The sequence below is a fragment of the Sphingomonas faeni genome, from assembly GCF_040407495.1.
GTDB lineage: Bacteria > Pseudomonadota > Alphaproteobacteria > Sphingomonadales > Sphingomonadaceae > Sphingomonas > Sphingomonas faeni_D.
On record NZ_JAPZPP010000004.1, the window covers coordinates 286,196 to 343,387 of the forward strand.

Sequence of the window (57,192 nt, forward strand, 5' to 3'; positions counted from 1 at the left end):
CCGCAACCAGCGCCAAATAATGCGGGACGTCGATCTCGTCGAACAAATGCGGGCTGGTGGTGGCGATCGTCGAGCCCGCCAGTTCGCGGCAGGTGCGGGTGCGGACCGGGACGCCGTTGAGCGTCGTTGGACGCCCTGCGACACCGACCCAGCGTTCGCGCTGGATCGGCTGGTCGATGATCCCGAGCACCGGCCAGCCATCCTCGACCAAGGCGATCAGCGTGCCGAAGATCGCACGGCCGACGGTAAAGCTGCGCGTGCCATCGATCGGATCGAGCACCCATTTGCGATTGGTGACGCCCGGCTTCTCGCCAAACTCCTCGCCGACGATGCCGTCGCCCGAGCGCTCGGCGTCGAGCAACCGGCGCATCGCTGATTCGGCCTCGCGGTCGGCGCGGGTGACAGGGGACTGGTCGTCCTTGATCTCGACGCCGTGCTCGTGGCGGAAATAGGGTCGGATGACGTGGCCCGCAGCATCCGCGAGGCGGTGCGCGAGATCGATATCGGCTTGAGTTACTGGCATAGTTCCAGCCTATCGAGCGCGAGCGTCACGGGCAATGGACGGATCGATCACGGCGGCGTAGGTCCTTGCGATCTAAACGGAGTATCATCCATGCGCCTTGCCTCGACCCTCGCCGCCGCCGCCCTGCTTGCCGCCACGCCGGCCTTTGCCGCGCTCGCGCCCGGTGCAAAGGCGCCCGACTTCACCACGCGCGGCGCGATCGCCGGCAAGGTGTTCACCGTCCACCTCGCCGAGCAGCTGAAGAAGGGCCCGGTCGTGCTCTACTTCTTCCCGGCGGCGTACACCGGCGGCTGCAACGCCGAGGCGCACGCGTTTGCGGAAGCCATCCCGGCGTTCACCAAGGCCGGCGGCACGGTGATCGGCATGTCCGCCGACAATGTCGAGACGCTCAGCAAGTTCTCGGCCGAGAAGTGCGCGGGCAAGTTCGCGGTCGCGAGCGCCGGACCGGCCGTCGTCAAGGGCTACGACGTCGCGCTCGGCAAGCAGATGGCGGGTCGCGATATCACCAAGCGCACCAGCTACGTCATCGCCAAGGACGGCCGCATCGCGTTCGTCCATGACGACATGAATCCTGCCGAGCATGTCGCGACGACGCTCGCCGCGGTTCAGAAACTGACGGGTAAATAATCGCCCCACCACCAAACCGGCAAATCCCTGCCGGTTTGGTGACTGTATGATAAGGTTTTCGGGTCTATTCTCTTTATGGAGGACGCGGAGGGTAACATGCGGGACGCGCGAGCGGAGATATCGGCTTCAAGGCCAGAGCGGGGCGACTCGCTATTCGATCGAATCGGCCGGTTTCTCGACGCCCAGGGCTTGGGGCCTTATCCCGCACACTATGATTTCGCGTTTGCCATATTGTCGGCGCCCGACCAGCCGCTCGCTCAAACCGTTGCAAGGCTGACCGAAAACGGCGTCCGTCTGACCCGGCGCGACATCGAACGACTCGGCGGGCGCGTCGTCGAGGGCGGTCTGCCGGTTCGCTCGCAGCAGACCAGTTCCGAATCGGATACCGAGATCGATACCGCCGTCGCGCTGGTCGCCGAGACCCGGCAGCAGGTCGACGGGTTCGCGCAGATCATGCGGACGATGCAGGACGAAACGCGTGGCTTCGGCCGCGATCTGGCGCAAAGCGCGGCGGCGATAACCCAGTTGGCGGAACTCGACGAGATCACGCGCATCACGAGCACGATGATCGCGCGCATCCGCGACAGCGAGGTCAGGCTGGCCGAGGCGACCACCGAGGCAGACACGTTGCGCGCCAAGTTGGTCGATGCGCTGGATAGCGCGCGGCGTGACGTGCTGACCGGGCTCCCCAACCGACGCGCGTTCGAGGAGGCGTTTGCCGCGCGCGATCTGGACGCCGGGCCGTATTGCCTCGCGGTATGCGACATCGATCGTTTCAAGCACGTCAACGACGTTCACGGCCACGGTGTCGGGGATCGCGTGCTGACCGCGATCGGACAGGCGATGGCGGCCGAATGTGCGCCGCATCTGGTCGTCCGCCACGGCGGCGAGGAGTTCGCGGTGTTACTCAGCGGACTGAACCTGAGCGAGGCGGCGGACCTGCTCGACTCGGTACGGTCCGTCGTGGCCGCCAAGCGCTTTCGTAACCGCGACACGGACACGTCGTTGGGCGTCGTCACCTTTTCGGCCGGCATCACCGCGATCCACCTCGCCGAGACCGCCGAGACCGCCTTCTCGCGCGCAGATCGGCTGCTGTACACGGCCAAGGCGGCGGGCCGCGATCGGGTCTGCGCCGGCTGAACCCAGAGATTGGCGTGATTCACCGCTGAGATATGGTGCGCTTTACCAACTGCGCAGCGTCGAAATACAAAAGTCGAACGATATCAGAACGTTAACGAACTGGCACGCGCCATGCAGAGCATTCGATACCGGGAGTCGGATGGTCCGACACCCACCAATCGAAGGAAATTCCCATGTCGTTCCGTTTTGAAACCGCCCAGCGTATCGCCCTCTCGTTCGTCGGCGCAGTGTTCTTCGCAGCGATGGCCGTCAGCGCCGCTACCCCGATCATTCCGATCGCTTGATGCCGGCGCCCAATGCCGGCATCCAACCTCATCTCCGGGAAGCCATCATGGGTCGCAGCGTTCTCATCGGTCTCGCCGCCTTTCTCGCCACCATCCTCCTGATCGTCACGCGCGCCAGCGCGATACTGGCCTGAACTCCGACGCCTGAACCGAGGCGAGGTTCAGGCAGGCGCGCCAATCCCGACGGGTCCGTTCGGTGCCTCCTCTTCACGCGAATATGTCCCGATCAGCAGCCCCGCCGCCAGCACATGGCCGGTAATGGCGTCGATCACCGCCGAGCGCCCAGGGGTAGCACCGGCATCCCCTGCCCCCGCACCGATCGCGAACAGCTGGAACGCGTAGCGGTGCTCGCCATGCCCACTGGGTGGATCAGGTGGCAGCCATCCCTCGCGAAGGTACGAGTTGCGCCCGACGTCGCGCCCTGCGACATCGCCCCCTTCAGCAACGAGACCGGTCGCGGCGCCATCCGCAACGATCGCGCCCTCCTCAAGCCGACCAGCGTCGGCCTCGAGGCCCCAGACGATCGCATGGACCAAAGGTTGTGGAGTCGGCGCATCGGCGTCCTCGACGATCAGGACCATGCGCTCCGTCCCGACCGGTGGCTCGCTCCAGACGAGCGGCGGCGATACCCCCTCGCCATCCGCGGTGAACCGTGGCGGCAGGCGCGCCTCATGCGGGAACGCCGGGCTGGTCAGGTCGAGCGTTTCGAAATCCTCACCGAGCTGGACGATCGCCAACTTGTCGGCGCCGGCGCGCAAGCCACTCATCGCATGGCCGAGCCAGGCGGGGATGTGTTCGAGCATGGCTTATCCTTCCGAAGGGCAGGTTTCAGACCGGCGAGCGGGCGCGGCGCCGTCGTACCAGTCGCTTTTCGCGCCCATCCTCGCTGCGTCGTGATAGCAGACCTGGGTCTTGCCGTGCGTGGGATCGACGATCACGGTCCAGTTGTGATCGCCGCAATTATGCTGTTCGCAGCCCCAGGCCGCGACACGCTTGCCGAGCTTGAACACCGGTGTCTCGGGACCGGTGCGGCCGCGGATAGTCTCGCGCAGTTTCGCGTCGCCGACCACCGTGACGAGTCCGGACGCGACATCGGTACGATCGTAGAAGTCGACGCCGCCGACCGCGTCGTGCGGGTATTTGCCGACATACGCGGTGATCGGCGTGGTCTGCGCCTGTCCAGGGATCGGCGTCGGTGCACGCGTCTGCGGCGGGGTGTAGTTGCTCGCGGCGAGCGTGTCGGTCGGATCGTCCTTCTTGCCGCACCCAGTCAGCAGGGGCAGCGCGAGCAGTGCGATCGCCATCATCGTCTTCATGTGCCATCCTCTTCGTTAGTGGATCAACGTATCGACGCATGTCGGGGTTGCGTCGAGCCGATGTGCGACCATTTCGAGCCTATGGATCATGATCTCGACCGCTTCGTCGCCGCGCAGGACGGCGTGTATCTGCATGCGCTCGCCGAACTGCGCGCCGGGGCGAACGCAGTCACTGGATGTGGTTCGTGTTTCCGCAGATCGCCGGGCTCGGGCAGAGCGCGATGGCGCGGACCTATGCGATTGCGGATGCGGGCGAGGCGCGGGCGTATCTGGCGCATCCAGTGCTGAGCGCGCGGTTGATCGAGGCGACTGCGGCGGTAACAGCGGCGCGAGGGTCGGCGGAAGCGATCCTGGGCGGGATCGACGCGGTGAAGCTGCGTTCGTCGATGACGCTGTTCGCGACGGTGGCGGACGATTCGGCGCCGTTCCGCGCGGCGCTGGATCGGTTTTTCGGCGGCGCGGAGGATCCTGCGACCCTCGACCTGCTGGGTCGGAGGCCGAATCGATAAGATGGGGGCATTGCCGGCAACGCGTGTAGGGTAACCGCGGGGCCTTCCGCCCCATGAGGTGCCGTGATGGCGAAGAGCCAGAAGAAATCCAGCAAGGAAGTCCGCAAGCCCAAGGCCGAAAAGGCACCCAAGGCGAACGCGTCCAACCCGACCACCAAGGGCAAGCCCGTCGAGATGACGACGCTGAACTGAGCCGTCGGACCGGGTGTCGCCCGGTGCGATCCTTCACCGGGCAACGACGGGGTCGCCCCCGTTGCTCGGGCCGATCGGCGGGGCGCGGTTGGCGCGAGAGTGAGCGGACCCCCGTCCGCCCAACCTCAGGATCAGGCGGACCGGCTCAGCCGGCCGCGGCGATCTGGCGTAGCGCCTGTTCGAAGACCTCGACCGGTTGACCGCCCGAGATCAGATGCCGGTCGTTGATCACGATCGCCGGCACCGCGTTGATCCCGCGGGCGCGCCAGAGCGCCTCCGCCGCGCGGACCTCGTCGGCATAGCGTCCCGATCGGAGCACCTCGGCGGCGGCGACCGGATCGAGCCCGGCCTGTGTCGCGGCATCGATCAGGACACGGTGATCGCCGGGGTCGGCATTGTCGGTGAAATTCGCGGTGAACAGCGCGTGCTTGAGCGCCGCCTGCCCCCCTTCGATCTGCGCCCAGTGCAACAGGCGGTGCGCGTCGAACGTGTTGTAGATCCGGCTCGCGTCAGTCATCGTCATCGTGAAGCCGAGTTCGCGCGCGCGGTCCACGATCATCGCGCGGTTCGCGGCCGACTGCTCGCGGGTCGAACCGTATTTTTCCGCGATATGCTCGCCGATATTCTGGCCGCCTGCCGGCATCGCCGGATTGAGTTCGAACGGCTGGAAGACGATCTCCGCATCGAGCGCGTCCGCCGCGCGGGCCAGGGCCTCCTCCAACGCGCGCAGGCCGATGATGCACCATGGACAGGCGATGTCCGACACGAAATCGATCTTGAGATGGGCGGTCATGTCAGTCTCCGGCATAAGCCCCCCGCGGTAGATTGCGGCGATCGGATCGGCAACCGCGGGGCTATCGGCTGGCCATGGCGGCGCACGTTCCTACATGCCGTCGATGACGAACCCGACCGCAGACCTTTTTGGCACGCCGATCCTGCCGGGACTCTCGTATCGCGACGCGCTGGTCAGCCGTGACGAGGAGGAAGCGCTGATCGCGCGGATCGACGAACAGCAACTGGCGCCGTTCCAGTTCCAGGGTTGGCTGGGTAAGCGGCTGACCCGATCGTTCGGCTGGCATTATGATTTCGACACGAGCCGGTTTGGCGAGACCGATCCGTTGCCCGACTGGCTGCTACCGATCCGCCAGCGCGCCGCCGTGTTCGCGAAGCTGCCCGAAGATGCCCTCGTCCAGGCACTGCTGATCCGGTACGATCCGGGCGCCGGGATCGGCTGGCATCGCGATCGGCCGGTGTTCGAGCATGTCGTCGGCATTTCGCTCGGTGTGCCGGCGACGATGCGGTTCCGGCGACGCAGGCCGGGTGGTTTCGACCGCGTTGCCGTGCCCTTGCCGTCGCGCTCCGTTTATCATCTCAGCGGCGAGGCGCGGCATGACTGGGAGCACAGCATCGCCGAGATGGACGTGACGCGCTGGTCGATCACCTTCCGCAGCTTCACCGCCAGCGCACGGCAGGACCGGCGCTGACGGTGGCGGTTCAGACGTCGAGGTTGGCGACGTTGAGCGCGTTGTCCTGGATGAACTCGCGGCGAGGTTCGACGACTTCGCCCATCAGCTGAGTGAAGATCTCGTTCGCGCTCTCGGCGTTGACCGCGGTGACGCGGAGCATCGAGCGGACCGACGGGTCGAGCGTGGTTTCCCAGAGCTGTTCGGCGTTCATCTCGCCGAGCCCCTTGTAGCGCTGGATCGCGAGACCTTTCCGACCCGCGGTGAGGATCGCGTCGAGCAGGTGGCTCGGGCGCGAGACCTGCGTCGAGCCGCGTGCGGCGACAGCGGTGACCGAGCCGATCACGCCGGCACCGGCCTCCGCACCTTCCTCGGCCTCGGGTTCTTCGGCCTGCGAGGCCTTGCTGGCCGGGACGAGGTTCGACGTCTGCGCATAGCTCTCAGCATGTTCGCCCGACAGCGCGTGGAGCTTGCGCGCTTCGGCCGACACCAGGAAGCTGGCCTCGATGATGTGGTGATCGGTGACGCCGCGCCATGCGCGCTGGAAGTGGATGCCGCCGTCCTCGGTCAGCACCGCGGTCCAGCGGGCATCGCCGTCATCGAGTTCCAGACGACGGGTGACGATCTCCAGACGCGAGGTGCGGTCCTCGACCGACGCTTCCGGATCGAACACGCCGCCGAGCGCGAGTGCCTCGATCATCCCGGCGTCATAGCGCTTGGGGACGTAGCGCATCAGCGTCCGCATCCGGCGCGCGTGATCGACCAGATCCTTCAGGTCGCGCCCCGAACGGCCGCCGCCGGGACCGTCGAGCACCATCGTGTTGACGCCCGCATCGACCAGATATTCGTCGAGCGCCGCGTCGTCCTTGAGGTACACCTCGGACCGGCCCTTGGTCGCTTTGTAGAGCGGCGGCTGGGCGATGTAGAGGTACCCGCCCTCGATGATCTTGGGCATGTGGCGATAGAACAGCGTCAGCAGCAGCGTACGGATGTGCGCGCCGTCGACGTCTGCGTCGGTCATGATGACGATCTTGTGGTAGCGCAGCTTGTCCGCGTTGAAATCGTCGCGGATGCCGGTGCCCATCGCGGTGATGAGCGTGCCGATCTCGCGGCTCGACAGCATCCGGTCCTCGCGGGCGCGCTCGGTGTTCAGGATCTTGCCGCGCAACGGGAGGATCGCCTGGAAATGGCGATCACGGCCCTGCTTTGCCGAGCCGCCTGCCGAGTCACCCTCGACCAGGAACAACTCGGACTTGGCGGGATCGCGTTCCTGGCAGTCGGCCAGCTTGCCGGGCAGCGAGGCGATATCCATCACGCCCTTGCGACGCGTCAGTTCACGCGCACGCTTGGCAGCTTCGCGAGCGGCGGCGGCGTCGATGATCTTGGCGACGATCGCTTTTCCGTGCGCGGGGTTCTCTTCGAGCCACTCGGCCATCTTGTCTGCCATCAGGCTTTCCAGCGGCTGACGGACTTCGGACGAGACGAGCTTGTCCTTGGTCTGGCTGCTGAACTTCGGATCGGGCAGCTTGACCGAGACGATCGCGGTCAGGCCTTCGCGCATGTCCTCGCCGGTGAGCTGGACCTTTTCCTTCTTCAACAGCCCCGATTTCTCGGCGTAGTTGTTGAGCGTACGGGTCAGCGCGGCGCGGAATGCGGCCATGTGCGTGCCGCCGTCGCGCTGGGGTATGTTGTTCGTGAAGGCGAGGACGTTTTCGTAATACGAGTCGTTCCACTGGAGCGCGACGTCCATCGTGACGTCGTCGCGCGTGCCGCTGATCGCGACCGGCTCGGGCATCAACGGCAGCTTGGCGCGATCGAGATACTTCACGAACGCGGCGATCCCGCCCTCGTAATAGAGCTCGACGGTCTTCATCTCCTCGTGCCGCGCGTCGGAGAGGAACAGGCGGACGCCCGAGTTGAGGAACGCCAGTTCGCGATACCGGTGTTCGAGCTTGTCGAAGTCGAAATCGGTGATCTTGAAGGTGGCGGGCGACGGGAAGAAGGTGACGCGCGTGCCCTTCTGGCCTTCGGTGGCGGGGCCGACGACCTTCAACGGCGCGACCGCGTCGCCGAACGCGAAGCGCATGTAATGCTCCTCGCCGTTGCGCCAGATCGTCAGGTCGAGCCATTCGCTGAGCGCGTTGACAACCGAGACGCCGACGCCGTGCAGGCCGCCCGAGACCTTGTACGCGTTCTCGTCCGAGGTGTTCTCGAACTTACCGCCGGCGTGGAGCTGGGTCATGATGACCTCGGCTGCGGACACGCCTTCCTCGGTGTGGATGCCGGTCGGGATGCCGCGACCGTTGTCGGTGACGGAGACCGATCCGTCGGCGTTGAGGACGATGTCGATCCGGTCGCAATGCCCCGCCAGCGCCTCGTCGATCGCGTTGTCGCTGACCTCGAACACCATGTGGTGAAGGCCGGACCCGTCGTCGGTGTCGCCGATGTACATGCCAGGGCGTTTGCGGACCGCGTCGAGGCCCTTCAGGACCTTGATCGAGTCCGCGCCATAGTCGCCCATGTTCGGAAGGTTGGGATTGTTGGTTTCGGGGTTGGATGCCATGCCGAGTATATAGGCATCCGGAGGCCGAAACGGAAGCGAAATGGCCTGTGCCGTGGTGGGGTACGGGTAGAGCGAAGCGAACGTCAGACGTCGGCCCAGCGGCGCAGCAGGTTATGGTACACGCCAGTCAGCCGCACCGTTGCCGGATCGCCCTGCCCTTGCGTGGCCGCGACCGCCTGCACGCCCTGGTCGAGATCGAACAGGATGCGTCGTGCCCCGTCGTCGCGTACCATCGACTGCAGCCAGAAGAACGACGCGATGCGCACGCCGCGCGTGACTGGCGTCACCCGGTGCAAGCTAGAGGCGGGGTAGAGCACCATATGCCCGGCGGGCAACTTGACCGACTGCGGGCCGAACTGATCCTCGATCACCAGTTCGCCGCCGTCGTACGTTGCCGGATCATCGAGGAACAAGGTTGCCGACAAATCGCTGCGGATGCGAAAGTCGGTGCCGCGCTTCATCCGGATCGCGTTGTCGACGTGCAGCCCGAAATCCTGTCCGCCGGCGTAGCGGTTAAACAGCGGCGGAAACACCTTCAGCGGGAGTGCCGCGGCGACGAACAATGCCGACTGCGCGAGTGCGTCGAGAACCATCCCGCCAGCCTCGCGCGCGGCGGCCGAGTCCTCGGGCAGTTGCTCGTTCCGCTTGGCGAGCGCGCTTTGCGGCCCCGACGTGGCGTTGCCGTCGATCCACTCGGCAGCGTCGATGATGCTTCGTACCCGCGTCACGTCCGTCACATCGAGCACGTCCGGAATGACAATCAGCATGCTGCCCCCTCACGCAATGCCGCCACGCCAGACGTCCGGAACGCCGCGATATCGCTCGCTGCCAGCCACGCTTCGGCCTTGGCAAGGAACGCTGCGTTGCCCCGTGCGCCCGCCTGTTTCAGCCACGCCAACGCCATCTCGATCTCCCCCGCCCCGCCGAGCATCCGTGCGTGATTGAAGCAGCCACGGAAATCGCCGCCTTCGGCAGCACTTGCATAGCATGCCGCGGCACGCGTCAGATCGCGCTCGCAAGCCCAGCCGTCCTCCGCGAAGCTGCCGACGAAATTGATCGCCTTTGCACTGGCGAGCCCCGAGTCCATCGCCGCAACCTTCTCCAGCAACGCCAGCGCCGCCGGCTTGTCCTCGGCAACACCGTCGCCCAGCGCGAGTAGCGTCGCGTAGTTATACATTGCCCAGTCGAGCCCGCGCTCGCCTGCGATCCGGTAACATTCGGCCGCACGTGTCTTGTCGACCGCCGTGCCCCAGCCGAGATCGTAACAGCGCCCGACCATGTTGAGCGCCATCACGTGATGCTGCGCCGCCGCCTTCATGAACCAGCCGAGCGCCGCTTGTTGGTCCGCGGCAACAGCGGTGCCGTCAAGCAACATCTGCCCAAATACCGCCTGCGCCTCGGCAACGCCCGCGTCCGCCGCCTCGCGCACGAACGCCGCGCGCTCTTCCGGACTTCCGGAGAGGCGCGCGGCGATGGCGTCGGGCGTAAGCGTATCGATCGCCGTCATATCCTCAGAACCGCAGGTTCACTGTGCCGAAGATCGTCCGGCCCGCAGCGATCGCGGCGTAGTGGCTGGTGAAGGTCTGCGAGAAATAGGTCTTGTTGGTCACGTTCTGCGCGTTGACGCTGAGGTCGACATTGTCGGTCAGCTTGTAGCTCGCGCGCGCATCGAAGCGCCAGTAATCGGGGATGCTGCGCGTCAGCACCTTGGTCGCGGCGTTGACGGTGACCACGCCCGCAGCATTCTGCGTCGCGGTGCGGTTGTCGGCATAGCCACCGATCTGCTCGTCCATGTACAGCGCCGTGCCACCGATCTGCAGCCGCTTCGTCACGTTGACGTTGGTCGTCGCGGTGAAACTGTTCTTCGCAGTCTGCGGCACCTGCTTGCCGGTGTTGACCGAGACCACGCCGATCGTCCGCGCCGGCTGGAGACCGGGAAGCGCAGCGGCGGTCAGCGTCGTGAAGCCACCGTCGATGATCTTCGGATCGAGATGCGTGAAGCCACCGAACACAGTCCAGCCTGGCAAGATCGTCCCGCTAACGTTGAACTCGACGCCACGGATCCGCGTCTCGCCGATGAACGACGCGGTGTTATTGTCGTCGAGCACGCGCGCGTTGGCGATATCGGTCTGGAACACCGCCGCGCCGAGCCGGAGCTTCTCGCCGAACAGGCTCGCCTTCGCACCGATCTCGTACGACTTGGTCTTTTGCGGGCGCAGCAGGTTGAGCACGGCAGCGGTGATCGCATTGTCCTCGCGGCCTTCGCCGAGCAGGCTGTTGGGCGGCGTCGCGGCGGTTGCATAACTCGCATACAGGCTGGTCTCCGACGTCGGCTTGAACACGAGGCCTGCCTGCCAGTTGAACAAATTGTCGACGCGCTTGATCCGCGTCTGCTGGGCGCCGGGCAGGATGACGGTCGACTGGAACCGGTCGTAGCGTGCGCCGAGATTCAAGATCAGCGCCGGCATCAGCGTGATCGAATCGAACGCGTAGACCGCCTTGGTATTCGCGTCGTTCTGCGTCTCGGTCGAGGTCGCGCCCTTCACGATCGGCGTCGCAGTGGTCGACGTGTCGCTCGTGTAATTGACCCACGGCGCATACGGGTTCGGGTTGAACAGGCTCACGCAATAGGAACGCGCGATCGTGACCGTGTCGCAGCGCGGGCTGATCGTCGATCCGTTAGCCGACACGAACGTACCGCGTCGCGTCTTCTCCCACGAGATCTCGGTACCCAGCGAGAAGCTGTGCTCGATCCCCCCGGTATTGAACTTGCCGTACAGATCGGTCTGGTCGACGATGCTTTCGCTATAGCCGTAGCGCGTGTTGCCACGCGTCCAGACATAGCCGCCGCCCGTCACCTTCGTACCGCCGGTAATCGGATTGACCCCACTCGTTGCGGTCGCGGTCGTGCCATAGACATTACCTTGGCTGTCGTCGGGCAGCGTGAAGATATAGCTCTGGTCGCTGTGCGTGTAGCGTGCGGTATTGCGCAGCGTGATGCCGCCGAAATCATGCTCGACGCGGATCGTCGCCTGGTTGGTTGTCGCATCGCGGAAGTCGCGCGCCGCCAGGCCGTAGAAGTTCTTCCGCGAGACGTAGCCGGTCTGGCCGCTGGCGGTCGTCACAGTGCCGAGTGCAGGCTGGGTCGTGACGTTGCCGGTGCCCGGATGGTTGGCGATCGTGTAGAGATACGGAATGCCGCTGTCGGGCAATTCGCTGCTCTCCATATGATAGAAACTGGCGGTCAGCCGGGTCGGCGTGCCGAGCCCGATCGCGAACGACGGCGCGATGCCCCAGCGCTTCGACCAGATCGCATCGCGGCCGGCGACGTCCTGATCGTGCCACATCCCCTCGATCCGAAACGCGGCGGTATCGGAGACCTTGAGGTTCACGTCGCCGGTGATGCGCTTGTAGTCTGCCTCGCCATAGCTGGCGCCGAGCGATCCGAAATTATCGAGCTGCGGCAGTCGCGACAGAATGTTGATCGTACCGCCCGCCGAGCCGCGCCCCCCCAGCGTCGAATCCGAGCCGCGGACAATCTGGACCGAGTCGACCGCAAACACTTCGCGCGTCTGCGCGGCGAGATCGCGGACTCCGTCGACATAGATGCTGCCTTGGCTGTCAAAGCCGCGGATGAAGGGGCGGTCGCCGATCGGATTGCCGCCCTCGGCCGCACCGAACGTGATGCCCGGCACAATGCGCAGCGCATCGGCGAGGCTGTTCGATCCGGTCTGCTCGATCACTTCCTTCGGCAGCACGATCACCGAACGCGGCGTGTTGACCAGCGGCGCGACCTGCTTGGGGCCTTCTTCATGCAGGCGCTGCCCATTGACGAGGATCTCCTCGCGCTGCTGCGCATCGGTCACCGGCGCGGCGGACTTGTCGGCATCCGCGGCATAGGCCGGCGCGGTCGCGAACGCGCCGACGCACGACAAAGCGAGAAAGGCCGGCACGGTGGACGAACGCGGCAAAGATGCGCGCGGCGAAGGTAGCGACATAGACAAACCCCTTTGTTCTTGAGGGGCTCGCTATTGAGAGTCGTTCGCACTGTCAACGCTAATGCGAGTAATTCTCAACCTGGATTATCGAACAGCCATGTTCTCAACGCGCTAGCAAGGTTTGGTGGATCGTCCGCAACGATGCGGATCGCGTCTATTTCGGCGACGAGTGCGGACAACGGCAGGGAAAGCCGCACAGCAACGGCCTCGAGCGCCTGCCAGAAGACGGGCTCGAGGCTGATCGAAGTCTGATGGCCGGCAATCGTGATCGAGCGCTTGACCGGTCCGTGGAATCCGCCAGCTGGCGCTTCGATCACAGGCCGCTCATTCCGTATCGAACAGCGAGGCCAGCTGTTCGATGATCGTGCCGCCAAGCTGCTCGACGTCCATGATCGTCACGGCACGCGCGTAATAGCGGGTGACGTCGTGGCCAATGCCGATCGCGACCAGCTCGACCGGCGACTTGCTCTCGATCCAGCCGATCACCTGGCGCAGATGACGCTCCAGATACGAGCCCGAGTTCACGCTGAGCGTCGAATCGTCGACCGGCGCGCCGTCGCTGATCACCATCAGGATGCGGCGCTCCTCGGGCCGCGCGACCAGCCGCGCATGCGCCCACATCAGCGCCTCGCCGTCGATATTCTCCTTCAGCAACCCCTCGCGCATCATCAGGCCGAGCGAGTTACGCGCGCGCCGCCACGGCTCGTCGGCACGCTTGTAGACGATGTGGCGGATGTCGTTCAGCCGGCCCGGCTGCGGTGGACGCCCGGCGGCAAGCCAGGTCTCGCGGCTCTGCCCGCCCTTCCAGGCGCGCGTCGTAAAGCCGAGGATCTCGGTCTTCACGCCGCACCGCTCCAGCGTGCGGGCGAGGATGTCCGCGCTGATCGCCGCGATCGAGATCGGACGGCCGCGCATCGATCCCGAATTGTCGATCAACAGCGTCACGACGGTGTCGCGGAAATCCGTCTCGCGCTCAGACTTGTAGCTGAGCGACAACGTCGGGTTGACGATCACGCGCGCGAGCCGTGCCGCGTCGAGGATGCCCTCCTCCTGGTCGAAATCCCACGACCGTGACTGCTGCGCCATCAGGCGCCGTTGGAGTCGGTTAGCGAGCTTCGACACGGTCGATTGCAGGTGCACGAGCTGCTGGTCGAGATAGCCGCGGAGCCGCGCGAGTTCGTCGGCGTCGCACAACTCGGTGGCGGCGATGACCTCGTCGAACTGCGTCGTCCACGGTTTGTAGTCGAACGCGCCGCCCATGTCCGCGAAGGGACGGTTCGGGCGGACCGGCTGCATGCCTTCCTCGCCATCATCTCCAGGCTCGCCGTCGATGTCGTCCATCGACTCGTCGCTTTGCTCTTGGCCGTCGCTTTCCTCGTTCTGCTGCTCGGACTGTTCGCCCCGCGCCTCGACTTCGCCCTGACCGTCCTCGCCCTGGTCGTCGCCTTCGTCGCCCTCGTCCTGCTGCTGCTCGTCGGTGCCCTCGTCCTCGGAGCCGCCCTCGTCGCTCTCCTCAGGGACCTGATCGCCTTCGACCAGTTCCAGCTCCTGCAGCATTTTCCGCGCAAGGCCCTGGAACGCCTTCTGGTCGTCGAGCGCATAGGCCAGCGCGTCGAGGTCGGTCTTGCTCTCGATCCATCCGCGGACCAGCGCGAGACCGGGCGCGGCAATCGCGGGCGATTCCTGCCCGGTCAGCCGCTCGCGGACCATCAAACCGAGCGCGGTCGACAACGGGACTTCGTCACGATTGCGCGCGCGCGTAATCGGATCGGCCCGCAACCGCACGTCAAGCGCGCGTTCGAGGTTCTCGGTAATCCCCGCATAGCCGCGCGACCCGAGCGCCTCGACTCGTGCAGTCTCGACGGAGTCAAATACTGCGCGCGCCACCGCGTCGACCGGCGCCGCACGATTATGCAGCGCGATGTCGTGGTGCTTCAACCGCAGCGCGAAACCGTCGGCAAAACCCCGCGCTTCGGCCACCTGCTCCAACGGCAAGGCCCGCGCAGGCATCGGCACCTTGATGTGCTTGCCGCTCTGCGTCGGCGCATCTGCGGTGAACGCGAGTTCAACCTCCGGCTCCTCCGAAATCGCGCGCGCGGTGCCGGCAAGAACCGCCTTGAAGCGATCGAGAGGGGTTTCGTTGGCCAAAGGCTCAGGCCTTACCCACCACGCTCTCGGGGAGGTCCTTGCCGAACACGCGCTGGTAATATTCGGCTACCAGCGGCCGCTCCGCCTCGTCGCACTTGTTGAGGAAGCTCAACCGGAACGCGAAGCCGACGTCGCCGAAGATGAGCGCGTTCTGCGCCCAGGTGATCACCGTACGCGGGCTCATTACGGTCGAGATGTCGCCGTTAACGAAGCCCTTGCGGGTCATGTCCGCCACCCGCACCATGTTCTCGACGACCTTCTTGCCGTCGGGCTTGTCGTATTCGCCCGACTTGGCGAGCACGATCTGCGCCTCGACCTTGGCTGGCAGATAGTTCAGCGTCACGACGATGTTCCAGCGGTCCATCTGGCCCTGGTTGATCTGCTGCGTGCCGTGATACAGCCCGCTCGTATCGCCAAGGCCGACCGTGTTGGCGGTCGCGAACAGGCGGAACCACGGGTTCGGGCGGATCACGCGGTTCTGGTCGAGCAAGGTCAGCTTGCCCTCGGTCTCCAGCACGCGCTGGATCACGAACATCACGTCCGGGCGGCCGGCGTCGTATTCGTCGAACACCAGCGCGGTCGGGGTTTGCAACGCCCAGGGGAGCAGGCCTTCGCGGAACTCGGTGATCTGCTGGCCGTCTTTCAGCACGATCGCATCGCGGCCGATCAGGTCGATGCGACTGATGTGCGCATCGAGGTTGATGCGGATGCACGGCCATTTCAGGCGCGCCGCGACCTGCTCGATATGCGTCGACTTGCCGGTGCCGTGATAGCCCTGGACCATCACGCGACGGTTATGCGCAAACCCCGCCAGCACGGCGAGCGTCGTGTCGGCATCGAAGACGTAGGCCGGATCGAGATCGGGCACGCGCTCGTCGGCTTCGGAAAAGGCCGGCACTTCCATGTCGGAATCGATCCCGAACATCTCGCGCACTTTCACCATGCGGTCGGGTGCGTCGAGGATCGTGGTCTCGCGGCTATCTGGCTGGGTATTCGGGATATCGGTCATGTTGGCCTCGTGTTCCCGGTAGCTCTAGGCCAAGCGCGGGCAGTTACTCAACCGCCGCTGTACGATTGGTCGGGCGATTGACCGGAAGAGTTAGACGAACCGCTCGCCAGCCGTGCGGTTCCGACCGGCGCGTCGTGAAATATCGATCAGAGTAAGTATGGATCACATTCCCGCTTCGTCAGGCAAACGCCGTGGCACCTTTCAGATGCTGGTAGGCCGCGATAACCTTCTGCAATTCCGCTTCGTGCGCCCGGTCGCCGCCGTTGCGATCGGGGTGATAGCGGCGGACGAGTTCGCTGTAGCGTTTGCGGAGCGCCGTCCGGTCGGTGTCCGTGCCGAGCCCGAGGACGCGCAACGAGCGCCGTTCGCCGTCGGACAGCACGCGGCCATCCTTACGCGCCGCCGCCATCCGCTCGCCGAAGCGCGCGCCGATCGCATCGATCGGATCGGCGAAGTCCGCCCATTCCGGCGGGGTGTCGCCGCCACCATGCGCGAACGCCCGCGTCTCGCGTTCCCAGCCCGCCATCGGTCGCTGCGCATAATGAATCTCGTCCGCGGTCATGCCGTCGAAGAAATTATAGCCGGAGTTGAACGCGCGCACATGCTCCAGGCAGAACCAACGGAACTGCGGCGGGCCGCCGTCGCTCGGCCCTTCGAGCGGGGGTGCGCGAAATTCGCCGGGCTCCTCGCAGTCGCGCCACATGCAGACGCGACCCGTCCCTTCCACGCGGCCGTGAAACCGTTGGCTGGGGCGTTCCTTGCGCTCTTTTCGATCGTCGTCCGCCACCGGCTCCCCGCGCTTCCAAAACGGGCTATATAGGGAGCATGACAGACCTCGCCACCGGCTCCGTACAGGACCAGATCACCGCCCGCCTCACCACCGCGCTCAGCCCCACCCAGCTGACCGTCGTCAACGAGAGCGGGCTTCACGCCGGCCACATGGGCGACGACGGCACCGGCGAGACGCATTTCCGGGTCGAGGTGGAAACCGCGAAGTTCGAAGGCCTTAATCGCGTCGCGCGCCAGCGGCTCGTGAACCAGGCGCTCGCCGAACTGTTGAGCACGAAGATTCACGCGCTCGCCATCAAGGCCCGCGCGCCTGGAGAGAGATGATGGCGTACAAGCTCTGGTACTGGCCCTCGATCCAGGGGCGCGGCGAGTTCGTCCGGCTTGCGCTGGAAGGCGCCGAGATCGAATACGAAGATTGCGCGCGCAAGGTCGGCGAGGATGGGCTGATGGCCGATCTCAACGACCGCACCGGTCGGACGCCGTTCGCGCCGCCCTATCTGGAGCTCGACGGTCTGGTGATCGCGCAGGTCGCCAATATCCTGATGTATCTCGGTGAGCGCCACGGCCTCGCGCCGTCGAACATGGCGGACCGGCTCTGGCTCAACCAGCTCCAGCTGACGATCGCCGACCTCGTTGCGGAGGTTCACAACGTCCACCATCCGGTCGCGATGATGGACTATTACGAGGACCAGAAGCCCGAGGCCGCGCGTGCGGCGAAGCAGTTCCGCGAGGCGCGGATGCCGAAGTATCTCGGTCATTTCGAGGATGCGGCGCAGGCCAATACCGGCGACTGGCTGATCGACCACAAATGGACCTACGCCGATACGTCGCTGTTCCAGATCGTCGAGGGGCTGCGGTACATGTTCCCCAAGCGGATGAAGACGCTCGAGCCCGACTACCCGAACCTCGTCCGCATCCACAATCAGGTCGCCGAACTGCCGGGGATCAAGGCGTATCTGAAAAGCGACCGGCGCCTCGCCTTCAACACCGACGGCATCTTCCGCGCCTATCCCGAGCTCGACGCCGCATGAGTCACCTTCGATCCTCCCCCGCCGGGGGGAGGTGGATCGCGCAGCGAGACGGAGGGGGCGGTAAGCGATGACCGCTGCTCCGTCTCCGCCCCCTCCGTCGCCTTCGGCGACACCTCCCCCTGGCGGGGGAGGATCGAAGCGCACCCCACGCCCGGCCGCGCGCATCCTGCTCGTCGACGGCCAAAACCGCGTCCTGATGTTCCGCTTCACCCCCACCGACCGCCCGCCACTCTGGTGCACGCCGGGCGGCGCGGTCGATCCGGGCGAGAGCTACGCCGCCGCCGCACGTCGCGAACTCTGGGAAGAAGTCGGCCTCGACATTGATTGCGGTCCCGAAGTCGCGCGCCGCGTCGTCGACTTCCTGACCTTCGAAGGCGTCGAGGTCACCGCCGACGAACGCTATTTCCGGATCGACGTCGACACCTGCGATGTGAAGGCCGGCAATCTCACCGAACAGGAGAAGCAACTGCTCGTCGGTCACCGCTGGTTTTCCCGAAACGACATCGCGGGCTTCCACGAAACGCTCTATCCAGCAGACCTGGTCGAACTCCTCGACGCCACGGAACCTGCCAAGGGATAACGCCATGCTCGATGATTTTGTCCTCCAGACTATCCTGCCGTCGACGCACGATCTCGGCGGGTTCAAGGTCCACCGCACGCTACCGAACAAGGAGCGGACGATGGTCGGCCCGTTCCTGTTCTTCGACCAGATGGGCCCGGCGCATCTCGACGTGGGGCAAGGCATCGACGTGCGGCCGCATCCGCACATCAACCTGTCGACCGTCACCTATCTGTTCGACGGCGCGATCGATCACCGCGATTCGCTCGGTACGCAGGCGCGGATCGAGCCCGGCGCGGTCAATCTGATGACCGCGGGCCACGGCATCGTCCATTCCGAACGCTCGCCCGGCGACGAGCGCGCCGAAGGGCCTAACCTGTCGGGCATCCAGACCTGGCTGGCGATGCCCGAGGCGGTCGAGGAGATCGACCCGGCGTTCGAGCACGTCACCAAGGCGCAGCTGCCGACGATCGAGGCGCACGGCGCACGCTCGCGGATCATCATGGGGAGCCTGTGGGGCCAGACCGCGCCGACCACGACCTATTCGGGTACGATCTACGCCGACATCGCGCTCGATCCTGGCGCAAGCGTGCCGATCGACGCCGCGGCCGAGGAGCGCGCTATCTATCTCGCGATGGGCGAAGCGACGCTGGAAGGCGTGCCCCTCGAACCGCAAGTCCTCTACGTCCTCCGCCCCGGCATCTCGGCGACGCTACGGTCCGCACACGGCGGCCGCGCGATGCTCTGCGGCGGCGACGCCTTCACGACGCCACGCCACGTCTGGTGGAACTTCGTCAGCTCGAACCGGGATCGTATCGAACAGGCGAAGCGGGACTGGAACGCAGGCAACTTCCCCAAAGTGCCCGGCGACGAGAAGGAGTGGATCGAGATCCCTGCGATCCCGAAGACGGTCAGCTATCCGTAATTCCCGCCCTCCCGCAAGCGGGAGGGGAGAACGCACCTTCTGCTCCCCTCCCGCTTGCGGGAGGGGTTGGGGGAGGGCATGTTCCAAGGGCAGCGCGACGGGCAGGCCCTCCCCTGACCCCTCCCGCGAGCGGGAGGGGAATCATGACACTGCAACGCATTCCACTATCCACGGACGTCGAACTCGACGTCGCGATCACCGGCGACCCGGCGAACCCGCCCGTGATCCTGCTCCACGGCTTCCCCGAATCGCACCGTACGTGGCGCGACATCGCCCCGGACCTCGCCCGCGACCATTACGTGATCGCGCCCGACCAACGCGGCTTCGCCCGCTCCTCCAAGCCCGAGGGCGTCGAGAGCTACACCCCCGACAAGATCGTCGCCGACCTGATCGCGCTCGCGGATCACCTCGACATCGACCGCTTCGCGCTGGTCGGTCACGACTGGGGCGGCGCGGTCGCATGGATGGCGGCGCTGCGCCACGCCGAGCGTATCGCGAAGCTCGTCATCATCAATGCGCCGCATCCGCTCGTCTTTCAGCGCACCATGTTCGACGACCGCGAACAGCGCGCCGCCAGCCAGTATATCCGCGCCTTCCGCAATCCCGATCTCGAGAAGCATATCGAGACGATCGGGCTCGAAACCTTCTTCGACACGAGTTTCGCAAAGCACGCCGACCTTGCCGCAATGGCCGACGACAAGGCCGCCTATCTCGACGAATGGGGCCAGCCCGGCGCGATCACCGGCATGCTCAACTGGTACCGCGCGAGCGCGATCGTCGTCCCCGCAATGGACGAGACCCCGCCTCGCCCCGTGTTTCTCGACGCACCGTTTCCACCCACGAAGATGCCGGTACTGGTAATCTGGGGCATGCAGGATAGCGCGCTGTTGCCGAGCCAGCTTAATCTCTCCGGCTATGTTCCCGACCTCACGATCGAGAAGATCGACGCAGGCCATTTCGTACCGTGGCAGAAACCCGACGCGGTGATCGCCGCGATGCGCCGCTGGAGAATCTAATTCGACCGTCGCTCAGCGCCGTACGTACCCTTTGCCTAGGACAGCCCCCCGGCGAAGGCCGGGGCCCAATTGGGGGACGGTCGTAACTCATGGCGGCGCTACGTCACTACAACCTTTCCGATTGGACCCCGGCCTTCGCCGGGGGGGCTTGTCTGGGAGTACAACGGCACACGATCTTGCCTGCCCACCTGTCTGTTTCCTGACCACCGCATTCGGAAAGCGTTCAGCGGCCGGGGAGCAAAACCGCCGTCATGCCGTTGATCCGGCGTCGAACACAGGAGAGCAGTCATGCGTAAGATGATCCTTGCGGCCGTTGCCGCCGCCACACTCGTCCCCACCTTCGCCACTGCGCAGAGCTATGGCGAAGTCCGTCGCGACCAGCGCGAAGTCCGCGAGAGCCGCCGTGATCTTCAGAACGCGCGCCGCTACGGGGACCGCGGCGATATCCGCGATGCCCGTCGCGAACTGCGTGAGGATCGCCAGGAGCGCCGCGAGGACTGGCGCGATTACCGTCGGACGCACGGCAACGTCTATCGCCGCCCCGCCTATGTTGGCCCGCGCGGTTATCGCTATCGTCCGGTGAGCGTCGGCTACCGGTTCGCGCCGAACTATTATGGGCGCCAATACTGGATCAACGACTATCAGACCTATCGCCTGTCGCGCCCGGCCTACGGGTATCAGCGCTGGGTCCGTTACGGCCGCGACGTAGTCCTGGTCGACACGCGCAACGGCCGCGTTGCGCAGGTCAACAACGGCTTCTTCTATTAAGTTCTATTAAGATTAGTCGGCCCGGGATCGCTCCCGGGCCGCACGCGTATCTGACGCCTTCAGTCCTTCTCGTAGGCGCCACGTCGCATGACGTAGTCCCGCGTCTCGTACGGCGCCGAGAGCCCCTCGACCCAGGCACCATGCGCATGCGTCAGCGCGACCAGTTCCATCGCCCGATCGCCCGGCCAACCGCGGACACGAACTTCGTGGCGGTGAAGGTCGCGGTTGGGCTCCATCATCACCCAGCCGAGAGGCTTCTCGACCGTCGCCCGCGCGCCGGCCGCGTCCATCGCCACCCGGATCCGCTCGCGGGAGGTCGCCGGCAAATACTGCCACACCACCGAATGCATTAGCACGCGCGTGACCCCCTCGGGCTGCGGCTTGGTCAATTGCGCCTCGACCCAGTCGGCCGCATCACCTTCGACAAGGTCGACGCCACCTTCGCGCACCATACCAATCGCCGCCGCCAGCCGCACCTGTCGCTCGACCGCATCGACCCAGACATACGCCTCGAGCCGCGCCGCCGCGACCGGATCGGCGACGTCGACCGGCTGGATATCGACGCCACGTGTCGACTCGATCTCGACCGGAGCGCTTGGCGGCGGCGCGCCACGCCATTCGGGGCGGATCGTCACAAGCGATGCCAATGGCCCGACATTCACGCCGCCAAGGTTAAACCGATAGCGATCGATCAGCAGGTTGAGTCCCGCGCTCGATCCGATCTCCAGCACCTCGAACCGCGGCCCGTACCGCTCGGCGAGGTGCAATATGCCGGTCATCATTCCGGCGGACCGCGCCGCCTCGTTGGTCTGTGGCGGCCCGTCGAGCCAGGGCAGCAACGCGGCATCGTGCGCGACGAGCGTTGCTTTCAAAATGGTCGTCACGCGCATCGGGTCGGTCTCCGCGCCGGAGAATACGGCTGAAAGCGCCGGATCGAGGCCCGCGCGATGGAGCGCATGCAGCCCGCCGACCAGGCGCAGCGCCAGCGCATCGGCAACCGGTTCGCCCGGCCAGTCGAGCGCTCGCCGCCCCGTCTCGCTATCCCGATCGAGCGCGACCGCCAGCGCGGTGCAAACCCGCGCCGTGATCGGCGCGTCCATCGCGGCGCAATAGCCTGCCTGGATCTCGAACGCCGCGCGGTTTGCCGTTTCGTTTGCCATGCGCAGTTGTTGCACCCGCCAAGCCCCCCCCGTAAAGCCCGGCGCGTGCCAGACTCCCAGATCATCATCGCCGTCCCCAAGGGACGCATCCTCGCCGAAGCCTTGCCGCTGCTCGCCCGCGCCGGGGTGCATCCGGAAGCGTCGTTCTCCGACGAGAACAGCCGGGCGCTGCGGTTCGCGACCAACGATCCGGCGATCTCGCTGATCCGGGTGCGCGCGTTCGACGTCGCCACTTTCGTTGCGCACGGGGCTGCGCAACTCGGCATCGTCGGGTCGGACGTGATCGCCGAGTTCGGCTATTCGGAGCTTTACGCGCCGGTCGACCTCGGCATCGGCCATTGCCGCCTGTCGGTCGCCGAGCCCGCCGAGATGGCCGCGCAGGACGATCCACGCGGCTGGAGCCATGTTCGCGTCGCGACCAAATATCCCCACGTGACGGCCGCTCACTTCGCGGCCCGCGGCGTTCAGGCGGAGTGCGTGAAGCTCAACGGCGCGATGGAATTGGCACCTACGCTCGGCCTCGCCCCCCGCATCGTCGACCTCGTATCGTCAGGCCGCACGCTGCTGGAGAACGGCCTCGTCGAAGTCGAGACGATCATGGAAGTCACCAGCCGTCTGGTGGTCAACCGTGCCGCAATGAAGACGCGCAGCCGGGTCGTGCCCTTGGTAGAGGCCTTCCGTCGCGCGGTCGAAGCGCAGGAGATCGCAGCATGAGCGCCCTCTCCTGCTCCCCTTCCCGCAAGCGGGAAGGGGCTGGGGGTTGGGCTCGCGCTTCCCTCCAGCGTAACGCCCGTGGTGAGCGCGTGCCCACCCCCAACCCCTCCCGCATGTGGGAGGGAGGCAAGTGATCCGCCTTTCCACATCCGATGCAGACTTCGCGACCCGCTTCACCGCGCTCGTCGAAGACCGTCGCGAGTCCGATGCGGGCGTCACGCAGGACGTCGCCACAATCATCGCCTCGGTCCGTCGCGACGGCGAAACCGCGCTCCGCGACCTCACGCAGAAGCACGACCGCCACGACCTCGAAACCACCGGCTGGCAGATCGACGCCGCCGACTGCAAGGCCGCGTTCGATGCGCTCGATTCCGAGTTGCGCACGGCGCTCGAACTCGCCGCGACCCGCATCCGTGCGTACCATGAGAAACAGCGCCCGCTCGACAGCGACTCGGTCGACTCGGCGGGTGTGAGGCTCGGCGCACGCTGGTTGCCGGTCGATGCCGCAGGGATTTACGTTCCGGGGGGACGGGCCGCGTATCCCTCGTCGCTGTTGATGAACGCGATCCCCGCCAAGGTCGCTGGTGTCGGCCATCTGGCGATGGTCACACCGACTCCGGACGGCCAGATCAACCCACTGGTCCTCGCCGCAGCACACCTCGCCGGAGTAGACGAAGTCTGGCGCGTCGGCGGCGCGCAGGCGGTCGCAGCGCTCGCCTACGGCGCGGGCCGGATCGAGCCGGTCGACGTCATCACCGGCCCCGGCAACGCCTGGGTCGCCGAAGCCAAGCGCCAGGTCTACGGCGTCGTCGGCATCGACATGGTCGCGGGTCCCTCGGAAATCGTCGTCGTGGCGGACGCGCTGAACGACCCCGAATGGACCGCCGCCGACCTGCTCAGCCAAGCCGAGCACGACGTGACCACGCAGTCGATCCTGTTCACCGACGACTCGGCGTTTGCCGACAAGGTGGCCGACGCGGTGGACCGTCAGTTGCGCGAACTCGCCACCGAAGCCGTCGCGCGCGTCGCTTGGGACACCAACGGCGCGATCGTTGTCGTCGACACGCTGGCGGACGCGATCCCGTTGGTCGATCGCCTCGCCGCCGAGCATCTCCAGCTGGCGATTCCCGACCCGCAGGGCTTCTTCGACCGCATCCGCCACGCCGGCTCGGTGTTCCTCGGCCGCTACACACCCGAGGCGATCGGCGATTACGTCGCCGGCCCGAACCATGTCCTCCCCACCGGCCGCCGTGCGCGGTTTGCGTCGGGGCTGTCCGTGCTCGACTTCATGAAGCGCACCAGCTTCCTGGCGTTGGACGAAGCTGCGCTGCGCGAACTCGGGCCAGCCACGGTCGCGCTCGCCAACGCCGAGGGGCTACCTGCGCACGCAAAGTCGGTGGCCTTGCGGCTACGGCTTAACAGTTAGATTTGTTCGCGCGGAGGCGCGGAGGCGCGGAGACGCGGAGACGCGGAGGTGTCGACCTTGCCGCGTAGCGGCCCTTCAATCACTAGCGGATGAGGAGATCGAAGCGGCTGCGCCGCACGCAACATCTCCGCGCCTCCGCGCCTCCGCGTGAACAAACCTTCTTGCCGTTCCGTTCGAAACGCAAAGGGCTGACACACAGGCCCCCCGCGCCTACAGGCAACCGCTTATGACTCGAACCGCCCCCCGCACCAAGGCGCGTGCCGCCGCTCGCCTCGCCGCCGTTCAGGCGACTTACCAGCACGAGATGGAGGGCACTGCGATGCCCGTCCTGCTCAACGAATTCCACCAGCACCGGCTCGGTGCGACGATCGAAGACGTCGAATATGCCGAGGCCGACGTCGATTTCTTCGATGACCTGGTGACCGGAGCCAACGCGCGCGCCGGCGAGATCGACGTGCTGATCGAGGGCAAGCTCGCCAAGGGCTGGACGCTGGCGCGGCTCGACAAGCCGATGAAGGCGATCATCCGCGTCGGCACCTACGAACTGCTGGCGCGGAAGGACGTGCCGGTTGCCGCGGTGATCAGCGAATATGTCGATGTGGCGCATGCGTTCTACGACAAGCGCGAGTCGGGGTTCGTAAACGGGCTGCTCGACGGTATCGCGAGAGACGTGCGGGCCTGACGGACTCCCTCTCCCTCCGGGAGAGGGTCGGGGTGAGGGGCTGCCAAGCAGTGCGGCGCCTGGAACAGCCCCTCACCCCAGCCCTCTCCCCGAAGGGGAGAGGGCGCAGTTGGTGACCCTCTCCCCGGAGGGGAGAGGGAGCAGAGAGTGACCGAAGCCGAGTTTATTGCTGCTCTCCGCCAGCTCCCGCTGCATCTGGCGGCTCGAGGGCTGAACGACGATACGGCGCTGCTCGACGCAGGCCCGCTCGTCGTCACCACCGACACGCTGGTCGAAGGCGTGCACTTCCTCCCGACCGATCCCGCGCAGGACGTCGCGTGGAAGCTGGTCGCGACCAACCTCTCCGATTTGGCCGCCAAGGGCGCCAATCCCGAAGGCGTCCTTCTCAACTACCCACTCGGCGACGACTCATGGGACCGAGCGTTTCTCGAAGGGCTCGCCGACGTCCTTACCACCTTCGACACGAAGATCATCGGCGGCGACACCGTGACGCTTCCCCCGAACGCCCCCCGCGTCCTGACCGTCACCGCGTTCGGCAGCGATGCCGCCGCGCCCGCCCGTAGCGGTGCACGCGAAGGCGACGCGCTCTACGTCACCGGCACGATCGGCGACGCGGGCGCGGGACTGGCGATCGCACTCGGTGCACACGGCCCAGCCGAACTGCTCGCCGCATACCGGCGCCCGCAACCGCGACTCGCCGACGGCCGCATCCTTGCCCCGCACGTCCACGCGATGATGGACGTCTCCGACGGGCTGCTCATCGACGCATCCCGCATGGCACTAGCCAGCAACCTTGCCATCAGCATCGACCTCGCGCGCATCCCCGTATCTGACGCCTATCGCACCTTCTCCGGCGCTCGGCTCGCTGCCGCGACCGCAGGAGACGACTACCAACTCCTTTTTGCTGCACCGCAAGATTTTGTCACCGACGCCACTTTAATCGGAGCGTTCTCGACCGGCTCCGGCCTCACCCTTCACGACTCCGGCACACCCGTTCCGCTCCCAGCAAGTCTAGGCTACGAGCACCGCCCCCGAGGATAACTTGCGCAATACCCCCGCACTGATAGGTTCGCCGCATCGGGACTCGGCAAAGCCGGGACCGGAGAGGACCTGACAAGAGGGATAGTGCCGTATGACGACCGTCTATTTGGCCATGATCTGCGGCGTCATCGCCGTCCTATATGGTTTCGTCACCAGTCGACAGGTGCTCGCCGCCTCCCCCGGCAACGCCAAGATGCAGGACATCGCCGCCGCCATCCAGGAAGGCGCCAAGGCCTATCTAGGGCGGCAATACACCACGATCGCGATCGTCGGCGTCATCGTCGCGGCGATCCTGCTGTTCACGCTCGGGCGTATCTCGACGATCGGCTTCGTCATCGGCGCGGTCCTGTCGGGCGTTGCCGGCTATGTGGGCATGAACATCTCGGTTCGCGCCAACGTCCGCACCGCGGAGGCCGCGCGCACGTCGCTGCAGGCCGGCCTGACGCTGGCGTTCCGATCAGGCGCGGTTACCGGCATGCTCGTGGCGGGTCTCGGCCTGCTCGCGATCAGCGCGTTCTTCTGGTACCTCACCGGTCCCGCAGGCCACGCGCCCAACGACCGGATCATCGTCGAGGCGCTTACCGCACTCGCGTTCGGCGCCTCGCTGATCTCGATCTTCGCGCGGCTCGGCGGCGGCATCTTCACTAAGGCGGCGGACGTCGGCGCGGATCTGGTCGGCAAGGTCGAGGCGGGTATCCCCGAGGACGATCCCCGCAACCCCGCGGTCATCGCGGACAATGTCGGCGACAACGTCGGCGACTGCGCCGGGATGGCCGCCGATCTGTTCGAGACCTACGTCGTCACCTTGGGCGTCACGATGATCTCGATCGCGCTGCTGATCCAGGCGAGCGGCGCCGAGTTGATGCGGCTGATGACCCTCCCGCTGCTTGTCGGCGGGGTGTGCATCGTCACCTCGATTATCGGCACGTACATGGTCCGGCTCGGTGGCGGCAGCATCATGGGCGCGCTGTACAAGGGGTTCTTCACCTCGACGATCCTGTCGATCCCGGCGATCTATCTCGCCACGCAGTACGTGCTCGGCGACCTCCACCGCGTGATCGGCGGCGCAGGCTTCCTCGATCCTGCCACCGACGACCTCACAACGCAGGCGGCGCCGTCGCTGACGCAGAGCTTTACCGGCATGGACCTGTTCTGGTCGATGATGATCGGGCTCGTCGTGACCGGGCTGATCGTGTGGATCACCGAATATTACACCGGCACCAACCACCGCCCGGTCCAGTCGATCGCCAGGGCGTCCGAAACCGGCCACGGCACCAACGTCATCCAAGGCCTGGCGATCAGCCTCGAGTCGACCGCGCTGCCCACGCTGGTGATCGTCGTCGCGGTGATCGTCGCGTACCAGCTGGCGGGGATCATCGGCATCGCCTTCGCCGCCACCGCGATGCTCGCCCAGGCCGGCATGGTGGTTGCGCTCGACGCCTACGGACCCGTCACGGATAACGCGGGCGGGATCGCCGAAATGGCGGGCCTGCCCGACGATGTTCGCCAACGGACCGATGCACTCGACGCGGTCGGCAACACCACCAAGGCTGTCACCAAGGGCTATGCGATCGGCTCGGCAGGGCTTGCCGCACTCGTGCTGTTCGGCGCGTATACCACCGATCTCGCGACCTATTTCCCTGACGTCACGGTCGATTTCAGCCTCAGCAACCCGTACGTCATCGTCGGGCTCTTGTTGGGCGCATTGCTCCCCTATCTGTTCGGCGCATTCGGCATGACCGCGGTGGGTCGCGCGGCCGGCGCCGTCGTAGAGGAAGTCCGCGAGCAGTTCCGCAACAACCCCGGCATCATGCTGGGCACCAGCCGCCCCGACTACGCACGGACGGTCGACCTCGTGACGAAGGCGGCGATCCGCGAAATGATCGTACCCTCGCTGCTGCCGGTGCTATCGCCGCTCGCCGTGTACTTCATCATCACGGCGGTCGCGGGCCAGGCCGCCGGCTTCGCCTCGCTCGGCGCGATGCTGCTGGGCGTGATCGTCTCCGGGCTGTTCGTCGCGATCTCGATGACAAGCGGCGGCGGCGCATGGGACAACGCCAAGAAATACATCGAGGACGGCAACCACGGCGGCAAAGGCTCCGAAGCGCACAAGGCGGCGATCACCGGCGACACGGTCGGCGACCCGTACAAGGACACCGCAGGCCCCGCCGTGAATCCGATGATCAAGATCACCAACATCGTCGCGCTGCTGCTTCTCGCGGCGCTAACCGGCGGCGGGGTGGGCTGATGGGCAAGGGATCGCCGAGCGGAAAAGTTACGCCGACCGCTCGGCGATCATCCTTGCAAGCACGCGACAACTCGCTCGAAGCCTTCTACGCCGAACACGCCTTACCGAATAAATATAACGTGGTTTAACACACGGGCGTTACGCATCAAAAGCTCCACAACGGAGCATACCCACCGACTACGGATGCATCTGTCTTGGACGAGCGCGATTTTGTCCCCGCATCATCGCCGGATGCGCAACCGTCCTGAGAATCATCTCTTCTACGGCGACAATCTCGCCGTCCTCCGCAAGGAAATCGCCGACGACAGCGTCGACCTGATCTATCTCGACCCGCCGTTCAACTCGAATGCCAATTACGGGATCCTGTTCAAGGAGCCCGATGGCAAGTCCTCGAACGCGCAGATCGAAGCATTCGAGGACACGTGGCATTGGAACGAGCGCGCCGAAGACGCCTTCGACCAGGTCCAGCGGAGCGGCAACACCAAGGCGTTCGACCTGCTCAACGCAATGCGCGGGTTCCTCGGCGACAACGACATGATGGCGTATCTGGCGATGATGGCGGTCCGCCTGCTCGAACTGCACCGCGTCCTGAAACCGACCGGCAGCCTGTATCTCCACTGCGATCCGACCGCGAGCCATTACCTGAAGCTCCTGCTCGACGCCGTGTTCGGCGCGCACGGTTTCCGCAACGAGATCATCTGGCATTATCGACGCTGGACCGGCGGCGCACGGCGCTTCCAGCAGCGCCACGACACGCTGTTCTTCTACACGCGGTCGAGCGATTATATCTTCAACACCGGCTATACCGCGTACACCCAGAAATCGCTGCGACGGAAACAGAACCATCATACGCGAATCAAGGGCGAAGAAACCTATGTCACGTCGATCGACGATCGCGGGGTGCGCGAGAACGACGTCTGGCAGATCCCGCTGCTGAACTCGCAGTCGCACGAGCGACTCGGTTATCCGACGCAGAAGCCGGTCGCGCTGCTCGAACGGATCATCGCCGCGTCGTCGAACGAGGGTGACGTCGTGCTCGATCCGTTCTGCGGGTGCGGCACGGCGGTCCACGCTGCGGAAAAGCTCAAGCGGCAGTGGATCGGGATCGACGTCACGCACCTCGCCATCTCGCTGATCGAAAAGCGCATGAAGGACGCCTTCCCCGCGGTCACCTTCACGGTCGAGGGCACGCCGAAGGATCTCGCCTCCGCCTACGACCTCGCGCTGCGCGACAAATACCAGTTCCAGTGGTGGGCGGTGTCGATGGTCGACGCGCTCCCGTTCGGCGGCCGGAAAAAGGGCGCGGACGGCGGGATCGACGGACTGATCTATTTCAACGACCATGACGTCGCGGCGGGCAAGATGGTCACGCACCGGGCGATCGTGTCAGTAAAGGGCGGCCGCAACCCGGACGTCGCGATGGTCGAGACACTGGCCGCGACGATCGCGCGCGAGAAGGCGCCGATCGGCATCCTGATCATGAACGCCAAGCCGACGCGCGAGATGGAGCGTCGCGCCGCCGCGGTCGGCATTTACCGCGCTGGTGTCGACGAGGCATTCCCGAAGCTCCAGATCCTGACGCTCGCCGACCTGTTCCAGGGCAAGCGCCCCCGCATCCCTAACGTCGATCGCGCTGCCTTCCGGCGTGCTGCGCGCGAGGCGACGGTGCTTCAGCCGAGCCTGTTGTGAGCCCTTGTTTCTTCGATGCGGACATCCGACATCATGATCACACGCGCGGGCATGGGCATCAGGCTTATGACCGCGCTTCGGCCGTGCTTTCCTTTTTCGCGAACCTGCGGTAAGGGCGCTCGTCCCGAAATTCCCCCAATTCAGAGATTATATTTGGCCAAGGAAGAACTGCTCGAGATGCGCGGCCGCGTGGTGGAACTCCTCCCCAACGCGATGTTCCGGGTTCAGCTCGAAAACGACCACGAGATTCTCGGTCACACCGCCGGCAAGATGCGCAAGAACCGCATCCGCGTGCTGGTCGGCGACGAGGTGCTGTGCGAACTCACCCCGTACGATCTGACCAAGGGTCGCATCACCTACCGCTTCAAATAAGCCCGTGGGTGCCTAGGCGCCTGCCGCTTTAATAACGAGGCACCAATGCTGGTCCTGGCCTCTTCCTCGCCCCGCCGCCGCGATCTGCTCGCGCGGCTCGGCGTCGTGCCGTCGCGCGTGGAATCCCCCGACATCGACGAGAGCCCGCGCAAGGCCGAACCGCCCCGCGCCTATGCGCTGCGTCTCGCAGTCGAGAAGGCCAGCGCCGTCGCGCGCGCCGAGGGCGAGATCGTCCTCGCCGGCGACACGACGATCGCGCTCGGCAGCCGTATCCTCCCGCCTGCCGACACGCTCGAAATCCAGCGCGACCTGCTCGGCAAGCTGTCGGGTCGGCGTCATCATTGCCTGTCCGCGGTCTGCGTGATCGACGCGACCGGCAAGGTCCGCACCCGGATCGCCGACACGATCGTCGCGTTCAAGCCGCTCTCGCCTGCCGAGATCGACGAGTATCTCACGTGCGGCGAAGGCCTCGGCAAGGCCGGCGGCTACGCGATCCAGGGCCGCGCGGAGGCGTTCGTGCGCTTCCTGTCGGGCAGCCATTCGGGCGTCGTCGGCCTGCCCCTGTTCGAAACGCGCGCATTGCTGAAGACCGCAGGCGTCGCGCTTGCCTGATACGGGGCCTGCATGGCTCTACGAAGCCGGCATCGGCGAAGCGCGCGCCGCGCTGGTGGACGATGATCAGATTGTCGAAGCCGCGATCGAACTCGACACCGAGGCACTGAAGGTCGGCCTCGTCGCCCGCGCGCGTCTCGTCGAGCTGCTGCCGGGACGCCGCGGCCGCATCACGCTCGACGGCGGCGAGGCGCTGATAAACCACCTTCCCCCCGGCATCACGCAGGGTGCCAGCCTCACCGTCGAGATCGTCCGCGAAGCCCTCCCCGAAGCGGGCCGTGCGAAACTCGCCAAGGCCGTCCCCAGCGGCCTGCCGCTACGCCCTGCCCCGACGCTGTACGAGCGCCTCGTGGCGACCGGCCTGCCGGTCCTGAGCCCCCGCTCCCACGAAACTGACGCGCTGGAAGCGGCGGGCTGGTCCGAACTCCTCGACGAGGCTGTGAGCGGCGAGATCGTGTTCCCACTCGGCGCACTGCGGCTTTCGCCGACGCCGGCGATGACGCTGTTCGACGTCGACGGCGCGCCACCACTCGACACGCTCGCGATCGCCGCCGCGCACGCCGTGGCGCGCGCGATCCGCCGACACGGTATCGGCGGCTCGATCGGGATCGATTTCCCGACGATCGCCGGCAAGGCGCAGCGCAACGCGGTCGCCGCCGCGATCGACGAAACGTTGCCGCAGCCGTTCGAACGGACCGCGATGAACGGCTTCGGCTTCCTCCAGATCGTTCGGCCAAGACCCCGCGCGTCTATCCCCGAGATTCTCCGCGCCGATCCGGTCGGCGCAGCGACCCGCGCGACACTCCGTACGCTCGAACGCACGCCGCCGACCGCCTCGCGCCGTCATACCCTGCCCGCAGCCGTCCATGCACGCCTGATGACGCGCCCGGATTGGCTCGCGGAACTCACGCGCCGTACGGGCGTCGTTCACGAACTGGAGAGCGCCCGATGATGCCCACCTCCCCCACCGTCAAATGCCCGATCTGCGACCAGCCCGCAGTTGCCGAGTACAAGCCGTTCTGCTCGAGCCGCCACCGCGACCGCGACCTGTTGCAGTGGCTCGGCGAAGGCTATCGCATTCCCGGCCGATCAATTGCGCAAACGGGGCTGGACAGCGCCGAAGACCCCGACTAAACGCGCCCTTCCGATCGCAAGGTCGGACGCTTCTCCGGTCCCAGACCGGACGTGCCCGGATAGCTCAGTTGGTAGAGCATGCGACTGAAAATCGCAGTGTCGGCGGTTCGACCCCGTCTCCGGGCACCATTTTCTCACCTTGTGATATAGGCTGCCGGCTCACTCGCAGAGGCACGGACTTGGACCCCAAATTCCATTGTGCTGAGCGAAGTCGAAGCACCTTCGCTTGAGCCCCACCCTTCGACTTCGCTCAGGGCGAACGGAGGGAGGCCGAACGGAATTGGTCGGTATCCCTGATAGAATCTTTAGCGGCGGATCCGGGTGACATGGCCCATTTTCCGCCCCGGCCGCGCGGTGCCCTTGCCGTACAGGTGCAGGTGCGCGCCGGGCTCGGCCAGCAACTCCTTCCAGCGATCCGCGTCGTCGCCGATCAAATTTTCCATCGTCGCCTCACGCCCGGTCAGCGTCGTCGCGCCCAGTGGCAGGCCACAGATTGCGCGGATGTGGTTTTCGAATTGCGAGCATTCGGCGCCTTCGATCGTCCAGTGACCGGAATTGTGCACGCGGGGGGCCATCTCGTTGAAGACCGGGCCGTCGGCGCCGACGAAGAACTCGCACGCCAGTACGCCGACATAGTCGAGTTCGGCGGCGATCCGTTCGGCCAGCGCGGCGGCTTCGTCGGCTTGGGCCAGCACGGCGGCGGGTGCGGGGACGGTGGAGTGGCGGAGGATCGCGTCGCGGTGGACATTGAGCGGCGGATCGTAGCGCAGGGTGCCGCCGTCGAGGCCACGCGCGATCAGGATCGAGAACTCGTGCTCGAAGGGTACGAAGGCTTCGAGCACTGCGGGGCCGCCGATCGTGTGCCAGGCGGCCTGCGCGCCTTCGGGCGTGTCGATCTTGACCTGGCCCTTGCCGTCATAGCCGAAGCGGGCGGTCTTGAGGATGGCGGGGGTGCCGATCGCTTTCAGGCCCGCCTGCAGACTTTCCAGGCTATCGACCGCGGCCCAGGGTGCCGGGCGGCCGCCGACGCTCTCCACGAAGCGTTTTTCGCCGATCCGCTCCTGGGCGACGCGGAGCGCGCGGGGGCTTGGGTGGACGGGGACGCGATCTGCGAGCCATTCCACGGGCTCGACTGCGATGTTCTCGAACTCGTAGGTGATGACGTCGCAGGCGTCGGCGAAGTCGGCGAGCACGATGCGGTTGTGATAGTCGGCGCGCGTCATGGTCGAGGCGGACTGCGCGGCGACGCTCTCCTGGTCGGGCGCGAGGACGTGCGTGTGATAGCCGAGCTGTGCCGCGGCGGTGGCGAGCATGCGACCGAGCTGGCCTCCGCCGAGGATACCGATGGTCGATCCGGGGGGAAGCGGCGTCATGTCAGCGTCTTTCAGGCTATCGTCTTCAGGCGGGGTCGGTGGCGACGGCGTCGGTCTGTGCGGCGCGCCATGTTTTCAGGCGCTCGGCCAGCGCATCGTCGGATGTCGCGAGGATCGCGGCGGCCAGAAGGCCTGCGTTGATCGCGCCGGGCTTGCCGATCGCGAGCGTGCCGACCGGGATGCCGCCGGGCATCTGGACGATCGAGAGCAGGCTATCCATGCCCTTCAGCGCCTTCGATTCGACGGGGACGCCGAGCACCGGGAGATGGGTCATCGAGGCCGCCATGCCGGGGAGGTGCGCCGCGCCGCCTGCGCCGGCGATCACCACCTTGAGGCCGCGATCGGCGGCGGTAGTCGCGTAGTCGTAGAGGCGTTGCGGGGTGCGGTGGGCGGAGACGACCTTGGTCTCGTAGGCGACGTCGAGCGCGTCGAGCGTCTCGGCGGCGTGGCGCATCGTCTCCCAATCGGAGGTGCTGCCCATGATGATGCCGACTAGAGCCACGATTGCCCCCTGATTCAAGGAGCGCCGTGCCTAGCGACGTGGGGGGGATTGGGCAATGTTGTTGGTGGGTGGAGGTAGACCGCGCAAAATTGCACCACCCCGGCGGAGGCCGGGGCCCAATTGGGTAACGGAGCTAACCGGTGGCAGCGCTCCGTTATTGCCACCTTCCAATTGGGCCCCGGCCTTCGCCGGGGTGATGTTACTTCAGGACGGTGTCAGCGTTCGCTTAGGTAGTAGCGGTCCGTCGCGTTCAGGTCGGCGTCGAGTTCGTAGACGATCGGCTGGCCGGTGGGGATCTCCAGGCTCGTGATCTCGTCATCGGGGATGTTGGAGAGGTGCTTCACCAGCGCGCGGAGCGAGTTGCCGTGGGCGGAGATCAGGATGCGCTGGCCGTCCTTCAGCGCAGGCGCGATCCGCTCGTCCCAGTACGGGAGGACGCGGGCGATTGTATCCTTGAGGCTCTCGGTCTTGGGGATCGCGATGCCGTCGTAACGCCGGTCCTTCGAGAGGTCGAATTCGCTGCCGTCATCCAAGACAGGCGGCGGGACGTCAAAGCTGCGGCGCCAGATATGGACCTGCGCGTCGCCGTGCTTGGCGGCGGTCTCGGCCTTGTCGAGGCCGGTAAGGCCACCGTAGTGGCGCTCGTTGAGGCGCCAGTCCTTCTCGACCGGGAGCCAGAGCCGGCCCATCGCCTCGAGCGCGATGTTGAGCGTCTTGATGGCGCGCGTTTGGAGGCTGACGAAGGTCTGGTCGAAGTCGAGGCCCTTGGCGGCCATCAGCTCGCCGGCGGCCTTGGCCTCGGCCTCACCCTTGGCGGTCATGTCGACGTCCCACCAGCCGGTGAAGCGGTTCTCGAGGTTCCAGGTGGACTGGCCGTGGCGGATCAGGACTAGGGTCGGCATTCGGGCTCCTGGGATGGCGGGACTGAACGGAAGGGGCGGTGCCTCCCCTATCCGTCATCCTGACGAAAGTCAGGACCCAGGGTAACGGGACGTCGCCCACCTTGGCTCTGGGTCCTGACTTTCGTCAGGATGACGGCAGATACGGTATGACGTGGGCGATCAGATTTCGTCGATCATGCCGGCGAGCGTCTCGAGCATCGCATGTGCGAGCTGTTTCGAGCGCTCGGGCGACCAGCCGAATTCGGGATCGGCGTTGGCGTCGTGATCCTTGAACGGCATCTCCAGCGTCATCGACACTGCGCCGAAGCGCTCGGCGAGCTGGTTGGTCGACATCGACAGGTTCGCCGAGCCCGGTGCGGACTTGGGATAACCCTTCTCGGTCTGGAAATCGGGCGTGTGCGCCGCGAGACGACGGCCGTATTCGTAGAACTTGCCGCCGTGCGCGTCGGTCCAGGAGGGGATGCCTTCGAACCCTGCTATGAAGTTCGCGGGGATCGCCTCGTCACCGTGGATGTCCATCGCGACGTCGACGCCGGTCAGGTCCATCGCATTGCGCACGCACAGGACCTCTGGGCTCTTCTCCGGCGTCGGCGTGTGCCATTCGCGGTTGAGGTTCACCCCGACGGCATTGGTGCGCAGATGACCGCGGCGCGTGCCATCCGGGTTCATGTTCGGAACGACGTTGAAGGTCGCCTTCGCCAACAGCGCGGCAGTGATCGGGTCGGCCGAATCGGTCAGCCGCTCCAGCGCGCCCTCCATCCACCATTCGGTCATCGATTCGCCAGGGTGCTGGCGACCGTAGATCCAGACCTGCTTCGAGCCCGAGCCGATCGTGAAGCAATCGATCGCCTGCCCGTCGAGCGACTGGCCGAGTTCGCGGTGCGCAACGCCCGGCAGCAACGCGGTGCGCGCCACCAGCGCCTCGTGCATTTCCATCGTGTAGGGCGCGAAATAGGCGAACCAGGCGAGATCGGTATCGGCGGTAAAGTCGAATTCGAGCACGCCATTGTCATAGCGCGTCTCGATCATCCGCCAAGCCTGCCGGTCGGTGCTGGCGCGCGTCTTGTAGCCCGGCCAGCCGAACGGATAAGCCGACCTGCCCGCATTGAGGATGCGGTAGGTCAGCGTGCGACCAGCCGCCCCCGCCACCCGGAAATAGAACCACTGGAAGAAATCGGACTGGTAATCGGTAACGATCTCCAGGTCGATTCGGTCTCCCTCGATGGCGACAACACGGATGTTGCCGCCATCGAAGGCTGCGTTGATGGTCGGGCTCATGGTCTGTACGGTCATTTCACCTGGATAGTGCGACCGGACTCACCGGGGAACCCCATGAACAGCGCACGCGCGAGCTTCCCGGCCTGAATATCGGTCGTCGCGTCGGCCTTGCGCGCATCAGCAAACGACTGCGCGCGACCTTCCCAGACGGGCGACTGGTCGGCGCTGCGCTTGATCGTCACCGACAGCTCGGAGACGAGAATCGCGGTGCTCCCGCCGCCGCCGATCGGGAAGCCGACCCCGCCACCGAGCCCGACGCCACCACCACCGCCGCGACGACCACCGCCGCTGAAGCCGCCGCCACCGATGCCGATGCTGATCGGCGACTGCTTGGGTGGCCCGGCCTGCGTGGTACGCGTGAAGCCTACGGTTGCGATCAGGAGCGGCTTCGCGCCGGGTGCGGGGACGCTGTAGCCCGCCTGGAGTAGCTGGCCCTGCACCGCGGCGGCGTAGGTCTTGAACTCGATGCTGGCCGGGCCACCGGCGGTCAGCGGCTGGACGGCGATCGTGCCACGGTCGATCGGCTCGCCGAGATGATAACGCAGCACCTCGGTCGGCGGCAGCGACGGGCCGGTCGCGCACGCAGTGAGGGATGCGCTTGCCAGCGCCAGGACCAGGATCGAACGAACCGCCATCGGGACTTCCTTAGAATGTTGCGCTATAGTAACGCTCCGACCAGCCGAGTGGGTTCCCGGATGGTAGGAGCGTGTCCGTTGCTTGACTTGGACACACCCCGCCATTAGGCGATCCCGTCTTTCCGCACACCTAGATTTGAAAAGAAGCGAATCGATCATGAAGATCCGCAATTCCCTGAAGTCGCTCAAGGATCGTCACCGCGATAACCGCGTGATCCGTCGTCGTGGCCGTACCTACGTCATCAACAAGACCAACCGTCGCTTCAAGGCACGCCAGGGCTAAAGCCCTGATAACGGCCGTCATCTTCGACGTCGGTCGTGTCCTGTACGACTGGGATCCCCGGATCCTGTACGAGCGCCTGATCGACGACGATCGGGCGCTCGACGCGTTCCTGCGTGACGTCGTGACGATCGACTGGCACTTCCAGCACGACGCTGGCCGCGACTTCGCCGACACCTCGGCGGAGCTTGCCGCGTTGCATCCGCAGCATGCCGACCTGATCGCTGCCTGGGGGCCGCGATTCAACGACAGCATCGGCGCGCGAATCGCCGGGATGCATGAGATCGTCGAGGAACTCGACGCGGCCGGCGTACCGCTGTTCGCAATCACGAACTTCAGCCACGAATTCTGGCCACCCTTTCGCGCGCGTGAAGCCCATCTGTTCGACCGGTTCCGCGACGTCGTCGTGTCAGGCGAGGAGAAGATGGTGAAGCCGGATGCCGCGATCTATCGGCTGGCGCTGGAGCGATTCGGGTTGGCGGCGGAGGATGCCGTGTTCGTTGACGACAATGCGGCGAACGTGGCGGGTGCGCGGGCATTGGGAATCGAATCGGTGCTGTTCACGGATGCTGCGGATTTCCGCGCGCGACTGGTCGAGCTTGGGCTCCCTATGGCCCAGTACCCGGCATCCTGACGAAAGTCAGGATCCAGGGCCATTAGCGTCGAGATCTGTTACTCTGAATCCTGACTTTCGTCAGGATGACGGGGTGACGCAGCTTACCGATCCAGGGAAATCGACTGGCGCAGGTTCGCTACGGCCGTTTCCTGATCCGCGACCGGCGCCTCCGGCATCACGCCACCCTCGAAATCATCCGTCACCGTCACGGTCGTCCCCAGCGTCGTCACCCCGAACAACTGCTTGGCAAAGCCGAGCGGCACGCGGATGCAGCCGTGCGACGCGGGGAAGCCAGGGTTGCGTCCAGCGTGGATCGCGATGCCGTCCCAAGTGAGCCGCTGCATGAACGGCATCGACGCGTCGTCGTACAGGCTCGACTTATGGACCGCGTTCTTCTGCAGGATCGGATAGGTGCCGAGCGGGGTATCCTTGCCGTCCTTGCCACTGGAGATGGTCGTCGCCGCGATCATTGTCGACCCGCGATAGACAAACGCGCGTTGCTCCAGCAGGCTGATGACGATGCTGACGGGTTCGCGCGAACCATTGTCCTTCCAGACGAACTGGTTCGGCGAAAGTTCGGTCGCGGCCTGTTCGATCGGCATCACGGCGATGGCGGCGGCCGATGCGGCGTGCGCGGGACATGTCCCCACGAACAGCGTGGAAGCCAGTCCGATTGCCGCAACGGTCCGCATCATCCTGGTCATCATTCCGCCCGTTCTCGAATCCCGATATTTTCGCTCAACGCGCGATTCTGCGAATCGTGCCGTCGAAGGATTGAGTCGACGAACCGACCCCAAGCCGGGGTAGTTCGAGGGAACGGACCCACAACCAGTGGAAATGGTTGCAGAATATTCACCGAAAATCGGCTATACGATGTTGCAAGAAACGGGGCAATTTCGGGAAAATCGATGCACGACGAGCAAGGTCTTGTGCGCGAACGACGCGCGCTTCTGAAGAACGGTTTGGTTTTGGCGGGGGCTCTGGCGATACCCGGTGCGGTATCTGCAACACCACGACTGGGACGCGCACTCACCGCGCGTGACCTGAAGCCGATGACGCAGCCACCGCTGCCGCGGACGACGGTCGCACTGACGTCGCCCAAGGTGGTCCGTCCCGATCTCCTGCGCCAAGCGATGGCGTCGCTGAGCCGTCACGGCAGCCGCATCCAGCATCACGACCGCATCGCGATCGCCGATTTCGCGGCACCGTCGGGCAAGCCGCGGTTCCACTTCGTCGATCTCGCCAGCGGGCGCAGCACCTCGTTGCTGGTCGCACACGGCAGCGGTTCCGATCCTGCGCATACCGGGTATCTCGAGCGCTTCTCGAACCGCTTTGGCTCGAACGCGTCGTCCGAGGGCGCGTTCGTCACCGACGATTATTATGTCGGCAAGCATGGCCGCTCGCAGCGCCTGATTGGGCTCGACCCGACCAACGACAACGCGCTCGATCGCGCGATCGTCGTGCATTCGGCGTGGTACGCCAACAAGGACATGATCGAGAATCACGGCATGCTGGGTCGCAGCCAGGGGTGCTTCGCCGTCGGCGAGCGCGATCTCGACCAGGTGTTCGCACGCCTCGGGGCAGGCCGGATGATCTACGCCGCCAAGGTCTGACGAACCGCCCGGACCGCTCTACGCCGCGGTCTGGACCATCCGGGGACCGCGCTACGCCGCGGTCTGGGTCATCCGGCTCTGTTGCATCCTCCGGCGGGCGCGTCTCACGCCGCCGATGAGTCCCGACCAGAGCAGGGCCTCCAGACCGGCATAGCCGAGCCCCAGGTGATCGGGGCGCACCGCCAGGACATCCTTCAGCCGGACCGTTCCCGCGCGCAGCCCTGCCCGGCCGATATCGCCCCAGCGACGCGCGGTCTCCCAGCGGATCAGGCGCGTATCGTGCGCGGAACAATCATGCGTCGCCAGAAAGTCCGCCTGGATTACGCTCAGGGCACTTCCCAGCGTCGCCAGTGCGGCGCGATCTGGCACCGGACGCTTGGCCATGTTGTGCAGCATGACCAGCTGCGCGACGCGTTCCGCGCGATCGTCGAACAGGCGGACATAGCGTTCGGTCAGGACGCGGACCGACGCGGCCTCCATCGTATCGACGAAGCGCTTCGACACGCCACCGGGATGGACGCGGTACAACACCAACGCCTCGTCCAGTCGGGCGATCGCGCCGAAATGCTGGATCCGCTGATACAGGTCGAAATCCTCGGCATAGAGCAATTCGGGCCGCGTCACCGGGTCCAGTCGCCGCGCGACGTCGGTGCGCATCATCGTCGACGACCACACCAGGGGGTTCTCGATACATGTCAGCCAGGTGATCAACGCGGGCGTGGTCGTCGGCGCATAGCGCGACGGGCCGATCACGCCGTCGGTCAGCAACTCCGCGGCGGTCCCCAGCAGCACCGTGTCGGGATGCGCGTCGAGATAGGCGACCTGACGCGCCAGCCGATCGGGGCGGCAGATGTCGTCATGATCGAGCGCGGCGATATAGCGCCCGCGCGCCTCGGTGAATCCCCGGTTGCGCGCCAGCACGGGCCCACCGTTCTTCGCCATCACGGTCAAGCGTACACGCGGGTCAGGCCAGGCGCGCACCACTTCGCGCGTGTCGTCGGTCGAACAATCGTCGACGACGATGACTTCGAAGTCCGTGAAGGTCTGTGCCTGGAGACTGGCAAGCGTCTCCTCGATCAACCCGGCGCCATTATACGCCGCCATGACGACGGTCACGACGGGATCGGCCGCGGTCACGCCGCCGCCAGCGCCTTCGACGCCATAATCTGATCGACGATCATCAAGCCCACATCATTCTGCCATAGCCATAAGCCATTGGCCTGGCCGGAAAAACTACTTTCTCCGCCAAGCGGGCCCCAGGGCACGAATCCCGCTGCCAGTCCCAGCCCGTACAGGCCGGATATCGGCGCGCCGTCGGCATCGACGATCCGGCAATGGCGGTCGACCATCGGCTGGCCATCCTGCGCGGCGAGCGGGATCGGCGTGCCGTCGCGGTCGGCGATCGGCATCGCGATCGGCCTGTACCCGAGCGCCGCGATCACCAAGTCGGCATCGGCGATGCAGGCGCGCGCCTCGGCATCGTCATCGCTCGCGATCCGGTGCAGGGCAACGCGCGGATCGGGGGCGCGACCATCGATGCCGAGCATCCGCAGCACCAGATCGCGCGCTTCGAGACGGAAGCCGGCGAGGCGGTAGACGAAGCCCGAGACCGGGCAGATGTCGTCGGGGCCGAAATCGGTGAACCCCTCCGCATGCGCCGCCTCGACCGAATGATAGAAAGGGCGGAGCGGACGGCGGTGCAGCAACGTGATCGCCCCCGCCCCCAGCGGCAGCGCCGGCTGGCTCTTCAGGAGCAGCGCGATCGTCGTCAACGCGCTGGTCGACCCGCCGATCACCGCGATCCTGGGGTTGCGCTTGCCGGTCAGGATATCGGCAACCTTCTCGAACCCGCCGACCGTCAGCACGTCGTCGGACTGGAGCAGCCGTCCGTTCGCGAGATCGACCAGGCTGCCCCCGGCAACGCGCTGCGTCGCGAGCCGGTCGAGCGGTTGATGTCCACCGGTCGCGACGACGACGGTGCGGGTCAGCTGGTCGAACACGTGGCCATCCGCCACGCGGCGGACCTGCACGCTCCACAATCCATCGCCGACGCGTTTCGCGCCCAGCGCCTCGTGACCCGTCAGCACGATGCCGCCTTGCTCGCGGACGATATCGGTCAACCGGTCGCCGGTCGCGCGCAACAGCGGCCCGACCTCGGTCAGCGGCACCCCCAATGCGCCCTCGTGCGCCGCGACCGCACGCCCGGCGGGGTGATCGACCAGCCGTGCGAGTTCGGGATGCACATTGTCGCGGACCGCGGTCAGGAAGGTCTGCGCGGTCGAATCCGACGTGATCGCATAGCGCCCGAGCCGCCCGCCACCGATCGCGTTGCCGCGCTCGATCACCATCAGCCCCGACGCGGCCAGATCGGGCAGCAAGCCGCGCTTGGTTGCGGAGGTGAGCATCGCCGTCCCCGCAGGGCCGCCGCCGATCACTACGACCGATGCGATGGTGCCCCGTGTGCCGCGTACCGACGCCCGCCGATCGAGCGGCCGGAGAATCGCCGCACACGCCGCAGCCAGCGTGGTCGCCGCCCGCCGCGCATCCTCGACCGACATCGCGTCGGTGATCGGCAGCGACAGCATCCGCCCCGCGATCCTGTCGGCGACCGGGGTCGGCTCGATCATCGCGGTCGCCTGGAACCACGGCTGTTCGCCGAGATGCGGGCTGAAATAGCGGCCACAGCCGATGCCGTCCGCCTCGATGCTGGCGACGATCGCGTCGCGGTGGTGCGCGATATGCTCAGGGAGCAGCACCGGCATGAACTGCATCGCGCGGCGTCGGCCGGACACCGCCTGGAACTGGAAATCGGGTAACGTCGCGCGGTAGGCGGCCTCAAGCGCGGCGCGGTGATCGGTGATCGCGTCGATCTCGGCGAGCTTGGCCTGCGCGACGATCGCGGTGATCTCGGGCAGCTTGGCGTTGATGCCGGGCAGCGTCGCGCTGCGGCTGCGCTCGAAGCCGAAATTCCCCATCGACCGCAATGTCGCGATCAGGTCGACGTCGCCGCTGTGGATCAGCCCACCCTCGCCCACCGCGAACGTCTTGGTCGCGTGCATCGAATGGACCACGGCGAACGGCGCGCGCGCGCCGAAGCCAAGCCCGGCGTCGTCGAGCGTGCCGAGCGACGAGGCCGCATCCACCACTACCCCGACGCCGTATCGCCGCTGAAAATGCACGTAACGGTCGAGGTCGATCGCATTGCCGAACGTCGCATAGGGTACGACCACGCCAATCCGTTCGCCGTGGCGCTGGAGCAGACGCTCCTCCTCGAGCGCGCACGCGCCCCAATCGTCGGGATCGATGTCGCAGACTAGCGGTGTCAGCCCGGCCCATGCCGCCGCCTGCGCCGTGGCAGCGAAGGTCAGCGCAGGCATCAGCGCGAGCGTACCCTGTTTGGGGTTCAGTCCGCCCGTTCGCATCCCCGAAGCATGGCGGATCGCGAGCATCAGACCCAGTGTCGCGTTGCCGACGGCGAGACACGCACCATGACCGCCGAACAGCGTCTCCGTCACGCCGGCCTCGAACGCGCGAACCTCCGGACCGTTGTTGCTGAACACTCCCGATGCCTCGACCCGGCGCAGCGCATCGAGGTGCTCGCTCAGGCGTGGCGGGTTCGGCGCGATCAGGGGGAGGCGTATCATCGGCGATCCGGTCTGTTGTGCGACAGGTCTATGACCCACCGCCTCCTAAGAACCAGTTACGCGAGCAAACGCCAATATATGCAGGACGGTGTTTTCCTTACATCACCCCGGATGACGTCCGGGGTGATGCAAGCATTTTCAGCGCACCAGCGGCAGGCTGATATAGCTTTCGTCAGGTCCGGCGACGGTGATCTTCTGCGTTGCCTTCACGTAATCCTTCGGTTGCGCGAAGAAGATGTTCGGGACGAAGGTCTGCGGGTTGCGATCGTAGAGCGGGAACCAGCTCGACTGCACCTGCACCATGATCTTGTGCCCCGGCAGGAACACGTGATTGGTGGTCGGCAAGGCGAACTTGTATCTCAGCGGCACAGTGGCGGCGATCGGCTTGGCGACCGCAAGGTTCTCGCGATACCGCCCGCGGAAGATGTCCATCGCGACGGACAATTGATACCCCGCCATCGCCTTGTCGCCCGGCGTCACGTCGGGATACACGTCGATCAACTTCACCACCCAGTCGCTGTCGGTACCGGTCGTCGATGCGGTCAGGTTCACTTCCGGAACACCTGCGATCGTCGTCGGCGCGGTCAGCGCGTCGGTCGTGAAGGTCAGCACGTCGGGACGCCCCGAGACCGCGCGCTGATCGTCGACCAGCCACTGTTTCCAGGTCGATCCGCTCGCATAGGTCGGCAGCGTCGGGCGCACGCGGTAACTGACGGGTGTCGCCGGATCGGAGATATAGTCCGCCGTTGTGGCTGCGCCGCCGGTGGCCTGGAATCCGAGCGCACCACCGGGCTTGAGGTACAGCGGCGTGCCCGCGGTCGCGGCGGTCGGCCAGCTCTGGAGCTTCTGCCACTCGTTGCGCCCCGACTGGAACATCGTCACCGGCGCCACGTCCATCGCCGGCTGGTCGCTCTTCAGGTAGTGCGCGAGGAACGGCGCGAGGACGTGCCAGCGCCACCATTTGGCGGTGTCGGCATCCCATTTGATCGCGCCCAGCGCGCTGCCGTCGCGCACCTCCTGGCCATGATACCAGGGGCCCATCGACAGATAGACCATGTCGTTGGCGGTGTCCTTGGGCTCCAGCGCGCGATACACCGCCGGCGCACCGTAGATGTCCTCCTGATCCCACAACCCGCCGACTATTAGCGTCGGCACCTTGAGCGGCTGGCCGGCGAGCACGGTGTCCATCGCCTGGCTCGACCAGAACGAGTCGTACGCCGGATGCTGCGTGATCTTGCGCCAGAAGCCGAGCTGTTCGAGGCCCTGCGCCTTCCCGATCGCGCCGGCCGAGCCGCCCTTGAGGTAATAGTCATAGTCGTCGGCGGTGTCGGTGATCCACGGCGTGCCGGCATCTTTGGTCGCCTCTTGCCCGAGGACGTACGGCATCATGCCCTCGCGGAACGCGCCGTTGTGAAACCAGTCGTCGCCGCGCCAGCCATCGACCATCGGGTTCATCGGCACCGACACCTTGAGCGCCGGATGCGGATTGATCAGCGCCATCAGCGGCAGGAAGCCGTCATAGCTGATCCCGCTGATCCCGACGCGACCGTTCGATTCGGGGACGTGCTTCACCAGCCAGTCGATCGTGTCGTAGGTATCGGTCGAATCGTCGGTCTTGGTCGGGTTCTGCGCAGTGCCGGCGCGCGCCGGGTTCATCATGTAGATGCCCTCCGAAGCGTGCATGCCGCGGACGTCCTGAATCACGCGGATATAGCCCGCCGCGGCGATCACGTCGCCCGCGCCGTCGCCGTGCTCGAGGATGCCTGCATAGGTGCCGCTGTCGACCTTGGTCTGGCCGTCCGCGTCATAAGGCGTCCGCGTCATCAGGATACCGGCGTCCTTCGCGCCCTTGGGCACGATGATGACGGTGTGCAGCTTGACCCCGTCGCGCATCGGGATCTCGACGACCTTGCGCACATAATCGTAGCCGACGTCGCGCGGCGCCATCTTGGCGGGGCGCTCGTCGTAATTCTGTGCGGTCGCGGGGGCGGTCGTTGCGGTAGCGAGCGCGCCGATCGCGCAAGCCGTGAACAAACGGGTCATCGATTTCATCTCTTCTTCCTTCCCTCCCGGACCGAAAAAGAAAGGGCCCGCCTTCCCGTGTGGAAAGACGAGCCCCTCTCGTAACAATTCAGGCGATCAGGCCGTCCGCGTGCCGGTCAGCGGGAAGCTGCCGAACGCGCCGGCTGCGACGCTGCCCTTGAGCACGTCGTCTTCGACGGTCGCCTTGCAGTCGAGCGTCATCGGCATCGGCACGGTCATGCTCTGCTTCCAGGTGATCGTGTCGCCATCGACGTCACCGGTGACGTCCATGCCGCCCATCGCGCCCGACACCGCACCGGTGAAGGTATTGCCGGCGCTGTTAACGGTCAGCGTCATCTTCTGATCGCCCAGCGGCGATTTGACCACGCAATCCCAACTGCCATCGACGTTTGCCATTGCACTCTCTCCTGAATTTACTTGGCGCCGGCAACCGACGCCGCGGGGATGACCTCGACCGGCAGGCCGATGCTGTCAAGCTGCGGCCGCACCGTCTTCGCATCGCCGACCACGACCCAGATCGTCTTCTTCGGGTCGAGCGCCTGCTGGATCGCGGTGTTGAGTTGCGGCAGGTTAAGCCCTTGGTATCGCTGCGTGATCGTCGCGTAGTAATTGTCGGGCCGCTTGAGCAGATCGTTCTGCTGCATCGCGCCCAGCACCGCGTCCGACGTCTCGAAATTGCCCGACAACGAGCGGATCGCGCCGTTGATCGCACGATCGAACTCGGCCTGCGTCATTGGTTCCTTGCCGAGGAACGCACCGATGTCGCTGCGCAGTGCGGCGATCGACGGGCCGGTCTGGTCCGCCTGGACCGGCGCCGACAGGATGTACGGCGCGGCAAATTCGGACTGCTGGAAGCGACCCGAGACGCCGTAGGACCAGTGCTTGCTCTCGCGCAGGTCCATGTTGACGCGGCCGAGGAAACTGCCGCCGAGCGCATCGTTCGCGGTCACGATCGGCAACAGGTCCTGCGTGCCCTTCAGGCCGGTCGGTACGCCCGCGATGATCACCGACTGCGGGCTGTCAGGCCGGTCGATCAGCACGATCTTCGGCGCGGACGGCGTGACGCTCGCCGGAAAGACCTTGGTTCCCGCCGCACCGGTCGGCCGCCACGTTCCGAACCGCGTATCGAGCGCCGCCTTCACCTCGGCGAGCGGACGATCGCTGACGACGAAGATCTTGGCCTTGTCGGGCCGCAGCCACGCCTGCTGGAAGGCGACCAGGTCGGCGCGCGTCAGGCCTGCAACCGCCTTCGGATCGCCGCTGCCCTGCGCCTTGGCATAGGGCGAGGTCGGCCCGAGCAGTTTCGGCAGGACGCGCGTCGCCAACCCCTGCGGGCTGGTCAGTTCCTGCGCGATCTGCGCGAGCTGCTGGTTCTTGACGCGCGCGACCTCGGCATCGGCGAACGCCGGGTTCTGCGCGATATCGGCGAACAGGTCGACCGCGGGCGCAAGGTTCGCGCTCGGCACCTGCAGCGACAGGAAGGTCCGGTCGCTCGACGCGCCCGAGCCGATGTCCGCCCCCAGCCGCTCCTTGGCCTCGGCCAGCGCGACCGAATCGCGCGTCGGCGTGCCTTCATCCATCATCGCCAACGTCAGCTGCTGCGTGCCGAGCTTGCCCGGCACGTCCGCCGCGACGCCCGCATCGAAGCTCAACACCGCCTGCGTCACCGGCACCGCCGTGCGCTGTGCGTAGACCAGCTCGATCCCGTTCGACAGGCGCGTGCGCTCGACGGTCGGGAAGCTGAGGCCTGCGACCGTGCCGACGCCGGGCAACGGCCCTCGCGTCCCCTTCGGCGGTGCCTCGGGTGCGGGCACGACGTCGACCTTGGGTGGCACGACCGCGTTGGCGTACGCATCGCGCGGCCCCGGTACGACGGTCAGCGAATAGGCCGGACGCGACAGCCACTTCGCCGCGGCGGCCTTCACGCTCGCGGGCGTCTCGGCCGCGAGTTGCAACAGCTGTTTCTTGTAATAGCCGGGATCGTTCGAATAGAGCGCGCCTTCGGCCAGCGTCACCGCCTTGCCGCCGAACCCGCCGACCGACTCGAGCCCCTCCATCGTGCGCGATGCGGTCGTCGTCGCGACGCGGCTGACCTCGTCGGCAGTCGGTCCGTTCTTGAGGAAGTCGGCGAGGATCTCGTCGATCCGCTTCGACACCAGCGCAGGGTCGACGCCCTCGCGGACGATCGCCTCGATCTGGAACATGCCGAGCTGGCTGAAGCTGTTGTTCGACGCGGAGATGCGCGTGACCAGCTTCTCCTTCTTGACCAGCGCGGTGTCGAACCGGCTGCTCGCCAGACCGCCGAGCACGCCGGCGGCGACGCTGAGCGCAGTGCCGTCCTTGTCGTTGAGGCCGGGGACCACCCAGTTGCGGCTGATCATCACCGCCGCGACACGGTCCTTGATCGTCTCGCTCACCGGCGTCGGCAGCGTCGGGATCGGTGCCGGGGGAACGATGCTCTCGGCGCCCTTGGGAATGCCGCCGAAATACTTCTCGGCGAGACGCTTGGCGGTCGCCGCATCGACGTCGCCGGCAAGTACCAGTACCGCGTTGTTCGGGCCGTAATGATCCTTGAACCAGTCCTTCACCGTCTGCAGCGAGGCCGCATCGAGATCCGCCATCGAGCCGATCGTGGTGTGGCCGTACGGATGCGTCTCGAGGAACAGCCCCTCGGTGATCTTGTATTCGGTCAGGCCGTAGGGCTGGTTGTCGCCCTGGCGCTTTTCGTTCTGGACGACGCCGCGCTGCTCGTCGAGCACGCCCTGCGTGATCGCCCCGGTGAGATAGCCCATGCGGTCGGATTCGAGGAACAGCGCGCGGTCGAGCGCCGCGGTCGGCACCGTCTCGAAATAATTGGTGCGATCATAATAGGTGGTGCCGTTGAAGTCGGTCGCGCCGACCTGTTTCAGCGGCTCGAAGAAATCGCCCGGTGCGTTCTCGGAGCCGTTGAACATCAGATGCTCGAACAGATGCGCGAAGCCGGTCTTGCCCTTGGGCTCGAACTTCGAGCCGACATTGTACCAGACCGACACCGCCACGACGGGGGCCTTGCGATCGGTGTGCACGACGACGCGCAGGCCGTTCTTCAGCGTAAACTGCTGGTAGGGGATATCGACCGACTTCACGAGCTCTGCGACCGGGGCGGGCTTTGCCGCGGGCATTGGCCGCTGCGCCTGGCCGAAGGCAGGCGAGACGAGAGCGATGGCAGCGACGCCGGCAAGCGCGCTCAGTTTACGTGTCATGTCGAACGATACCCCGAAGTCGAATGATGTCGTCGCAGCATAAGCGGGCTTGGTCGCCGGGCAACAGGATTGATGGATCGACGCCTCGCTTGGCGCAGCCCGTATCCACCGACCGCTGCTTCGAACACCGCCAGCACACTACCGCCAGCACACTACCGCCAGCGGGCGCGCCGTATCAGAAGAACAGCTTGCGGATGCTCAGCCTGACCGTGCGGCCGAGCGGATCGAGGTAATCCGGCTGGTAGGTGTTCGGTGTCGCGCCGCTCGCGTCGGTCACGCGCTGACGCGTGTTGAGGACGTTGTCGACCGAGAGACTGACCCGCATGCCGCGCAGCCACGGATGCGCCTTCACCCATTCGAGGCGCTGCCCGAGATCGGCGAACAGCCGCGCGTTGGCAGTCGCGAGGCCGCCGAAGTTGAGCGTCTCGGGCGCGGCGATGGTGCCGCCGTTGACGCGCGTGCCGGTCGCGTAATTGGCGGAGATGCGCGCACCGAGGCCGTTGTTGGTATACCCCGCCTGCGCCTCCAGTTCGTGGCGGGACTGACCGCCGTTGTTGCCGATCGCGTCGCCGTCGAGCAGGTTCAGGCTCGGCCCGCCGTTCGCGACGAGCACGCGATCGGTGAAGTGCCAGGTATGATAGACCGCGAACTGGATGCGGCCACCCGCCTGCCCCCCACGACCGCCGAAGCCGCGCCCACCGCCACGGCCACCGGGACCACCAGCGCCGGGACCACCGCCGGCGCGCGCACCCTCGCCGCGCGGTCCATCGCCGCCCGCGCCACCGGGACGACGGAAGCCACCGGGCGGTTGCAGGCCTTCGAACGGATTGGGACCGGTGCCGGCGCGGTATGCTTCCAGCTCGCGCTGGATCTTCGACTTGAGCGGTGCGGAGAAGTTGATCCCCCAGCGCAGTTCGGACCGGTCGCTGCGTGCGAAATTGATCGGCCGGCGATCGACCTGCAGCAGGTTGCCGGTGTCGTCGCGGACGAAGCGGTCGGGGAACGCGGCCTCGATCGCTGCGGTGGCCGCAGGGAACGCCGCGATCGGGTTGTCGACCCGGCTCTCGACATAGTTGGCGGTGATCGACAGGTCCTTCGCGGACCAGGGCTTGAACGTAAGCCCGACTTTCGTGACGTGCTTGTTGTCCGCGACCAGCCCGGGATTGCCGCCGCTGATCGTCGAAACGGTCGCGGTCTCGCCGCGCACATAGTCGAACACGCGGACGTTGGGCGTGGTGATCGACGGGTTGCCGAGCTGCTGTGCGGTCGGCGCCTCGTCGGTGTCGGTCACCGAGGCGATCACGCGCACGCCGTCGACCGGCGACCAGTTGGCGCCATAGCCGAGCGTCTGCAACGTGCCGAAGTCCGACAGATGATCCTCGGCGAGGTTGAAGTTCGCCGACAGCGTGCCGAGGAACGGCAGCACGTCCTTCGACCGGCTGGTCAGCGGCACGTCGACATTGACCTGGCCGTTGACCGTATCGCGCGATACCCGCCCCTGCGTATCGACCCCCAGGAGATTGACGGTGCGATACGAGCGGCTTTTGAAATCGGCGGTTTCGGCACCGAGCTTGATCGTCGTCGAAACCGCGCCGGCGGGCAGCGAGAAGAGATTGCCGTTGGCGACCGCGTCGAGTTCGCCGGTGCTCTGCGTCGCATAGGCGCGATTGCCGGGCAGTGCGCCGAAGTCGCTCGCGCGCAGAGGGCCGAACGGGTTTGCGGTCGGATCGCCGGCGCGGATGCGCGCATCGAAGGCGCTCGCGTCGAGGCCGGTCTCGGTGAAGGTCTGCGTATCGCTGCGGTCGTAATTGCCCGTCACGTTCCAGCGCCACGTACCGATATCGCCGTTGAGCGTGGTGCCGAGATGCGCGGCGATCGACGAGGTCCGCTGGGTCAGCGGCAGGACGCCGTCGTCCTCCACCGCGCGGTTGACGGACGTGATGCTGCCGAACGGTGTCAGCGCGACGACGGGCAGGCCGTTGAGGCTGCGGCTGTCGGTCGATTCGAGCCGGCCGTTGATCGTCGCGCCGATGTTGCCGAAGATGTTGCGCGCATACACGCTGTTCGCGGTGAACGTGCTGGTCGCGGACTGGAGCGTGCGGAACGGCCGCTGGTCGACGACATTCCCGTCCGCGCCGAGCGCGCTGTTCGCGGTGCGCTCGGGCTGGAGGATGTCGCGCTGCGATTCGGTCAGCGGCTCGCTCGACGTGTATTCGACGTGCAGGTTGAGCCGGCGGTCGCGCGCGATGTTGAGCATGTCGAGCGAACCCTTGGGCGTGTTGCCGCCACCCTCGGTCGCCTGCGTGTCGGCCGCCTCCGCGGTCACCGCGCGGAAGCGGCGGCGCAGGACGAAATTCACGACCTTCTGGTCGGCGCGATAGCCGTATTTGAGCGCGACCTCCTCGGGCAGGATCTCAACGCGCTGGATCGCCTCGGTCGGGATGTCACGGATCTCGCTGAAGCTGGAGATACGGCGGCCGTTGAGCAGCACGACCGGCGCGCCACCGCTGCCGCGTCCGCTGGTGGTCTGCGGGCTGAGTTCGTTCAACAGGTCGGACACGGTGGAGACGCCGTAGGACCGGATTTCGGCCTGACCCAGCGTCTGGTCGGGCGGGATATCGCCGATCACCGCACCGGGCAGTTTGCGCGATCCCGTGACGACGATCTCCTCAGCGTCTGCGGCTTCGTCCTGCTCCGCGGTCTGCGCGGTCTCGGTGGCCGCCGTAGTGGCAGGCGTCGTGGCAGGCGTCGACGGGGCCTGTTGCGCGGTCGCCAATGCGGGGGCGCTTACCGCCAGAACCAGACCCAAACTACGCATACCCGTTCCACCCCGATGATCGAGCCCATCGATTAGGCGGCAATTGTCGCAGGATTGTGCCGGTCCGGCAGCGCTTTCGTCGCACTCGCCGCTTATCGCGACATATGCGCGTCCATGTCCTCCAGAGGCACGCCCTTGGTCTCGGGAAAGTAGAGGAACACGGTAACGAACTGCACCGCCATCATCGCGGCGAAGAACAGGAACGGCAGCCCCGCCGACCACGCCGCGGCGATCGGGAAGACTTGCGCGATCACCGCGTTCCAGCCCCAATGGCTCGACGAGCCGATGCTTGACCCGCGCGCGCGGACATTCTGCGGGAAGACTTCCGAGATATAGACCCAGATCACCGCGCCCGAGCCGGGCGCGAAGAACATGATGAAGACGATCAGCGACGGCAGCAGCAGCCAGTTGGGCAGCACGCCCAGCAGCGCGAGCCCGCCGACGGTCAGCGCGCCGGTCATCCCCGCCGAGCCCCACAGCAGCAGCGTGCGCCGACCGATCCGGTCGATCAGCAGCATCCCTAGCAGCGTGAACACCATGTTGGCGACGCCGATCATCACCGCCTGGAGATCGGGCGACAGGCTGCCGCCCGACGCCTTGAAGATGTCGTTGAGGTAATAGAGGAACGCGTTGATGCCGCTGAACTGGTTGAACATCGCGACCAGGAACGCGAGCGTGATCGGCTTGCGGTGGCGCGTCCACGACAGCGACGCATCGCCCTTGGGCGCATCGAGGTCCGCGCGCGCGACGTCGGGGCTCATGCCGACCAGCGCGAGCACCTGCTTCGCCTCGACGTCGCGGCCCTTGGCGAGCAGCCAGCGCGGCGAATTGGGGATGCGGAAGAGGAGCGCGAAGAACACCAGCGACGGCGCCGCGACGATCCCGAGCTTCCACCGCCACTCGACATCGCCGAGATCGAGCGACCCGATGACCGCGTTCGAGACATAGGCGAGCAGGATGCCGAGGATGACCGCGAACTGGAACCCGCCGACCATCTTGCCGCGCTGGGCTGGCGGCGCAAGCTCGGCGATATAGGCGGGCGCGAGCACCGACGAGCCGCCGATCGCGATGCCGTTGATGAAGCGGAAACCGATGAAGCTGTGCCAGTTCCACGCCAGCGCACAGCCGAGCGCGGTAACGACGTAGAGGAAGGCGAGCATCCGCAGCGCGTTGCGGCTTCCATAACGATCGCCGGGCACGCCGACGAACAGCGCGCCGATCAGCGTACCCCAGAGTGCCGACGAGACGGTAAAGCCGAGCCACGCCTCGCTAAGCGCGAACTTCACCTTCAGCGCGCCGGTGACGCCGGCGATGACCGCGGTGTCGAAACCGAACAACAGACCCGACAGCGCGGCCGTGGCGACGCTCGCGATCAGGATGGCGCGGGGCTGCGCCGAGAGGGGCGAAGCGGGAGCAGCGATCGTCATGCCCCACGTTCCAACAGTTTGACGGCCGTCGCAAGCCTCCCAAGGCCCGGCGGCGATCGAACGGCGCGTTCGGACAACGAAAAGACCCATTTCCGGTCTTTGAAACCGCGTTAACGACTAGCCCGTAGCGCTACGTTATGGAGCATGGTGCGAGGTACAGGGTGACTATCGATCACGGTCGGCGGTTGAGGCCAATACGCATGATCAGGCGCTTGGCCGGACTCGTAGCGATCTGTCTCGGTCTGGTCGCAACCCCCGCTTTGGCTGCGTGCGGCGTCACGCCGGCATCGCCTCCAGGGTCGCCACCAGTACCACTGGCCGATCTCGGAACCTTTTCGCCGGCCGCCTTATTCTCGACCGACACGCTCCCGTCGGCGATGCCCTACGTCGCCATGACCGGATCGTTCGGGTGCAACTCCACGCCCCTGCTGGCCTTGATGAGCAGCGACGGCCTGGTCGTCACCGTCAAGTCCGGTACCGTCTACACGCTTAAATCGGCGGCGGGTGCGACCGCCACCTATCAGCTGGCCGCGGATTCGGGCGGGCAGAACCAGTTGGTCGCGGGCACGCCGCGCACCATCATCAACGGCACGACATCGCTGCTGACCAACACCCGCGCCGCCGTACCGCTATACCTGAAAGCACGAAGCACAACCCGCCTCGCGCCCGGCATCTATACCGGCAACTTCGAAGTGAAATGGGACTGGTCGTTCTGCACGCTGCTGGGTGCCAAGGTCCTCGGACTCGACGTCTGCGTGCTGAGCGATACCGGCAGCGCCAGCGGTCTCATCAGCATGACGATGACCGTCGCGGAAAAGGGCGCGATCGTCACGATCTCGCAAAAGACCACCTGGGAGGCATCGGCTTCCACCAACAACCCAAAAGCTATTCCTGGTTCGAAATTGCGGATCATGCTGAAGATCGAAAATCCCGACATCGTGCCGCTCGACCTCAATACGCTGGCGGTGACATTGCCGACCCCCGCGGGATTGCGCGTTGCCCTCGACGGGGACGGCACGGGATCAAGCCCAGCAGTACAGGGTGGCAACACGACGGGCACGACTGGCCTGAGCTTCGATTATTACGGCCCATCGGACACGAGCGACGACGTCGATTTCGCGAGCGGCAACGGCGTCTGGGGCTACATCCCCACGGCTGGAGATGCGGCGACGCAGGGGAACGTGACCGCGGTACGCTTCAGTCCCAAGGGCAAGATGGCCGCCAACACGGCGTACACCATCTCGATCCCCTATTCGGTGAAATGATCAGGCAAGGGTTTCGGTGGCCGGCGATACGGGCGTACCGCCGACGATCTCCATCTTGGTCGCGGTCGAGCCGACTTCGATCCCCGCCTCGCGGAACTGGCGGAGCAATGTGAACAGCAATTCGCTGCGCATCGGATAGGCATCGCGCGGGCTCGCCACGTACGCGAAGCAGTTGAACTTGGCACGGCCGGCGTCGATCGAGTCGATGAACACCTTGGGCTCGGGATCGTCGAGCACCTCGTGCTTTTCCGCGAATGCCGCGAACAGCATCGTCCGCACCGCATCGAGATCCTCCTCGAGCGGCACCGAGAATTGCAGCTGGATCCGGCCGATCGGCGCGGCCAGCGTCATGTTCTGGATCGTCTTGGTGATCAGTTCCGAATTGGGGACGATCAGCGTCGAGCGATCCGCCACCTGGATCTCGGTCGAGCGCACGTTGATGCGCTTCACGTCGCCCTCCATGTTGCCGATCCGCACGAGATCGCCGATCTTGACCGGGCGTTCGGCGAGCAGGATCAGCCCCGAGACGAAGTTTTGCGTGATCGCTTGGAGGCCGAAGCCGATCCCGACCGACAGCGCGCCGAGCACCACGGCGAGCTTCTCCATGCCGATCCCGAGCGCGCCGAGCGCCCACAGCACCGCGGCGATGATCCCGGCATAACGCGCGACCATCATCACCGAATTCTGCGCGCCCGCGTCCATCGCGGTGGTCGGCAGATAGCTGTTCACCAGCCAGTGCTGCAGCCCGCGCATGATCGCGAGCGCGACGAACAGCACTGCGATCGCACGCAGCACCGCGCCCGGCGAGATCGTGACCTGGCCGATCGTCACGCCGTTCGCGACCGTCCCGAACAGCTCGAACGCCGAGCCGACACCCGCCCCGAACGGCGCCATCACCGCGCCGACCGCGAGCAGGATCAGCAGCAGCCGCAGCACCGCCGACAGCAGCACGCCGATCTGGTCGACGGTCTTGTTGTCGACCCCAAAGCCGCTGTTCGCCGAACGCCCGAGCCGGTTGCCGCTCGACAGCAGCGTCCGGCACGCATCGTCGGTGAAGGTCATCATCAGGTACAGCGACGCGCCAACGATCGCGCCCCACAGCAGCCACGTCGCGACCTTCAGCGCGAAGTTCACATAGCCGATCAGGCCGGCGAGCAGCGTCACGACCAGCACCAGCCAGACGAGCGTCGCGACGATCGCGAGCAGCGTGTTGCGCGCGGGCTTGGTCGGATCGGGCAGCGCGGCGGCGCGCAGCCGTCCGAGTGTTACCAGGATCGCGCCGAGCAGGACGATGTGGAGCAGCGCGACGACCGCGTTGGCCGCGCTCGATGCCGGTGCGCTGATGCCGATCAGCATGTTCGTCGCGATCAGCAGCTGGCCGAAGAAGATCAGGCCCGCCGCCATCCAGGTGTACGGCCGAAGCGCGTTCGCCGCGGGGTCGCCGATCGGCAGCAGGCGCCAGGTCGACTGGCCGCGCAACAGCAGCGCGCCGCCGAGTGACGAGACGAACGCACAGAACCAAGAGATCCCGACGAAGAGCGCGCCGAACCGGCTCCAGGCGGGCGACACGAGCCCGGCCCAGCGCAGCGATGCAACGATCGCCCAGGCGGCAAGACCTGGTAGCGCGGTGCCGATCACGACCAGCCACAGCGCATAGGCCGAGCGTCGCAGGCGACCGCCAGGTGCGTGGTTGGTCGCGTATCGACGGCCGACGCCGTGCAGCCAGCGTCGTAGCGGCACGATCAGCAGCAGCGCGGTGAGTATCCCGATCAGCAGGCCGGTGCCGGCGCGCATGTCGAACCGCGCGCCGAACTGGCGGATCTCGACATTGGCGAACCGCATCAGTCGCGCCGTGTCGCGCGGCAGGTGATCGACGATCGCGGCCCACAGGGTGGGAGATAGCGGCGAACCGGTGTTTTCGGACAATTGCTGGCCGAGTTCCTCCGCTTCGGCCGCACCGATGTCGTCGATCTGCTGCTTGGCCTCGATCCCGATGAGGCGGGCGCGCTTGATCGCGGAGTCGATTCCGGATTGGCTCTGCGCGAGTAGCTTGCGTTGCTGGCGGATCTCGGGCGCTTCGACGACGCCGGGGGTGGCGGCACCGAGTTCCGCGACGCGCGCCTGGACGAGAGCCATCTCGGGGGTGAGCGTGCGGACGGCGTCGGCGGCGGTGGTCTGCACCGCTTGCGCGCGAGTCCGGAGGGCTTGCCGCGCCTTGTCGTCGCGCGCGGCGGGCGTCGCGTCGTCGATCGCCTGGAGCTCGGCGGAGGCTTGGGTGAGGCTGGCGGCGACGATCGCGACCTTGGGCTCGTCCTGCGCGGTGGCGGGTAGCGCGGTGACCGCGGTGACCGCGAGGAGGAGCGCGGCGAGGTAACGGAGGAGGGTCATCTGGGGTGCTGTACAGCGGTGGGGCCGGAAACGGGAGGGGGGTGGCGCTGGGCTTGGGTACCGGCACCGCTGCCGCTGTTTTCGGCAAGGCCTCAGGATGAGCGCTTGCCCATCACACGTCCCACCCCGGCGAAGGCCGGGGTCCAGTTGGAGAGGTCGCTGTAACTGAGCGTTGGCCTAAATCACAAGCCGCTCCCAACTGGGCCCCGGCCTCCGCCGGGGTGGTGTTAGGTGGGACGCGGTCCTGCAAACACAGCCGCCGGCCAGCCCCTCCTTGTTCTCCCGCGAAGGCGGGAGCCCAGACTGGGTCCCCGCCTTCGCGGGGAAACAAGAAGCGCGGTCCGCTGCGGCAAATTGCCAGTAGAAACGCAGACCCTTCCACTCCCCGTCATCCCGGCGAAGGCCGGGACCCACCGTCCCGCACATTCAACTCTCTCGACCCTGCGGAACGGTGGAAGCCGGAACGAGTCCGGCATGACGGGCGAGGGGCGCTAGCGACGTGAACCGGCTAGCGCGCCCGCTTAGTCGAGTTCGAGGATCACCTGATCCACCGCCAGACTATCCCCCGTCTTCGCCGCGACCGACTTCACCGTCCCCGTCTTCTCGGCGCGCAGAATGTTCTCCATCTTCATCGCCTCGACCACCGCGAGCGCCTGCCCCGCCTCGACCTTGTCGCCCGCTGCGACGTCGAGCCGCACCAACAACCCCGGCATCGGGCAGATCAGGAACTTCGACAGGTCGGGCGCGACCTTCTCGATCAGATGCGCGGTGTACGGCGCGACGCGGGCGGGAAGGACGCGGGCGACATGGCTCGCCCCTCGCGCGGTAAGCTTGAAGCCGGCGCGCGCCTTGGCGATGCGGATCGTCAGGTGCTCGTCGCCATCCACACCATGACCGTCGGCGACCACCATCCGGTCGCCCGGCGTGTATTCGAGCGCCAGATCCAGGTCTTCGCGATCAACCATGATGCCATCGGTCGAGACGGTGACCGCGTGGTCGGTCTTGTCGATCGTCACCGACCAGTCGGCGGGCGGGCGGAGGCGCCTGCCGAGCTGGCCATCAATGCGGCGGGCGCGATCGGCTTCCGCGGTGGCCGCGAACGCGGCAACGGCGGCGAGCGTCTTCAGCAGTTCGGCGTCGGCCGGGGCGCCGTGGAACCCGTCGGGATATTCCTCGGCGATGAAGCCAGTGGTGAGCGCGCCCGACTGGAAGCGCGGGTGCTGCATGA

Annotated in this window: 54 protein-coding genes and 1 tRNA gene (2 of these 55 only partly in view); 27 read left to right on the forward strand and 28 right to left on the reverse strand. The window is 66.2% G+C overall.

Translation table 11 applies throughout. The annotated features are described in order from the left end of the window. On the reverse strand, positions 1-523 hold the 5' portion of the coding sequence (locus tag O6W96_RS14420) for an inositol monophosphatase family protein (RefSeq protein WP_353470213.1). It extends 317 nt beyond the left edge of the window; only the first 523 of its 840 coding nucleotides appear in the window; the start codon lies at positions 521-523; the stop codon falls past the left edge of the window. Between the two features lie 90 nt (positions 524-613). Between O6W96_RS14420 and O6W96_RS14425 the strand changes: the two genes are divergently transcribed. The 3 genes from O6W96_RS14425 to O6W96_RS14435 all read left to right on the forward strand — a co-directional run bounded on the left by O6W96_RS14425 (position 614) and on the right by O6W96_RS14435 (position 2,708). Next, complete coding sequence (locus O6W96_RS14425; protein WP_353470214.1) at positions 614-1,150, forward strand: peroxiredoxin; 537 nt, start codon at positions 614-616, stop codon at positions 1,148-1,150. Positions 1,151-1,339: 189 nt separating this feature from the next. Further along, positions 1,340-2,290 carry a GGDEF domain-containing protein gene (locus O6W96_RS14430; protein WP_353470215.1) on the forward strand — a complete coding sequence of 317 codons (951 nt, stop codon included), beginning with the start codon at positions 1,340-1,342 and terminating at the stop codon, positions 2,288-2,290. A gap of 283 nt (positions 2,291-2,573) precedes the next feature. Next, complete coding sequence (locus O6W96_RS14435; RefSeq protein WP_353470216.1) at positions 2,574-2,708, forward strand: hypothetical protein; 135 nt, start codon at positions 2,574-2,576, stop codon at positions 2,706-2,708. A 27-nt stretch (positions 2,709-2,735) separates the two neighbouring features. Here the strand turns inward: O6W96_RS14435 and O6W96_RS14440 are convergent, their stop codons facing one another. After that, a complete protein-coding gene (locus O6W96_RS14440) occupies positions 2,736-3,377 on the reverse strand; it encodes a YbhB/YbcL family Raf kinase inhibitor-like protein (RefSeq protein ID WP_353470218.1) in 642 nt (213 codons plus the stop codon). A gap of 3 nt (positions 3,378-3,380) precedes the next feature. After that, complete coding sequence (locus tag O6W96_RS14445) at positions 3,381-3,890, reverse strand: hypothetical protein (protein ID WP_353470219.1); 510 nt, start codon at positions 3,888-3,890, stop codon at positions 3,381-3,383. Positions 3,891-4,066: 176 nt separating this feature from the next. Between O6W96_RS14445 and O6W96_RS14450 the strand changes: the two genes are divergently transcribed. Both O6W96_RS14450 and O6W96_RS14455 read left to right on the forward strand, forming a co-directional pair. After that, positions 4,067-4,399 carry a DUF1810 family protein gene (locus tag O6W96_RS14450; protein ID WP_353470220.1) on the forward strand — a complete coding sequence of 111 codons (333 nt, stop codon included), beginning with the start codon at positions 4,067-4,069 and terminating at the stop codon, positions 4,397-4,399. A 66-nt stretch (positions 4,400-4,465) separates the two neighbouring features. Further along, positions 4,466-4,591: a hypothetical protein gene (locus O6W96_RS14455; protein WP_259457500.1), complete on the forward strand. Its 126-nt coding sequence runs from the start codon at positions 4,466-4,468 to the stop codon at positions 4,589-4,591. A gap of 145 nt (positions 4,592-4,736) precedes the next feature. On the opposite strand, the gene O6W96_RS14460 is transcribed toward O6W96_RS14455, so the two are convergent. Next, a complete protein-coding gene (locus O6W96_RS14460; RefSeq protein ID WP_353470221.1) occupies positions 4,737-5,384 on the reverse strand; it encodes a DsbA family oxidoreductase in 648 nt (215 codons plus the stop codon). A gap of 103 nt (positions 5,385-5,487) precedes the next feature. Between O6W96_RS14460 and O6W96_RS14465 the strand changes: the two genes are divergently transcribed. Further along, a complete protein-coding gene (locus tag O6W96_RS14465; protein ID WP_353470222.1) occupies positions 5,488-6,075 on the forward strand; it encodes an alpha-ketoglutarate-dependent dioxygenase AlkB in 588 nt (195 codons plus the stop codon). Positions 6,076-6,085: 10 nt separating this feature from the next. Here the strand turns inward: O6W96_RS14465 and gyrB are convergent, their stop codons facing one another. The 8 genes from gyrB to O6W96_RS14505 all read right to left on the reverse strand — a co-directional run bounded on the left by gyrB (position 6,086) and on the right by O6W96_RS14505 (position 16,475). After that, complete coding sequence (gene gyrB, locus O6W96_RS14470) at positions 6,086-8,617, reverse strand: DNA topoisomerase (ATP-hydrolyzing) subunit B (RefSeq protein ID WP_353470223.1); 2,532 nt, start codon at positions 8,615-8,617, stop codon at positions 6,086-6,088. A gap of 83 nt (positions 8,618-8,700) precedes the next feature. Continuing rightward, complete coding sequence (locus tag O6W96_RS14475; RefSeq protein ID WP_353470224.1) at positions 8,701-9,384, reverse strand: Fe2+-dependent dioxygenase; 684 nt, start codon at positions 9,382-9,384, stop codon at positions 8,701-8,703. Next, positions 9,378-10,124 (reverse strand): tetratricopeptide repeat protein, encoded by a 747-nt coding sequence (locus tag O6W96_RS14480; protein WP_353470225.1) that lies wholly within the window; start codon positions 10,122-10,124, stop codon positions 9,378-9,380. Before O6W96_RS14480 ends, O6W96_RS14475 begins: the two co-directional genes overlap by 7 nt. A 4-nt stretch (positions 10,125-10,128) precedes the next feature. After that, a complete protein-coding gene (locus O6W96_RS14485; RefSeq protein ID WP_353470226.1) occupies positions 10,129-12,615 on the reverse strand; it encodes a TonB-dependent receptor in 2,487 nt (828 codons plus the stop codon). Positions 12,616-12,689: 74 nt separating this feature from the next. Then, positions 12,690-12,932 (reverse strand): ribbon-helix-helix domain-containing protein, encoded by a 243-nt coding sequence (locus tag O6W96_RS14490; RefSeq protein ID WP_353470227.1) that lies wholly within the window; start codon positions 12,930-12,932, stop codon positions 12,690-12,692. A gap of 7 nt (positions 12,933-12,939) precedes the next feature. Continuing rightward, positions 12,940-14,763 (reverse strand): cobaltochelatase subunit CobT, encoded by a 1,824-nt coding sequence (cobT, locus tag O6W96_RS14495; protein ID WP_353470228.1) that lies wholly within the window; start codon positions 14,761-14,763, stop codon positions 12,940-12,942. A gap of 4 nt (positions 14,764-14,767) precedes the next feature. After that, complete coding sequence (gene cobS, locus O6W96_RS14500; RefSeq protein WP_055874633.1) at positions 14,768-15,772, reverse strand: cobaltochelatase subunit CobS; 1,005 nt, start codon at positions 15,770-15,772, stop codon at positions 14,768-14,770. 178 nt (positions 15,773-15,950) lie between these two features. Continuing rightward, positions 15,951-16,475, reverse strand: a complete 525-nt coding sequence (locus O6W96_RS14505) for a J domain-containing protein (protein ID WP_353470229.1) — start codon at positions 16,473-16,475, stop codon at positions 15,951-15,953. 122 nt (positions 16,476-16,597) lie between these two features. Between O6W96_RS14505 and O6W96_RS14510 the strand changes: the two genes are divergently transcribed. The 6 genes from O6W96_RS14510 to O6W96_RS14535 all read left to right on the forward strand — a co-directional run bounded on the left by O6W96_RS14510 (position 16,598) and on the right by O6W96_RS14535 (position 20,860). Continuing rightward, positions 16,598-16,885 (forward strand): BolA family protein, encoded by a 288-nt coding sequence (locus O6W96_RS14510; RefSeq protein ID WP_353470230.1) that lies wholly within the window; start codon positions 16,598-16,600, stop codon positions 16,883-16,885. Further along, positions 16,885-17,592: a glutathione S-transferase gene (locus O6W96_RS14515; RefSeq protein WP_353470231.1), complete on the forward strand. Its 708-nt coding sequence runs from the start codon at positions 16,885-16,887 to the stop codon at positions 17,590-17,592. Before O6W96_RS14510 ends, O6W96_RS14515 begins: the two co-directional genes overlap by 1 nt. A 67-nt stretch (positions 17,593-17,659) precedes the next feature. Continuing rightward, the gene (locus O6W96_RS14520) at positions 17,660-18,172 is read left to right on the forward strand and encodes an NUDIX hydrolase (RefSeq protein WP_435372224.1); all 513 of its coding nucleotides are present in this window, start codon (positions 17,660-17,662) and stop codon (positions 18,170-18,172) included. Between the two features lie 4 nt (positions 18,173-18,176). Next, complete coding sequence (locus O6W96_RS14525; protein ID WP_353470232.1) at positions 18,177-19,076, forward strand: pirin family protein; 900 nt, start codon at positions 18,177-18,179, stop codon at positions 19,074-19,076. 143 nt (positions 19,077-19,219) lie between these two features. Then, positions 19,220-20,092, forward strand: coding sequence for an alpha/beta fold hydrolase (locus O6W96_RS14530; protein WP_353470233.1), 873 nt, complete (start codon positions 19,220-19,222; stop codon positions 20,090-20,092). Between the two features lie 288 nt (positions 20,093-20,380). Next, the gene (locus tag O6W96_RS14535; RefSeq protein ID WP_353470234.1) at positions 20,381-20,860 is read left to right on the forward strand and encodes an RcnB family protein; all 480 of its coding nucleotides are present in this window, start codon (positions 20,381-20,383) and stop codon (positions 20,858-20,860) included. 59 nt (positions 20,861-20,919) lie between these two features. Here the strand turns inward: O6W96_RS14535 and O6W96_RS14540 are convergent, their stop codons facing one another. Then, on the reverse strand, positions 20,920-22,020 hold the full coding sequence (locus O6W96_RS14540) for a DUF2332 domain-containing protein (protein ID WP_353470235.1): 1,101 nt from the start codon (positions 22,018-22,020) through the stop codon (positions 20,920-20,922). Positions 22,021-22,065: 45 nt separating this feature from the next. Here O6W96_RS14540 and hisG point away from each other — a divergent pair, with 45 nt between their 5' ends. The 11 genes from hisG to O6W96_RS14595 all read left to right on the forward strand — a co-directional run bounded on the left by hisG (position 22,066) and on the right by O6W96_RS14595 (position 32,067). Beyond that, positions 22,066-22,734 carry an ATP phosphoribosyltransferase gene (gene hisG / locus O6W96_RS14545; RefSeq protein WP_353470236.1) on the forward strand — a complete coding sequence of 223 codons (669 nt, stop codon included), beginning with the start codon at positions 22,066-22,068 and terminating at the stop codon, positions 22,732-22,734. 130 nt (positions 22,735-22,864) lie between these two features. Further along, positions 22,865-24,160, forward strand: a complete 1,296-nt coding sequence (hisD, locus tag O6W96_RS14550; protein ID WP_353470237.1) for a histidinol dehydrogenase — start codon at positions 22,865-22,867, stop codon at positions 24,158-24,160. Between the two features lie 226 nt (positions 24,161-24,386). Continuing rightward, positions 24,387-24,842, forward strand: a complete 456-nt coding sequence (gene nusB / locus O6W96_RS14555; protein WP_353470238.1) for a transcription antitermination factor NusB — start codon at positions 24,387-24,389, stop codon at positions 24,840-24,842. A 147-nt stretch (positions 24,843-24,989) separates the two neighbouring features. Beyond that, entirely contained in the window at positions 24,990-25,883 is an 894-nt protein-coding gene (gene thiL / locus O6W96_RS14560) for a thiamine-phosphate kinase (protein ID WP_353470239.1), read from the forward strand. A 91-nt stretch (positions 25,884-25,974) separates the two neighbouring features. Further along, positions 25,975-28,131 (forward strand): sodium-translocating pyrophosphatase, encoded by a 2,157-nt coding sequence (locus tag O6W96_RS14565; protein WP_353470240.1) that lies wholly within the window; start codon positions 25,975-25,977, stop codon positions 28,129-28,131. Between the two features lie 231 nt (positions 28,132-28,362). After that, entirely contained in the window at positions 28,363-29,820 is a 1,458-nt protein-coding gene (locus O6W96_RS14570; protein ID WP_353470241.1) for a DNA-methyltransferase, read from the forward strand. A gap of 153 nt (positions 29,821-29,973) precedes the next feature. Further along, entirely contained in the window at positions 29,974-30,192 is a 219-nt protein-coding gene (gene infA, locus O6W96_RS14575; RefSeq protein ID WP_031441079.1) for a translation initiation factor IF-1, read from the forward strand. 45 nt (positions 30,193-30,237) lie between these two features. After that, positions 30,238-30,804 carry a Maf family protein gene (locus O6W96_RS14580; RefSeq protein ID WP_353470242.1) on the forward strand — a complete coding sequence of 189 codons (567 nt, stop codon included), beginning with the start codon at positions 30,238-30,240 and terminating at the stop codon, positions 30,802-30,804. Then, on the forward strand, positions 30,797-31,756 hold the full coding sequence (locus O6W96_RS14585; RefSeq protein WP_353470244.1) for a ribonuclease: 960 nt from the start codon (positions 30,797-30,799) through the stop codon (positions 31,754-31,756). Before O6W96_RS14580 ends, O6W96_RS14585 begins: the two co-directional genes overlap by 8 nt. Next, positions 31,753-31,938 carry a DNA gyrase inhibitor YacG gene (locus O6W96_RS14590; protein ID WP_259467279.1) on the forward strand — a complete coding sequence of 62 codons (186 nt, stop codon included), beginning with the start codon at positions 31,753-31,755 and terminating at the stop codon, positions 31,936-31,938. Before O6W96_RS14585 ends, O6W96_RS14590 begins: the two co-directional genes overlap by 4 nt. A 53-nt stretch (positions 31,939-31,991) precedes the next feature. Beyond that, positions 31,992-32,067 (forward strand) — tRNA-Phe (locus O6W96_RS14595). A gap of 176 nt (positions 32,068-32,243) precedes the next feature. Here O6W96_RS14595 and O6W96_RS14600 read toward each other — a convergent pair. From O6W96_RS14600 to O6W96_RS14620, 5 genes are all read right to left on the reverse strand, one after another. Then, positions 32,244-33,311 (reverse strand): 5-(carboxyamino)imidazole ribonucleotide synthase, encoded by a 1,068-nt coding sequence (locus O6W96_RS14600; RefSeq protein ID WP_353470246.1) that lies wholly within the window; start codon positions 33,309-33,311, stop codon positions 32,244-32,246. A gap of 25 nt (positions 33,312-33,336) precedes the next feature. Next, positions 33,337-33,792, reverse strand: coding sequence for a 5-(carboxyamino)imidazole ribonucleotide mutase (gene purE, locus O6W96_RS14605; RefSeq protein WP_353470300.1), 456 nt, complete (start codon positions 33,790-33,792; stop codon positions 33,337-33,339). A gap of 236 nt (positions 33,793-34,028) precedes the next feature. Next, the gene (gpmA, locus tag O6W96_RS14610; protein ID WP_056063882.1) at positions 34,029-34,715 is read right to left on the reverse strand and encodes a 2,3-diphosphoglycerate-dependent phosphoglycerate mutase; all 687 of its coding nucleotides are present in this window, start codon (positions 34,713-34,715) and stop codon (positions 34,029-34,031) included. Between the two features lie 159 nt (positions 34,716-34,874). Then, the gene (locus O6W96_RS14615; protein WP_353470301.1) at positions 34,875-35,993 is read right to left on the reverse strand and encodes a M14 family metallopeptidase; all 1,119 of its coding nucleotides are present in this window, start codon (positions 35,991-35,993) and stop codon (positions 34,875-34,877) included. An 11-nt stretch (positions 35,994-36,004) separates the two neighbouring features. Beyond that, complete coding sequence (locus O6W96_RS14620; protein ID WP_353470247.1) at positions 36,005-36,628, reverse strand: DUF4136 domain-containing protein; 624 nt, start codon at positions 36,626-36,628, stop codon at positions 36,005-36,007. 157 nt (positions 36,629-36,785) lie between these two features. Between O6W96_RS14620 and ykgO the strand changes: the two genes are divergently transcribed. Next, positions 36,786-36,911 (forward strand): type B 50S ribosomal protein L36, encoded by a 126-nt coding sequence (gene ykgO, locus O6W96_RS14625; RefSeq protein WP_003046794.1) that lies wholly within the window; start codon positions 36,786-36,788, stop codon positions 36,909-36,911. 4 nt (positions 36,912-36,915) lie between these two features. Continuing rightward, positions 36,916-37,542 (forward strand): HAD family hydrolase, encoded by a 627-nt coding sequence (locus tag O6W96_RS14630; RefSeq protein ID WP_353470302.1) that lies wholly within the window; start codon positions 36,916-36,918, stop codon positions 37,540-37,542. Positions 37,543-37,625: 83 nt separating this feature from the next. On the opposite strand, the gene O6W96_RS14635 is transcribed toward O6W96_RS14630, so the two are convergent. After that, positions 37,626-38,228, reverse strand: coding sequence for a L,D-transpeptidase family protein (locus O6W96_RS14635; RefSeq protein ID WP_353470248.1), 603 nt, complete (start codon positions 38,226-38,228; stop codon positions 37,626-37,628). 204 nt (positions 38,229-38,432) lie between these two features. Here O6W96_RS14635 and O6W96_RS14640 point away from each other — a divergent pair, with 204 nt between their 5' ends. After that, a complete protein-coding gene (locus tag O6W96_RS14640) occupies positions 38,433-39,137 on the forward strand; it encodes a murein L,D-transpeptidase catalytic domain family protein (RefSeq protein WP_353470249.1) in 705 nt (234 codons plus the stop codon). Positions 39,138-39,188: 51 nt separating this feature from the next. Here O6W96_RS14640 and O6W96_RS14645 read toward each other — a convergent pair whose 3' ends face one another. From O6W96_RS14645 to O6W96_RS14675, 7 genes are all read right to left on the reverse strand, one after another. Further along, positions 39,189-40,274 carry a glycosyltransferase family 2 protein gene (locus O6W96_RS14645; RefSeq protein ID WP_353470250.1) on the reverse strand — a complete coding sequence of 362 codons (1,086 nt, stop codon included), beginning with the start codon at positions 40,272-40,274 and terminating at the stop codon, positions 39,189-39,191. Further along, positions 40,271-42,781, reverse strand: a complete 2,511-nt coding sequence (locus O6W96_RS14650) for a DegT/DnrJ/EryC1/StrS family aminotransferase (RefSeq protein ID WP_353470251.1) — start codon at positions 42,779-42,781, stop codon at positions 40,271-40,273. Before O6W96_RS14650 ends, O6W96_RS14645 begins: the two co-directional genes overlap by 4 nt. Positions 42,782-42,919: 138 nt before the next feature. Beyond that, entirely contained in the window at positions 42,920-44,833 is a 1,914-nt protein-coding gene (locus O6W96_RS14655; protein WP_353470252.1) for a CocE/NonD family hydrolase, read from the reverse strand. Between the two features lie 87 nt (positions 44,834-44,920). Continuing rightward, complete coding sequence (locus O6W96_RS14660; protein ID WP_056063904.1) at positions 44,921-45,220, reverse strand: hypothetical protein; 300 nt, start codon at positions 45,218-45,220, stop codon at positions 44,921-44,923. 17 nt (positions 45,221-45,237) lie between these two features. Further along, positions 45,238-48,066, reverse strand: coding sequence for a M16 family metallopeptidase (locus tag O6W96_RS14665; RefSeq protein WP_353470253.1), 2,829 nt, complete (start codon positions 48,064-48,066; stop codon positions 45,238-45,240). Between the two features lie 175 nt (positions 48,067-48,241). Next, positions 48,242-50,884: a TonB-dependent receptor gene (locus tag O6W96_RS14670; RefSeq protein WP_353470254.1), complete on the reverse strand. Its 2,643-nt coding sequence runs from the start codon at positions 50,882-50,884 to the stop codon at positions 48,242-48,244. A gap of 92 nt (positions 50,885-50,976) precedes the next feature. Continuing rightward, on the reverse strand, positions 50,977-52,311 hold the full coding sequence (locus O6W96_RS14675; RefSeq protein ID WP_353470255.1) for a sugar porter family MFS transporter: 1,335 nt from the start codon (positions 52,309-52,311) through the stop codon (positions 50,977-50,979). Positions 52,312-52,523: 212 nt separating this feature from the next. Here O6W96_RS14675 and O6W96_RS14680 point away from each other — a divergent pair, with 212 nt between their 5' ends. Further along, the gene (locus O6W96_RS14680; RefSeq protein ID WP_353470256.1) at positions 52,524-53,576 is read left to right on the forward strand and encodes a spore coat protein U domain-containing protein; all 1,053 of its coding nucleotides are present in this window, start codon (positions 52,524-52,526) and stop codon (positions 53,574-53,576) included. Here O6W96_RS14680 and O6W96_RS14685 read toward each other — a convergent pair whose 3' ends face one another. Both O6W96_RS14685 and O6W96_RS14690 read right to left on the reverse strand, forming a co-directional pair. Then, positions 53,577-55,964 carry a DUF3772 domain-containing protein gene (locus O6W96_RS14685; RefSeq protein ID WP_353470258.1) on the reverse strand — a complete coding sequence of 796 codons (2,388 nt, stop codon included), beginning with the start codon at positions 55,962-55,964 and terminating at the stop codon, positions 53,577-53,579. Between the two features lie 521 nt (positions 55,965-56,485). Continuing rightward, positions 56,486-57,192, reverse strand: partial view of an acetyl/propionyl/methylcrotonyl-CoA carboxylase subunit alpha gene (locus tag O6W96_RS14690; protein ID WP_353470259.1) — the 3' portion only. Its footprint extends 1,321 nt past the window's final position; the window shows 707 of its 2,028 coding nt (coding positions 1,322-2,028); its start codon lies beyond the right edge, outside the window — the gene reads right to left on this strand; it ends in the stop codon at positions 56,486-56,488.

Coding starts and splice junctions, on each gene's coding strand:
- O6W96_RS14535 (WP_353470234.1), top strand. CDS start 20,381: ATGCGTAAGATGATCCTTGCGGCCGTTGCCGCCGCCACACTCGTCCCC.
- O6W96_RS14665 (WP_353470253.1), bottom strand. CDS start 48,066: ATGACACGTAAACTGAGCGCGCTTGCCGGCGTCGCTGCCATCGCTCTC.
- O6W96_RS14580 (WP_353470242.1), top strand. CDS start 30,238: ATGCTGGTCCTGGCCTCTTCCTCGCCCCGCCGCCGCGATCTGCTCGCG.
- O6W96_RS14515 (WP_353470231.1), top strand. CDS start 16,885: ATGGCGTACAAGCTCTGGTACTGGCCCTCGATCCAGGGGCGCGGCGAG.
- O6W96_RS14475 (WP_353470224.1), bottom strand. CDS start 9,384: ATGCTGATTGTCATTCCGGACGTGCTCGATGTGACGGACGTGACGCGG.
- O6W96_RS14455 (WP_259457500.1), top strand. CDS start 4,466: ATGGCGAAGAGCCAGAAGAAATCCAGCAAGGAAGTCCGCAAGCCCAAG.
- O6W96_RS14650 (WP_353470251.1), bottom strand. CDS start 42,781: ATGATACGCCTCCCCCTGATCGCGCCGAACCCGCCACGCCTGAGCGAG.
- O6W96_RS14460 (WP_353470221.1), bottom strand. CDS start 5,384: ATGACCGCCCATCTCAAGATCGATTTCGTGTCGGACATCGCCTGTCCA.
- gyrB (WP_353470223.1), bottom strand. CDS start 8,617: ATGGCATCCAACCCCGAAACCAACAATCCCAACCTTCCGAACATGGGC.
- O6W96_RS14525 (WP_353470232.1), top strand. CDS start 18,177: ATGCTCGATGATTTTGTCCTCCAGACTATCCTGCCGTCGACGCACGAT.
- O6W96_RS14675 (WP_353470255.1), bottom strand. CDS start 52,311: ATGACGATCGCTGCTCCCGCTTCGCCCCTCTCGGCGCAGCCCCGCGCC.
- O6W96_RS14480 (WP_353470225.1), bottom strand. CDS start 10,124: ATGACGGCGATCGATACGCTTACGCCCGACGCCATCGCCGCGCGCCTC.
- nusB (WP_353470238.1), top strand. CDS start 24,387: ATGACTCGAACCGCCCCCCGCACCAAGGCGCGTGCCGCCGCTCGCCTC.
- O6W96_RS14615 (WP_353470301.1), bottom strand. CDS start 35,993: ATGAGCCCGACCATCAACGCAGCCTTCGATGGCGGCAACATCCGTGTT.
- O6W96_RS14600 (WP_353470246.1), bottom strand. CDS start 33,311: ATGACGCCGCTTCCCCCCGGATCGACCATCGGTATCCTCGGCGGAGGC.
- O6W96_RS14505 (WP_353470229.1), bottom strand. CDS start 16,475: ATGTGGCGCGACTGCGAGGAGCCCGGCGAATTTCGCGCACCCCCGCTC.
- O6W96_RS14660 (WP_056063904.1), bottom strand. CDS start 45,220: ATGGCAAACGTCGATGGCAGTTGGGATTGCGTGGTCAAATCGCCGCTG.
- O6W96_RS14450 (WP_353470220.1), top strand. CDS start 4,067: ATGTGGTTCGTGTTTCCGCAGATCGCCGGGCTCGGGCAGAGCGCGATG.
- O6W96_RS14635 (WP_353470248.1), bottom strand. CDS start 38,228: ATGACCAGGATGATGCGGACCGTTGCGGCAATCGGACTGGCTTCCACG.
- cobS (WP_055874633.1), bottom strand. CDS start 15,772: ATGACCGATATCCCGAATACCCAGCCAGATAGCCGCGAGACCACGATC.
- O6W96_RS14435 (WP_353470216.1), top strand. CDS start 2,574: ATGCCGGCGCCCAATGCCGGCATCCAACCTCATCTCCGGGAAGCCATC.
- O6W96_RS14530 (WP_353470233.1), top strand. CDS start 19,220: ATGACACTGCAACGCATTCCACTATCCACGGACGTCGAACTCGACGTC.
- O6W96_RS14520 (WP_435372224.1), top strand. CDS start 17,660: ATGACCGCTGCTCCGTCTCCGCCCCCTCCGTCGCCTTCGGCGACACCT.
- O6W96_RS14590 (WP_259467279.1), top strand. CDS start 31,753: ATGATGCCCACCTCCCCCACCGTCAAATGCCCGATCTGCGACCAGCCC.
- O6W96_RS14445 (WP_353470219.1), bottom strand. CDS start 3,890: ATGAAGACGATGATGGCGATCGCACTGCTCGCGCTGCCCCTGCTGACT.
- O6W96_RS14510 (WP_353470230.1), top strand. CDS start 16,598: ATGACAGACCTCGCCACCGGCTCCGTACAGGACCAGATCACCGCCCGC.
- O6W96_RS14685 (WP_353470258.1), bottom strand. CDS start 55,964: ATGACCCTCCTCCGTTACCTCGCCGCGCTCCTCCTCGCGGTCACCGCG.
- O6W96_RS14485 (WP_353470226.1), bottom strand. CDS start 12,615: ATGTCGCTACCTTCGCCGCGCGCATCTTTGCCGCGTTCGTCCACCGTG.
- purE (WP_353470300.1), bottom strand. CDS start 33,792: ATGGGCAGCACCTCCGATTGGGAGACGATGCGCCACGCCGCCGAGACG.
- O6W96_RS14655 (WP_353470252.1), bottom strand. CDS start 44,833: ATGAAATCGATGACCCGTTTGTTCACGGCTTGCGCGATCGGCGCGCTC.
- O6W96_RS14540 (WP_353470235.1), bottom strand. CDS start 22,020: ATGGCAAACGAAACGGCAAACCGCGCGGCGTTCGAGATCCAGGCAGGC.
- O6W96_RS14670 (WP_353470254.1), bottom strand. CDS start 50,884: ATGCGTAGTTTGGGTCTGGTTCTGGCGGTAAGCGCCCCCGCATTGGCG.
- O6W96_RS14465 (WP_353470222.1), top strand. CDS start 5,488: ATGACGAACCCGACCGCAGACCTTTTTGGCACGCCGATCCTGCCGGGA.
- O6W96_RS14425 (WP_353470214.1), top strand. CDS start 614: ATGCGCCTTGCCTCGACCCTCGCCGCCGCCGCCCTGCTTGCCGCCACG.
- ykgO (WP_003046794.1), top strand. CDS start 36,786: ATGAAGATCCGCAATTCCCTGAAGTCGCTCAAGGATCGTCACCGCGAT.
- O6W96_RS14565 (WP_353470240.1), top strand. CDS start 25,975: ATGACGACCGTCTATTTGGCCATGATCTGCGGCGTCATCGCCGTCCTA.
- O6W96_RS14640 (WP_353470249.1), top strand. CDS start 38,433: ATGCACGACGAGCAAGGTCTTGTGCGCGAACGACGCGCGCTTCTGAAG.
- O6W96_RS14440 (WP_353470218.1), bottom strand. CDS start 3,377: ATGCTCGAACACATCCCCGCCTGGCTCGGCCATGCGATGAGTGGCTTG.
- gpmA (WP_056063882.1), bottom strand. CDS start 34,715: ATGCCGACCCTAGTCCTGATCCGCCACGGCCAGTCCACCTGGAACCTC.
- O6W96_RS14570 (WP_353470241.1), top strand. CDS start 28,363: ATGCGCAACCGTCCTGAGAATCATCTCTTCTACGGCGACAATCTCGCC.
- O6W96_RS14620 (WP_353470247.1), bottom strand. CDS start 36,628: ATGGCGGTTCGTTCGATCCTGGTCCTGGCGCTGGCAAGCGCATCCCTC.